We start from the raw sequence: 57,671 nt of genomic DNA on the forward strand, positions 1-57,671 counted from the left end.
TGGCGGCATTTAATGCCAGTAGGTTAGTTTGCTCAGAAATCGCATTAATGGTCGACACCACTTCATCAATTTTGCTGGCATTCTCATTAAGCACATTAACGGCATGGGAGGCATCACCAATCTCATTTGATAGTGCGCCAATCGCATCAACCGTGACAGCGATATCTTTAGATCCCGCCTCAACTTGTTGGTTGGCAGCTTGTGTTTCACTCGACGATAGCTCGGCGTTGCGTGCCACCTCTTTAACAGCAGCTGTCATCTGCTCCATCGCCGTGGCGAGTGAGTCTAAATGCTGACGTTGTCCTGCCGCCAAGTGTTGCCCTTCTTGTGCCGTTTGCCTAAAGTTCTGTACCACTGCGCGAATTTGACTACTGGCTTGTGATAGTTGGCGTACCAGGTTGTGTTGGCGCTCAACTAAGGTATCTATGCTGATCGCTAAGATGCTAAATTCATCTTTCACTTCGAAGAAGTTAAGTCGACCCGTGAGATCGCCATCGGCTGCGCGTTTTAGCGCCATCACGCTGGTGTAGAGCGCACCGCCGACAAAGGTTGAAATATAATAGAAAGCGATCAAGATGATTAGGGTCAACACTACTAAACTGGCCAATACATAGGGTTTAGCCGAATCAAGAGCATGACTTAAATTATTACCCTTAACGACGGCGACAAGCCCGCTATCGGTTACGCGGCTATAGGCGTTAACACTGTCGTCACTGATGGTACTGCCACCTCCTTGTGATGCAATGCGCGCTATATCAGCAGATAACGATTCTGTGTATGTTGCTATACCTTGTTGAGTTAAAGCACGTTTAAAGGCTGATTGTTGCTCTGTAGGAATATATTGATAACTGAGCTCAATCACATCGGCCAACTCTTGTACATGGTTAACACTTGTGGCTTGATGGCTTTGACGCAGTTGATGATTAAACTGACCATATAAAATGGTGGCTAAGCCAATTAAGGTGATAATTGGAATAATCGCTAAAATGATAAATTTTGTTTTTAAGGTCATGTGGATCAGGTATTGGTCTATCCACCTAAACTTGACTTCTTTCATCGAAACTCTCGTTTGCTATGCAAAATAATATCTATGTTATCGGATCGAGTTGTAATTACTTAACATTAAATGCTACTCGCTATGACTGTTTGTTGCTTATTTGTGTTTTTTGTTGTGGTTATAGGCATAATTATTATCCGATAATCCCTTTAGTTGGGCACCACAGATAGCATTTCTGCCATGCTTTTAATCTTAAAACCCGTAATCCTCTGTCTCAGCAGCTTAGATCCACGAAACTCTAAGGAAAAATAGCAAATAAGCCCTAGTCAAACGGCCTAGGGTCACGTAAAATTTGTCTCTTTTTCTATTTTCGCAAGATAAATAGTCAGCATATAGAAAGTCTTGGCTCTCGAACTCGGGAGCGGGCGTACTGGAAGAGATGATGTCACAGTTAACAGAAATCGTAGAACAGGCCTTGCAGGCTATCGAAGGGACAGATGATCTGAAAGCCCTCGATGAGCTTCGTGTCGATTACCTTGGTAAAAAAGGTAAGATCACCGACATGATGAAAATGATGGGTAAGCTTAGTGCAGAAGAGAAGCCTGCTTTCGGCCAAGCAGTTAACCAAGCTAAGCAAGCCGTACAACAGAAGTTATCTGAGCGTATAGACGGGCTGAAATCAGCCGAACTTGAAGCCAAATTAGCGGCAGAAAGTATCGACGTAACCCTGCCAGGACGTCGTATTGACAATGGTGGACTACACCCAGTTACGCGAACTATCGAACGTATTGAAACTTTCTTTGGTGAACTGGGTTTTAGCGTCAAGCAGGGGCCTGAAATTGAGGATGATTTCCATAATTTCGATGCGCTCAATATTTCAGAGCATCACCCGGCACGTGCCGATCATGACACCTTCTACTTTAATCCTAAGTTGATGTTGCGTACCCAAACCTCGGGTGTACAGATCCGTACTATGGAAAACGAAAAGCCGCCGCTGAGAATTATCTCTCCGGGCCGAGTTTACCGTAATGACTATGATCAAACCCACACGCCGATGTTTCATCAGGTCGAAGGTTTATTGGTTGATGAGCATGTTAACTTTGCGGAGTTAAAAGGGATCCTACACGATTTCTTACGTAACTTTTTTGAAGAAGATTTACAAGTACGCTTCCGTCCATCTTACTTTCCTTTCACTGAACCTTCAGCGGAAGTCGACGTGATGGGTAAAAACGGTAAGTGGTTAGAAGTATTGGGTTGCGGCATGGTACATCCGAATGTGCTGCGCAGCGTAGGGATTGATCCTGAAAAGTATCAAGGCTTTGCCTTTGGTATGGGAGTTGAGCGTTTATCGATGTTACGTTATGGCGTTAACGATTTACGTTCATTCTTCGAGAACGATCTGCGCTTTCTTAAGCAATTCAAATAACGGAGCGAGTAAAAATGAAATTTAGCGAATCTTGGCTTCGTGAGTGGGTTAACCCAAGTGTAACCCGAGAAGAATTATCTCACCAAATTACCATGGCAGGTCTTGAAGTCGATGGAATCGACGCCGTTGCAGGTGAGTTTTCTGGCGTGATTATCGGTGAAGTGGTCGAATGTGGCCAACATCCTGATGCCGATAAATTGCGTGTGACTAAAATTAATGTGGGTCAAGATGAGTTGATCGACATTGTCTGCGGTGCACCTAACTGTCGTTTAGGCCTTAAAGTGGCCGTGGCTATGGTCGGCGCAGTATTACCGGGCGACTTTAAAATTAAGAAGGCTAAACTTCGTGGTCAACCGTCATTTGGTATGCTGTGCTCCTATGGTGAGCTAGGTATCGATATCGAAAGTGATGGCATTATCGAGCTACCATTAGATGCACCAATTGGCACTGATGTACGTGAGTACCTTGATCTAGATGATGCCGTGATTGACGTCGATTTAACAGCTAACCGCGCCGATTGTTTAGGTATGGCGGGTCTGGCTCGCGAAGTCGGTGTATTAAATCGTCAAGCAGTGACCGAGCCAACATGGGAAGCGGTAACACCGACGATTACTGATGCGGTTGTTATCGATAACCAAGCGCCTGCGGCATGCCCTCGTTACTTAGGCCGCGTGGTTAAAAACGTTAACGTTAAAGCGCAAACACCAGTATGGATGCAAGAGAAGCTGCGCCGCAGTGGTATTCGCTCTATCGATCCGATAGTCGATATTACTAACTATGTGTTGATTGAGTTTGGTCAACCTATGCATGCGTTCGATTTAGCCACGCTAAACGGCGATATTGTGGTGCGTTTGGCTGATGGTGAAGAAAAACTGACCTTGCTTGATGGCAATGAAATTACGGTGCCGGCTGATACTTTAGTGATAGCCGATCAACAACAAGCATTGGCGTTGGCCGGTGTCTTTGGTGGTGAAGCATCGGGCGTAACTGCTGAGACACAAGACATTTTACTTGAATGTGCTTTCTTTGCGCCGCTGGCCATTATGGGCAAATCACGTCGTTTAGGGTTACATACTGATTCATCGCATCGTTTTGAACGTGGTGTCGATCCAGAGTTGCAAGCTAAAGTGATGGACAGAGCGACGCGGCTAGTGCTTGATATCTGCGACGGTGAAGCAGGCCCAGTGATTGAGTCTAATTCCGATGAGCATTTACCCAAGCCAGTTAGCATTACGTTACGTCGCAGCAAGCTTGATCGCGTATTGGGTCATCATATTGCTGATAATGATGTCACTGAAATTCTACAACGATTAGGTTTTATCGTTGAGCCCATCGATGGGGCTTGGAACGTGACCACGGCTACTTACCGTTTCGATATGGCGATTGAAGAAGACCTTATCGAAGAAGTGGCGCGTATTTATGGTTACAACAATATCCCCAATACGGCCCCAATAGCAGCGCTGCGCATGCCAGATCATAAAGAATCTGACATTGATTTAAAGCGTGTGCGGGCAATGTTGGTGGCGCGTGGTTTCCAAGAAGCGGTAACTTATAGTTTTGTCGATCCTAAGCAGCAAGCACTGATCCATCCTGATGCGCCGGCAATGATTTTGCCTAATCCTATTTCGGTAGAGATGTCAGCGATGCGTTTGTCGATGTTTACTGGCTTATTGACTGCAGTAGGTTATAACCAAAGTCGTCAGCAAAACCGTGTGCGTCTATTTGAAACCGGCCTGCGTTTTGTACCAGATGAGACGGCAGAGTCTCAAGTACGCCAGCAAGCGATGTTGGGGGCAGTGATTTCAGGCAACCAAAATGATGAACATTGGTCAATGGATTCTAAAACTGTCGACTTTTTCGACCTTAAAGGTGACTTAGAAGCCATAATCGGCTTGACAGTATCTGATGAAGAATTTACTTTTAGATCAGCATCTCATCCGGCGTTACATCCGGGGCAATGTGCTGAAATATTAAGAAATGATCGCGTCATAGGTGTCATTGGAGCCGTCCATCCAAGCTTAGAAAAGCCATTTGGATTAAACGGTAAAACCATTATTTTTGAACTTGAATTAGACGCTTTATTGCATGCAAGTTTACCGCTAGCCCAGGCTGTGTCTAAGTTTCCAGCAAACCGTAGAGACATTGCTATCGTTGTTGATGAGCAGGTATCAGCGGGCAATGTTATAAATTTGATAAGAAAAGTTGGCGAAAATCAGTTGGTTGGCTTAAACTTGTTCGATGTATACCAAGGTAAAGGTGTTGAACCGGGCAAAAAGAGCCTGGCGATAGCACTTACACTACAAGACAACGCTCGTACACTTGAAGAAAAAGAAATTGCTGAAGTCGTCGAAAAAGTAGTTTCCGAACTCAAGTCAGAGTTCAACGCATTGTTGAGGGATTAAAAGTATGGCACTTACCAAAGCCGAAATGGCAGAACATCTTTTTGAAACACTTGGTATTAATAAGCGGGTTGCAAAAGAGATGGTAGAGACGTTTTTCGAAGAGATTCGTCAAGCACTCGAAAACGGTGAGCAGGTCAAGTTATCTGGCTTTGGCAACTTTGACCTAAGGGACAAAAACCAAAGACCGGGAAGAAACCCAAAAACAGGCGAGGATATTCCAATTTCTGCTCGTCGTGTGGTGACTTTCCGTCCAGGACAGAAGCTCAAGAGCCGAGTCGAAGAGGCTAATAAAGCCGATAAATAACGTTAGTTATCGAGACAGTTAAGGCCACTCAACGAGTGGCTTTTTCTGTTTTTTATTTGTCTATTTATCTTACTTTTTTGCAAGTTAGAGGTTTAATTACTTGTCTAGAAAACCCAAATATTTTGATCGCCGCTTTAACCTTAGCTTGTTACACCCCAAACTTTGGCCAACGTGGCTGGCGATCGGTGTGTTGGTCATTTTTGGTTCGATGCCAGCACGAGTGCGCGATCCCATAGCGCGCATGATCGCTAAATTAGTTAAAAAAGTGGCTAAAAAACCGCTGCGCATTGCAAGGGCTAACCTAGAAACCTGCTTTCCAGAAAAATCAGAGAGCGAAATTAGTCAGTTACTCGATGATAATATCGCTAACTTTGTGATGATCTTGCTAGCACAATCAGAGTTACTTATTCGCTCAAGCGATAATTTACGTCGCCGCGTCATGCTTGATGGCTTTGAACATGTACAGCAGGCGCGTGATGCGGGCCAACCAGTCATCTTCATCATGCCCCATGTGTGGGGAATTGAGTATGCGGGGCTGCGTCTGAATCTTGAGTTGCCTATGGTCTCTATGGCTAAAGCGCACCGCAATAAACTCTTTGATTGGTTTAATAACCGTATGCGCAGCTCCCAAGGTGGCAATATCTATATGCGCGATGCCGGCATTCGGGCACTACTTTCTGAACTTAAAAATGATAACAGTTTCTTTTATCTGCCCGATGAAGATTTAGGCCCAGAAAAAAGTGTATTTGCGCCTTTTTTTGCCACGGTAAAAGCGACTCTGCCCGTGGTGGGAAGATTAGCGTCGGCTGGAAACGCGCAGGTGATGCCCGTTAAAATTGGCTACGATCAACAGCGCCGCAAATTCCAGTTAACTGTCATGCCCGCTATGTCTCCAGATGAGATGCAAGGTAAAGAAAATGAAGCCTTAGCGCTTAATCGCGTAGTAGAACAGGTGATCAGTGCATATCCTGAGCAGTATATGTGGTTTTTAAAAGTATTACGTACTCGTCCACCAGGTGAGGCGTCAATTTATTGAGTCGAATATTTACCTCGTATTGATACTTTAACTAGGCTAAATAAACAGGTGAGTCGGCAACTATTGCGATTTATCTGTTTATTGTCACATGTTGCCATTGTGCTAGACACTTCAAGTATCTGAATCCATTCTCAATAGTCTTATTATGCGCCATTAAATAACTCAATGGCTGCGTTATATCAAACATCTCATTGTGACATGATTTTTAGGGCACAGTAAGGCACTAGATTAAAGAGTAATATCGCTAATTTATAATGTGCTAAAAATGAGAAGTAAAACCCGTTTAATTGTTCCTTAGGGATCAGCATAATACGGCTATGTAGACGTTTAATGGGGGCGTTGAAAGCGATAAGCATCACTGCCATATAACTAAACAATACAATATTCAGTACAGTGCACCAGCCTAAAAAAGTACTGACGTAACCGATAGTGTCTATGTGGAGAGTATCCATAGTCGTCCCTTGTTATTAACGAGTCGTTATTCTTTCATTATAATTCGCATTAAGTCGCTTATGCGTTAATTTATGCCTTGTTCTTTTTAAAAGCGAGAGTCTTTGATTTTGCGATGGGATAACAACCAGCAAGGGGCCGATCATTGGGCCATTTAACAATGTCGAGTGACAAAGTTAAGCAGGGGTTGGCTAAAAAAACCGCAATGCTAGTAGCGATTACGGTTTCATAGAAGACAATGCGAAAGTGGATCAGCGATTAATCCACAATTAGTTGATACTCATTACGCAGCACATCAATCACTTCTTGGCGAGGATTGTCGCTAAGATTAAGTTTCTCACCAATAATGGTTTCTGCTATTCCAACATAGGTATTGGAGATATCCATCATCACGTCTGTCGGCAGCTTATTATCGCGAGCGAGGGCAAAGCGCTCGGGCATACGCTCTTTGTTGAGTAAAATATCAGGATAAGGGAAATGGTTAAGTAGCCACTGGCGGAACCCTTCTTTCGATTTCTCGACGATTTTACCATTACGATGTGCTTCACCATCCCAAATACGTGATGAATCAGGTGTGCCAACTTCATCCATATAGATAAGCTTTTCTTGGCCGCTGGCATCTTTTACATAGCCAAATTCAAACTTGGTATCAACAAAAATCTGATCTTGTTCTGCTAGCGCATCACTGATGACCGCAAAGCCTTCTTTGAGGAGTTTTTCATATAAGTCGATGTCGCTTATTGAACGAAAGTTGAAGGCGTTAAGGTGACGCTCAAGATCGGCGCGCGACACGTTTACATCATCGGCTTCAGGTACGCCTTCAAGACCCGTTAACACCCCTTTGGTCGATGGGGTGATTAGCACTTCATCCAGCTTTTGATCTTTTTGCAGCCCTTCAGGTAGGGTGATACCGCAAAAATCACGTTCGCCTTTGCTGTATGCACGCCACATGGAACCGGTGATGTATTGTCTTGCGATCGCTTCAACCATTACTGGCTGGGCTTTTTGTACTATCCATACGAATGGATGCGGCACATCAAGAATATGACTATCGGCTAGCCCTTTCTCTTTGAACAGTTTGAACCAATGGTTTGAGATGGCATTGAGTGCGGCGCCTTTTCCGGGTACGCCATTAAGGCCATTCTCGCCTTGCCAAATACAGTCAAAGGCTGATATACGGTCACTGATCACCATAATGGCTAGCGGGGTATCGGCAGGCACATCGTAGCCTTTTTGCTCGATAAGACGGGCGCTATCGGCTGCGGTTAACCAATATACGCTGCGCACTTTGCCTGAATGAACGGCCTTATCGGTACGAATTGGCAGATCATCATTAACGGCTAAAACTTTGTTTGATTGATTCATAGGGTATTATTTTTAGTTGTCATGTTAGAGGATGAGATAACGGCGCAATTGTAACAGAACTGACAGGTGGCAACAGTCTTTTCAGTGGCATAACTTACTTGAAAACAGAGTGTTTTGTTTAATGAATTATCGCTGATGATGTTAGTTGAGCATTACTGATTGTGGCTGACGTGGCGTATAAAAAAGAGCCCGAATGGACTCTTTGCATCATGGTTTGCTATGTACGGAGTGACTTACTATCGACTACTTATTATTTGCTACTGGCTCGATTGACTGTGGCGCTTGAGCAGATTAGCGGTAATGTCGGCAAGGCTGAGTTCTTGATCTTCTAGCAGCACTAACAAGTGATAGATAAGATCGGATGCTTCATCGATTAGCTCAGGTTTATCATTCGTCGCCGCGGCGAGCGCGGTTTCTAATCCCTCTTCGCCAACTTTCTGCGCAATACGTTTAGTGCCGCGCTCAAATAGATGAGCAGTGTAGCTCGACTCGGCATCTTGGCCCTTACGTGAAGCAATGAGCTTAGTAAGGTTATCGATAAACGGATGGGCATCGCCATCAGGCCAGCAGCTTTCACGTTCGAGGTGGCAGGTAGGCCCATTTGGGATCACTTGCACTAATAAACTGTCATTATCACAGTCACAATCGATGGCCACTAAATCTAGGGTGTTACCAGAGGTCTCACCTTTGGTCCACAGCCGTTGTTTACTACGACTAAAAAAGGTCACCATTTTGGTGTCTAGGGTTTTTGTTAATGCAGCTTTATCCATATAGCCGAGCATTAATACTTTACCGGTAAGGTGGTTTTGTACCACGGCAGGAATAAGTCCCTGCTGTTTATCCCAATCTAAATTGGAAAAATCTTGTCTGTTTTTCATTGTTAATCCTTGAGCCTTATCAGCTTGCGGTTACAAACGCATCTGGATGCCATTATCTTGTAGGTAACGTTTTAATGTTTGAATGTCGATGATCCCTTTATGAAATACACTGGCAGCTAATGCCGCATCCACTTTGGCCTCTTCAAAGACTGCTTTAAAATGCGCCATAGTACCGGCACCACCTGAGGCAATTAATGGGACATCGCATATCGCTCTGATCATTGATAGCTGTTTTATATCATAGCCTTGGCGCACGCCGTCTTGGTTCATCACATTGAGTACGATCTCGCCGCAGCCGCGTTTTTGCACCTCTTCGACCCAGTCTTGGGTATACCACTGGGTATCTTTGGTGGCGGCTTCATCCCCTGTAAACTGCTTGACCTTGTAGCTATTGCTGTCGGCCTCATAAAAGGAGTCGATACCGATGACGATGCATTGGCGGCCAAACTCATCTTGCAGGCGATCGATAAGGCTAGGATCGCTTAAAGCCGGTGAGTTAATCGAGATTTTATCGGCGCCAAAGGCAAGTTTTTCTCTCGCTTGCTCGATGGTTTTTATCCCACCCGCAACACAGAAGGGGATATCTATCTGCTCGGCGACGCGGCTGACCCAACTTTTATCGACAACCCGATCGTGCGCGCTGGCAGTGATATCATAAAACACCAGTTCATCGGCGCCCTCAACGGCATAACGTGCGGCAAGCGGCACTATGTCACCGACAATTTCATGGTTACGAAACTGCACGCCTTTAACGACTTTACCTTCGCGGACATCGAGGCAGGGAACTATACGTTTGGCCAACATGCGATAGCCTCCTCGACACTAAAGTTTTCAATTAACAGTGCTTTGCCAATAATAATGCCGCTAGCGCCGCTATCTCTTACTGCTGCAACGTCCTCGAGAGTAGCAATACCACCAGAGGCTTGCCATGCAATATCGGGATAAAGCTGAGCGATCTCTTGGTATAATTCGGTGTTACTGCCCTTAAGGGTGCCATCACGACTAATGTCGGTCACCAGTGCGTGTTTTAGGCCATAAGGTTTAAAAGCCTCAACCAATGATTCAAGGGTCTTACCCCCACCCGATTGCCAACCCGAAACGGCAACGATTTTTTCACCTTGCTCGTTGATATTAACATCGAGTGCTAAGCAGATGGCGTCGCTACCATATTTGGTAAACCAGCTTTGCACCAGCGCGGTCTCTTTCACCGCGAGCGAGCCGATCACCACCCGTTTGACCCCGATTTCGAGTAGCTCTGCCACTTGCGCCTCACTGCGAATGCCGCCGCCCACTTGAATATTGGCATCGAGTCCGTTTACTAACTCAGCTATTAATGCTGTTTGGCGTTTTTCAGGTGCTTTCGCACCAGTAAGGTCGACAATGTGTAGCCATTTTGCGCCTTGAGCTTGATAAGATTGCAGTTGGCTTAATGGGCTTAAGGCAAAAGTTGTTTGCTGGTTATAGTCGCCTTGATAGAGGCGAACCACTTGGCCGTCGATAAGATCAATTGCGGGGATGATCATTGGGCGACCTCCGCTTTTTGTGGGTTTAGACTGTCACGGGTCATTTTCATAAAGTTTTTCAGTATTTGAGCGCCAATGGTGGCACTTTTTTCAGGGTGAAACTGCACCCCCATAAAATTGTCTTTCGCGATTGCAGCGCTAAAGGCTTCACCATATTCACTCTGGGCTATGGTGTATTGACTGATTGGCGCGCGGTAGCTATGAACAAAATAGACATAACTGCCAGCGGCAATCCCTGCAAACAGTGGATGGGCCGTTGGCGTTATCTGATTCCAGCCCATGTGCGGCAGTGGCAATCCATGGCTATCGAGGTCGCTAATCTCGGTATCGATAAGCCCTAAGCAGCGACAACCGTCAGCGCTGTTTTTTACTGCAAAGTTACCGCGCTCAGTCGATGAGTTGGTCATCATCTGCATGCCTAGACACACGCCGAGCACGGGCTGAGTCAGTGACTTAATGGTATTAACGAGGGCTTTGTCATTAAGTGATGCCATTGCCGCTTGAGCGCTACCCACACCGGGCAGTACTACGCGGGTGGCGGCGTTGATCTTGGCTAAATCGTCACTGATTTGAGCATCGGCGCCGATACGCTCAAAAGCGTAGCGGACCGAGCTTAAATTGGCGCAGCCTGTGTCGATGATAATGGTGCTGTCTTTATCATTGCTCATAACACACCTTTACTTGATGGCAAGGCATCACCTTCGACTTTGACGGCTTGGCGAAGGGTGCGACCAAGCACTTTAAAGAGGCTTTCTACCTTGTGGTGATCGTTATCGCCATTGGTGGATAAGTGCAGGGTGCAGCGCAGCCCATCGGCGAAAGAACGGAAAAAATGCGGCACCATTTCGGTGGCCATTTCGCCCACCATTTCACGCTCAAATTGGCCGTCAAACTTGATGAACGGTCGCCCTGATAAGTCTAGCAAACAAGAGGCACTGGCTTCATCCATAGGAATGCTAAAGCCAAAACGGGCGATGCCGCGCTTGTCACCTAGGGCTTGCCTTAGTGCGTCACCAATGGCCAACGCGGTGTCTTCGACGCTGTGATGGTCATCTATTTCTAAGTCACCATCGACACTGACATCCATCTTAAAGCTGCCGTGGGTGGCAATTTGGTCGAGCATGTGGTCAAAAAAGCCAATGCCAGTATTGATGTCGCTTTTCTGTTGGCTATCTAAATCAATGGTGACGCGAATGTCGGTTTCTTTGGTGGTGCGCACGACCGTGGCTACGCGATCGCTGCAAAGGAGCTTATCGGCAATCGCATCCCAGTTTAGGGTCTCACGGTTGTACTGCAGTCCGGCTATTCCCATGGCATCGGCAAGACCTAAATCGGTTTCTCGGTCGCCAATCACCGCAGAGGCGGTAAAATCGACGCGGCCTTCGGTGAGGTAAGATTTGACTAAGCCCAGTTTGGGCTTACGACAGCTGCAGTTTTCATCATTAAAATGGGGGCAGATCAGCACGTCATCGAAGGTCACTCCTTGGCTGGTTAAGATCTGCATCATCATATTTTGCGGGGCATCAAAATCATCTTTAGGGAACGAAGGTGTGCCTAATCCATCTTGGTTACTGACCATCACGAGTCGATAACCCGCTTTTTGCAGCTTAAGCAGCGCAGGGATCACCTGTGGCTCAAAGACTAACTTGGCTAAGCTATCAACTTGCTTGTCAGTGATAGGCTCTTCGATGATGGTGCCATCTCTATCGATAAAAAGGATCTTTTGCTTCATCTTTTGTCTACCTTCAATTTCAATTCTTATTCTGTGCCACTAGTTAGTGGTTATATGCGGATGTCAGTGCTTCGCGGCCACTAATCAATAAGCAGTTTGATTAACGTATCAGTTTGTTCATCACAGGCAAAACTAAAGCGAATACTGTTGGCAAGGGCGGGATCTTTATAGGCGCGCGCCACGACACCCCCTTGCTTAAGTTTATGTTGGATATCGGTCACATCATTAAAGGTCGCCAACACAAAGTTGCCATTGGCGGGCAGCACATTAGCGCCGATGCGCAGCAGTGCCTCACTGAGTCGTAAACCATTTTGTTTCAGTTGGCTAACCTGTTGTTGCATAGTCTCGATGCCTTGTAGGCTTAGCGCCTCGCAAGCAAGATTCGATACAGGTAAAGGTACAGGGTAGGGCGCGATGACTCGCATCACCATCTCAGTAATCATCTTATTGGCGAGCATAAAGCCGCAGCGTGCGCCAGCCAATGCAAACGCTTTGGACAAGGTTCGCAGCACCACAAGGTTGTCAAACTGGTCGATAAGGTTGGCAACGCTATAGTCGGGGCAAAACTCAATATAGGCTTCATCGACAACAACGAGTGCATCAGGCAACTTAGCGATAACCTGCGCTATTATCTGTGGGCTAATGACGGTGCCAGTAGGATTGTTGGGGTTACAAATAAACACTAGTTTGGCATCGCTAACTTGCTCTGCGATATCATTTGGCAGCTGATACTCATCATTGAGGCGCAGGGCGTTAACGCCGACATTAAAGGTTTGTGCGCTAATGGCATACATGCCATAGGTCGGGCCAAAACAGGCGATGCTATCTTTGCCTGGCATGCAAAATGTGCGGATTAACAGCTCGATAGCTTCATCGGCGCCGCGACTGGTGATGACTTGCTCTCTGCGCACTTGGGCGTATTGCGCATAGGCGTTAATGAGCGCTGGTGGCTGACATTCAGGGTAACGGTTGAGATTATCGACATCACTGTTGTTAAAAGGCGACTCATTGGCATTGATCCAAATTTGACCCTCGCCCCCAATGCGGCGCGCAGACTCATAGGGCTGCAGCGTCAGCAGCTCTGGGCGTGCAAGTCGCTCGGCAGTAGTTAACTTCTGCTGACTCATATTACGCTCCCTTATCCATACTCGTTTCGGTTTCAATGCTAAGCAGGCGCACTGCAATGGCATTTTTGTGAGCATCGAGTTGCTCGGCGCTGGCAAGCGTCATCACGCTTTGTCCTAGCCCCATTAAGCCTTCGGCACTGAGCTCTTGCACGGTAAAGCGGCGGCTAAAATCGGCAAGCGATAGGCTAGATACGGCTCTGCTATAACCGTAGGTGGGTAACACATGATTGGTGCCACTGGCATAATCGCCAACCGACTCAGGTGTGTAAGCCCCTAAAAAGACTGAACCCGCTGCGCGAATTTGCTTAAGCAGCTCACGGGGCGCATTGGTTTGAATAATTAAGTGTTCAGGGCCATAACGGTTGGACACCTTGGCCGCTTCATCCATATCCATAACCAATATGGTACGGCTGCAACTTAGCGCCGTTGTGGCGATATCGGCTCTAGGTAATAGAGCAAGTTGTTGTTGCAGGGCTTGATTGACCTCATTGGCCAGATTTTGGCTGTCGGTGACCAGCATCACTTGAGAATCGGGGCCGTGCTCCGCTTGAGACAGCAGATCGGCGGCAATAAAGCTGGGGTTCGCGTCTTTATCTGCGATGACTAATACCTCTGATGGGCCCGCTGGCATATCGATACTCACCACGCAGCGACTGTCTTGCGATACCAGACGTTTAGCTTCGGTGACATAGCGATTACCTGGGCCAAAAATCTTATCTACCGCAGCAATAGTCTCTGTGCCTAATGCAAGGGCGGCGATGGCTTGGGCGCCGCCCACTTGGAATATCTGCTTTATACCGCAAGCGTTTGCAGCATAGACAATGGCATCATCAATTGGCGGGGGGCTGACGAGTACTCGTTGCTCACATCCTGCAATTTGGGCTGGCAGGGCGAGCATCAATACGGTGGATATGAGCGGCGCACTGCCTCCAGGAATATAAAGCCCCACTTTCTCGATGGGCTCACTGCGAAGTTCGCAGCGCACGCCGGCTTGAGTTTCAACATCAATGCCTTGAAAGGCTTGCGCTTTATGGAAGGTTTCAATATTGCCCATAGCTTGGGCTATGGCGGTTTTTATTTCATCGCTAACTCTTGTGCAGGCAGCCTTTATCTCAATGTCAGACAGTGCAAGCTCATCCAACTCGACGCCATCAAACTGCTTTGAAAATTGCTTGAGCGCGACATCGCCGTCGTTAGCCACCTTATCAATAATGGTTTTGACACTTTGCTCTAGCGCCAAATCGCCAACGAGGGGAGAGCGTTGCAGTGCTTGTTGTTGCTCGCCAAGGCTTAACTCTGCCCACTTAAGTTGTTGCATCTTGACCTTAATCGCATCGGTACTCGTCGTTAATGTCATAGTGTTAACCCATCATTTTTTCGATTGGCATGACCAGTATTGAACTGGCTCCGAGCTGAGTGAGCTCCTCCATGGTATCCCAGAACAGATCTTCAGTGCTTACCGCGTGGATAGCGACGCGATTGGTATCATCGTTAAGGGGCAGTACGGTTGGGTTTTCAGCGCCAGGTAATAGGGCCACAATTTGATCAAGGGTTTCGGTAGGCGCGTGCAGCAGAATATATTTACTCTCTTTAGCGCGTACAACGCCATTGATACGAGAAAGAATCTTGTTGATCAGCGCTTGTTTGTCAGGGGTTTGCTCTTGAGTCGATTGAATGATGCAGGCCATAGAGCGGTAGATCACTTCAGTTTCGTACAGGCCATTTGCTTCTAAGGTGGCGCCAGTTGATACCAAGTCGCAGATCCCATCAGAAAGGCCTGCGCGAGGGGCAACTTCGACCGAGCCCTTAAGCATACAGTCGCGATAACTTATGCCCTTTTGCTGCATATAACGGCGAAGTAGGTTCGGGTAAGAGGTGGCGATGCGCAGTCCTTCGAGTGAGGTCGCATCTTGATAATTAAATTCATTAGGTACAGCCAGCGATAATCGACAGGCGCCAAAATCGAGTTCTCTGAGCTTGAGGCATTCAGCTGGTTTGCCTAAGGTTTGACGTTCAATCTGTTCCTCTTCAAGCACGTTTTCACCTATGATGCCCAGATCAACCACGCCATCCATCACAAGGCCAGGGATATCATCATCACGCACCCGCAGCAGATCGATAGGCATATTGTCAGAGTGGGCAATAAGACGTTGTTCGTTAACGTTAAACTTAACCCCGCAGCTTTTTAATAACTTTTGTGATTCTTTTGATAGTCGGCCCGACTTCTGGATGGCGATACGTAATCTGCTTGACTCTGACATAACTGACTTCCTCTATGGTTGATTCTATAATTTTTTAAAAACTGTTTTAAAACAAAATATTAAGCTAGAAACTAAAAACCCCCGGAATTCCTTCCAGGGGTTTTTGATCTGTCTTGAATCAACCGCCAGAAGGAAATAGTCCTCCGGCAGTAAGCGTCCGAAGGCTACCGCATATGATGGTGATGATGGATAGTGTTCAAACGCTGGGTCATGTTCTTTTCTCGTATCAATAATTTGCTAAAGCGGCGATGCTGTCGCCTAAGTTGTATTTAAACTAATCAAGATTGGATATTTATGCAACCCCTAATTTGCATAATGAGTAATCTTCATCTTCAAGCTGCGTGGGAAAAGGCGTTGTGCATAGTCAAAATTGCTTAGGCCGTAGTGAAGTCGCTTCATACGTCGAATAATCGGTTGGGTGGTGAGCAGTAAAGGTAACAAGTTTTGTCAGTGAGATAATGCCGACCACTTGTGCTCAGAGATGAAACACGGATAATGCCCACACAATAGCACTGACAACCCTATGATGGATTGAGATTGACGAGCAGCAGATTAACCCAAGAAGTGGCGCGTATTTTCGCTGATGACGGTGTTATAGCCCAAGGCGTTAGCGGCTACAGTTGCCGCCCGCAGCAGCAACAGATGGCAGCTTTAGTCAGCCAAGCGATGTCGTGTGCAGACAACTTGGTGGTTGAAGCGGGCACTGGTGTGGGTAAAACCTACGCGTATTTGGTGCCAGCACTGCTCAGTGGTCAGCAAGTTATCATCAGCACCGGCAGTAAAAACCTACAAGAGCAATTGTTCTTTAAAGATATTCCTGCATTGCTGGCGATGTTCGATATCAAACTAAACGTCGCGTTACTCAAAGGCCGCAGCAATTATCTTTGTCAGCTCAATATGGAGCGGCAACTCAACGGCGCCGATGTGATGGACAGCCAAGTCCTTGATGATTTGCTGCGCATCAATCAATGGGCAGGACAGACTCAAGATGGTGATATCGGCGGTATCCATAGTGTGTCAGAAAACTCAGCAGCCTTGCCTTTGGTGGTCAGTTCAAAAGAGAGTTGTATTGGTAAAGCTTGCGAGCATTATGAGCCCTGTTTTACCCGTAAAGCGCGGCAAAAGGCGATGGATGCCAAGGTGATTGTGGTTAATCATCACCTGTTTTTTGCCGACAGTGTGTTGAAAGAGACTGGCTTTGCCGAGTTGTTGCCCGATACCGACGCCGTTATTTTTGACGAGGCACATCTGCTGCCCGATATTGCGGTCACTTACTTTGGTCAGCAGCTGAATATTAAAAGCGTGATTAACCTGATCGAACGCTTTGCAAAGCTTTACCGTGAATCGATGACTGACTCAGCGCAGATAGCATCGATGACGGCCCGTTGTTACACCTTAATAGAGCAGTGGCAAGCTCAAGTCTTTGCTACCGAACAAGTTAATTGGCGTTATCTGCTGGCCGACAAAGCAATAATGACAGCCTCATGGGCGCTGTTACAAGAGCTGACCGCCTATCAAACACTGTTAATGGGGTACCTTGGCCGTAATGAAGAGTTTGATGATAGCGTCGAGAAACTTAATCAGCAATTAAGTAAATTAGCGGTGTTTTTTCAATGCGATAATCACAACTGTGCCTACAGTATCGAATACGGTTATCGGCATATGACGCTGCGAATATCGCCAATTAATGTGACTAAAGAGTGCCAGGCATTATTTAGGGCTGATACCAGTTGGATTTTTACCTCGGCGACGTTACAAATTAATCGTGATTTAGGCTTATTTACTCAGGCGTTAGGATTAAAAAACGCGCAAACGGCGATCTTAGACAGTCCATTTGATTATGCGCGCCAAGCGCTATTTTGTGTGCCGCGTCATCTCAGCAGTGTCAGCCAACATGATAACGCCACTAAGCAGCTGGTTGATGTGGCGATAAAAGCCATCAATGCCGCTAAAGGTCGCACTTTTATGCTGTTCACTAGCCATCGAATGCTTAATCAGGTGGCCCAAGCGCTGCACGGGCGAGTGCAATATCCCTTATTAGTACAAGGGCAGGCGGGCAAACAAACCTTGCTGAAAAAGTACCGCCAATTGGGTAATGCGGTCTTGTTGGGTACGGGGGCATTTTGGGAGGGCGTTGATGTGCGCGGTAAACTATTAAGCTGCGTCATTATCGATAAACTGCCGTTTATGTCACCCGATGACACCTTGTATAAGGCAAGGGCCGAGGGGGTAATGCGTGATGGGCTCGATCCCTTTATGAGTTTGTCATTGCCCCAAGCGGTGATCACCTTAAATCAGGGCGTCGGTCGATTGATCCGTGATGAAAAGGATCGTGGCGTGTTGATTTTATGCGATAACCGTATCGTTAATCGCCCCTACGGACAGGCATTTATCAACTCATTGCCACCTATGCACCGCACCCGGGATCTTGACCAAGCGATTACCTTTTTGCAGCAGATAGATTGAGCGCTAACAGATGGCAACGCTCACTTTTAAGGCTGGCATTGATAACTGATTTTTAAGCACTTTAACTAACTTAAGTGAAATCGATTACATGGCATCTTGTCTTACTGCTATTTGTGCTAATAGCGACTTAGCGGCTCAAATAAACAGAGCATACGGACTGTTTATTTGAGGATGCGACTGATTGAGTTTAATGCAGTTTCATTCTGGGGCGCACCACGCGCATCATTTTTTCTGCCATCCATAATGCCAAGGTTTTCGGTATGCCATGGATCGCCTTTTGATGCATGCGGTATAGCGAAATATACATAAAGCGAGCGATCTTCCCCTCAACAAACATGCTGTTTTTGGTTAAGTTACCCATCAAGCTACCGACGGTACTGTAACGCGATAGATTGACTAAAGAGCCGTGATCGACATAAACATAGTCTTGCAATGGCAGTTGTTTTATCTCGGCAAGCATATTGTGTTCAACACATTGGGCCATCTGATGTGCCGATTGTGCGCGCGGTGGGACAAAACTGCCATCGGCTTGCTGGCATGCACAGCAGTCACCAATCACATAGACGTTATCATCTTGGGTACTTTGCAATGTGCCTTTTACCAGAATTTGGTTGGCGCGGTTAAGCTCAAGCCCCTCAATCTGTTTAATAAACTCAGGGGCCTTAACCCCCGCGGCCCACAGCATCAGGTGCGCATCGATGAGTTCATCATCGGCGGTGATAAAACCTTGCGCCGTGGCTTGATTAATACGGGTGTTTTCTCTGATATTAACGCCCAGTGCCGTTAACTCCCGAGCCGCACTGGCGGCAATCCGCTCAGGTAACGCAGGTAAAATACGCGGGCCCGCTTCAATCAAGCTGATGCTCAGTTTATCGGCGGTCATCTTACTTAAACCGTACATTTTGAGTTGCTCGGTGACATGGTATAGCTCTGCCGACAGCTCAACGCCTGTGGCGCCGCCGCCAACAATGGCAATTTTTAGTGCGCCGAGTTCATCCGATTGATGCACCCGAGTAAAGCTGTCTAACAATGCATTATGGAATCGATTGGCTTGCTGGTGGGAGTCTAAAAAGTAGCAGTGCTCTTGTACCCCAGGGGTGCCAAAATCATTACTGATACTGCCAACAGCGATGACTAATTTATCATAACTGAGCTGCCTGCTGGGGAGTAGGGCTTCCCCATTAGCGTTCATGATCGGGGCAAGCGTAATGCACTGAGCCTTAAGATCGACATGATTGAGCTCGCCTAATTGAAATTGATAACCGTGGCGCACCGCATGGGCCGAATAGACCACACCATCGAGATCGGCATCGAGTGAGCCGGTGGCGACTTCATGGAGTAGCGGCTTCCAAATATGGGTGCGGTTTTTATCGATTAAGGTGATCTCCGCTTGGCTTTTTTTCCCCAGTTTATGCCCAAGTTGGGTTGCCAGGCCTAGGCCTCCAGCGCCGCCACCCACAATAATGATCTTAAGTGGTGGGCTCATACTTGTATCCTGTGTCATGGTGGTGCCGATCCTTGTGGTCAGAATGTCTTATGGGCTGAGTATGTTGGCTATTTGGCCTTTATGGTATCGTTTTTAATCAATTTGACCATGAAATAATTTTCAACAAAGTGACTCTTGCCAATTGGCCCAAAATACGAAAGCCTTTTTACGTACCGCGGTTGCGTGATGGTAATGATAGCGATTTATGAGGTGCAGCTTGATGTTATTGACTTATGTTGCGCTTATATAGCGAGGTTATGATGCAACAAGGTGAACACAAGTGCGCAAAGCGGCGCAATATCTTGAGTTAGCTTTAGTCTATGCTCGCTTTTGGGCTATACCTGATTTGAATTTACGTTATAATCGGCGTCATTAAATATGTTGTCGTCCCTCGATTGCTGTGATTCTCGATTACTGTGATTATTGTACCGAGTCATTTCGCGCTGCGATACTGGTTACCTTAATGAACATCGATTGACGATAAACATCTGCTTTTATTCCTATTTTGGTTAGATTAATGCCTGATAATACAGACAATACTTCATCTTTGACCCTGCTTGCGCTAGACACCTGCACCGAATCTTGCTCGGTGGCCTTAAGTTATCAGGGGCAAGTGTATGCCCAGCAGGCCGATGCGCCGCGTGAACACAGCCAAAGGCTATTATCTATGGTCGATAAGGTGCTCAATGATGCCAATATTGGGTTAAGTGATGTTGACTTGATAGCCTATGGCCGCGGCCCTGGCAGTTTTACCGGTATACGCATCTGCACGTCAATGACTCAAGGATTGGCGTTAGGCCAAGACTTACCTGTAGTGGGTATTTCAACTTTACAGGCGATGGCGCAGGCGACAATGGATATCCATGGCGCGGCGCAAGTCGTGGCTGCTATCGATGCCCGTATGGGCGAAGTCTATTGGGGCGAATTTATCAATCAGTCTGGTATAGCGACACTGATTGGCCGGGAAAGCGTGTGCGCTCCAGCTGAAGTCTGCCGTGCTTTAGATTATCAGCAAGCGGTGATGGCATGTGGCACCGGCTTTGATGCTTATCCTGAGCTGCTTATTGATGGTATGTTGTTGGCACCAGAGGCCAAGTTTCCAGAAGCTAAATATATGTTGAAACTCGCTGAAATCGCCCATGGTGCGGGACAATCTACAGATGTAGAAGGACTTGAACCGGTTTATTTACGTGATACCGTTACGTGGAAAAAGCTGCCCGGTCGTGAGTGATCTGTTTTAAACTTATAGCAGTAGTTGGCTTTGAGGTTAACCCTAACAAGTTTACAATGCTAAAAGCTAGGCTGTTGTAACGAGTAATACATGAGTCAATATCGATAATCTAATCGTTGTCGTGGCGAACGGCATGAATCAAGCGCCGCGCTATGAGGTAAGTTAATGCAGATCCAATCAGGTCATGCGCTGCGCAGCAATACATTGCCAAGCGCAACAAACATCAGTGACAGCATTGCGCCGCTTAAGGCGACGCAAGTCTTGCCTGCGATTATTGATGTCAAAGCGATTGAGTCTAGCGATCTATTGCGCCAACAAGGCCAGTCAGTCGCCGTAGAGGTGGAACTTGACAATGCCGATAACGCTGACAACTTAAGTACCACGCAACTCGATGCCCGTCTCGATGCCAAGCTCGAGTATGAACAGAACACTCAAGCCAAGCTAGGCGCGATTACAACTTACCTTCACCACGAACATGCCGCCCAGCGAGAAGCGATTTCGCAAATGGTGGGTATCGACACGTATGCTTAAGCGGCTCACCGTGGGCAGGCTTTGGTTTGATTTAACTTCTTTTGTCTCTATTTGGAGATTAGCCGTTTCTGCTGGGCTGAAATCGCTTTTGTCACCTGATGTCTCAGGTTATGTGTTTGCTTATGTACGCGATTTAAGTTTCTACCATTTAATAAGTCAGTACCATTTAAGTTACTATTACTTAAATAACAACAGCTTAATTAACCATCGCTTAAATCACAGTCACTTGTCTAGGTTGAGTTACTAATGGCGCCGCTCGGTCAATCAACGGCACGTAGTGCAATCTCAATCCCAAGTCGTGGTCAGTTTATTGTCGAACTGCTGCTGGCACTGGTGCTAACGCGTATCCCCTATATCAGGGTGCCGTTTAAATGGTTAGAGAGTTATTTTCATGAGCTCTCTCATGGCTTGGCGACTTTACTAACGGGCGGCGTCGTTAGCCATATCCAGCTGTTTCCTAATGGTGCAGGGCTCTGTTTTAGCCAAGGCGGTTGGCCTGTGATCATAGGTTTTGCTGGGTATTTTGGTGCAGCCTTATGGGGATTATTGATTTTTAATTTAGCCACATGGCGTAAGGGAATACGGCTTAGTTTTGCATTTTTAGGCTTAGCAGTGTTGTTGACCATGTTACTGTGGGGGCGCGATCTGCTGACGCTAGGTATTTTGTCGCTATTAGCATTGCTGTTTTTATTACCGTTAAAGTTAAGTCACAGTCCAATATTGACGCTATCACTTAGGGTGATGGCATTGATGGTGATGCTCAATGCCTTGGCCAGCCCAACGGTGTTATTTGGCTTAACAGGTCAGGGGGATGCCGTGATGCTGGCGCAGCAGACATGGGTGCCGGCCGTGTTTTGGGTGACAATCTGGTTATTGACCAGCCTGCTGATGTTATGGTTGTGCTGGCGACGTATCGATAGCGCTGCTAAATCGCGAATGACTAGTAACTAATAACTAATAACTAAATAACCAAAATGTAACTCGGAGCGGTTGTCTTTTTACGGGTGTTTTTACCGCAGTTTATTGGCTATTTTGGTAAGGCGGCGGTAAGGCGGCGGTTATGATCTTTAGCCTTATCCATAAGTAGTTGGCTCCCTAAGTAGCCTACCACACGGGCAAAATAGCTAATAAACGCGATCCTTTGAGTTTGTTTCAATGCCGCTATTGCGCCGTTATGCGCTTGTCGTTTAACCCGTTGGGCATCATTGCCCATGCCTGACACTAACATCATTGCATTAGAACAAAAAATCAAGTTCGAAAGATCAACTGACCCTAACTGTTTATTTAAGTATTATTTATTGGTTTAGGCTGATAGGTTTAAGGTTTTATCAGGGAGAATTATAATGAAAAAAATGACATTAATTGCCGCGTTATTAGTGCCATCGCTGTTGGGGTCTGTAGCAAATGCACAAACCGAAGTGGATCCACAACTGACCGCAGCCCTAAGCAATGACCTACGCCAAGAGGCAAATCTTCAGCGAGACGTATATCGTCATCCCGGTGAAACCCTCACTTTTTTTGGTATTAAACCCACAGATACCGTGATTGAATTGTGGTCTGGTGGACGCTGGTATGCAGAGATTTTGGCGCCATATTTAGCCGCTGAAGGACATTATATTGCTGCAAACTTCGATGCAAACCCGCCAGAAGGAGTTAAGTTACCTGACTATCAAATTCGTTTAGGTAAGGCATTAGAGCAGTGGCTTGATGACAATCGTTCAATGCTTGGTCAAGCTTCTGCCTTGGCATTTGCTCCACCACGCCTGACCGAGTTAGGTGAAGATAACAGCGTCGATGCGGTGCTGACTTTTCGTAATCTTCATAACTGGGCCAGCTCAGATCAGTTAGAAAATGTATTTGACAGTGCGTATCAGGTGCTAAAACCTGGTGGAGTACTGGGTATTGTTGAACATAGGGCTAAGCCCGGAATGGCGTTAAGCTCTGGTTATATGGTGCAAGATGAGATCATCGATTTGGCGCAGCAATCAGGCTTTACTTTAGTGTCTAGCAGCGAAATTAACGCCAATGCCAAAGACAGTAAAGATCATCCTAAAGGGGTGTGGACCTTACCGCCCAGCCTGAGATTAGGTGAGCAAGACAAGCAAAAATACCTAGCAATAGGCGAAAGCGACCGCATGACGCTCAAATTTATCAAAAAGTAGTAATAAATGCCTGACAAAAAGAGCCTGCTATGGCAATCTTGCGGCGCAGAAAATGAGGTAACGATTCAGTTGCCTCATATTCGTTTGGCCGCAAGGGTATGGGGAAGCGACGATAAGCCATTATTACTGGCATTGCATGGTTGGTTAGATAATGCCAACAGCTTTGCGCCTTTAACCCAGTATCTTGATAACTTCCAAGTGTTAGCCATTGATTGGCCAGGGCACGGTCGCTCAGAACATCGACCCGGCGCCTATCCGCTTCATTGGATTGATTATCTTTATGATGTCGATATCTTGCTTGATGCTGTGATGGCGATTAAACCGGTTTATGCGGTCATAGGCCATTCACTCGGCGCTATTGTGACCTCAGCTTATAGCGCCGCATTTGCCGATAAAGTGCCCCACTGGATATTGATTGAAGCAATGGCGCCACTATTTGAAGCACCTGCTAATAGCCGGCAGCGATTGGCGCGTAGTTTCCAAGGTTATCGCCGTTTGCTGACCAAAAAGAGGGCGCCCTCACGAAGTTTTACACTTGAGAGTGCCGTAACGGCTCGGCATCGTTTAACCGGACTGGCCACGCCTTGGTGTCGGCTTATCATCGAACGTAATGTTAATAATGATGAGGCAGAGATGAGCTGGCGTACCGATCCTAGGCTGACCTTGGACTCGCCGATGCGGCTTAACCTCGAACACGTGACAGGATTAATGCAAGGCCATACTGGGCGTGTGTTGTTGATTACAGCTTGTGATGGTTATCAACGCGATCCAGAAATCGCCCAGCAAGTGCTTGATTGGTATGATGCAATAACCCATGTAGAACTCGATGGTGACCATCATCTGCATATGGGGAATGCACAGCAGGTGGCAAAGCACATTTGTGAATTTTTAGGCTGACATGAGTCAGTCGATGGAATAATCATCGGTACGCAAAATTAGTCTAGGATTTTTACTCTAATTATGTGATGATGTTCAAAATTAAAACGCCTGTATGATTTTTTGGGTGTTACTTACAATATAAATAAGTCAGTGTTTAGTTTCTGTTTTTTGAAACGATTAGTGATTGATTTCATTCACAATAACTCTGCCTCGGGATTTAGGAGAGATCTAGTGGAACAGCTTTGGACGAACAATTTACCCGATGATGTACCCGCCATTATTAACGAGAAACAGTACAGTTCGCTAATCGATCTGTTCGAAAGTTCGGTGGCAAAATATGCCGATCAGCCTGCATTTGTGAATATGGGCGCGACACTGACTTACCGCAAACTCGAAGAGCGTAGCCGTGCGTTTGCCGCCTATTTACAAAATGAACTTAAACTGCAAAAAGGCGATCGCGTTGCCATCATGATGCCAAACCTGTTGCAATATCCTATTGCGCTGTTTGGTATTTTGCGTGCTGGTATGGTGGTGGTTAACGTCAATCCACTGTATACCCCTAGAGAATTAAAGCATCAGCTTAATGATTCGGGTGCCAAAGCGATTGTCGTCGTCTCTAACTTTGCCAGTACGTTGGAAGAAGTGGTTGAAGATACCGCTGTTGAAAGCGTGATTTTAACTGGGCTCGGTGACTTACTGAGCGCGCCTAAACGCACCCTAGTGAATTTCGTGGTGAAATACATTAAGAAGATGGTACCTAAGTATCATCTCCCACATGCCATTTCAATGCGCCGCTCTTTATCTAAAGGCCGCCGCATGCAGTATGTTAAGCCGTCTCTTGATGCCGATGACGTGGCCTTTTTGCAATATACCGGTGGCACCACTGGCGTCTCTAAAGGTGCGATGCTCACTCATGGCAACATTGTCAGTAATCTACTGCAAGCCGATGCCGCTTACTCTCCTTTACTGGAAAACGGCAAAGAGTTTGTGGTCACGGCGCTACCCCTATATCACATCTTTGCACTAACGGTTAACTGCTTATTGTTCCTACATAAAGGAGCCAATAATCTATTGATCACCAACCCGAGAGATATCCCAGCGTTTGTGGCTGAGTTAAAGAAGCACCCATTTACGGCACTGACCGGGGTGAATACCCTGTTTAATGCCTTGGTGAACTCTAAAGAGTTTCAGGCGTTAGAGTTTTCTGCGCTTAAGCTGTCTATTGGCGGTGGTATGGCGGTGCAACGTGCGGTAGCCGATAAGTGGCAGGGGCTCACCAAGACTAAATTACTAGAAGGTTATGGCCTAACTGAAGCTTCACCTCTGGTGGCCTGCTGCCCTTATAATCTTGAAGGCTATAATGGTTCGATTGGCTTTCCTGTTGCCAATACCGATATGCAAGTGCGTGATGATGACGGTAATGTATTAGCGCAAGGGGAAACGGGAGAGTTGTTTGCTAAAGGCCCACAGATAATGAAAGGCTATTGGCAGCGTCCTGAAGAAACGGCCAAGGTCATCGATGCCCAAGGCTATCTCGCGACCGGCGATATAGGTTACATGGACGAGCAAGGGTTTTTCTTTATTGTCGATCGTAAAAAAGACATGATCTTGGTGTCAGGTTTTAATGTGTTTCCTAATGAAGTCGAAGAGGTAGTTGCACTGCATCCAAAGGTGATAGAAGTCGCTGCCGTTGGTGTACCGCACGAGGTCAGTGGCGAATTGGTGAAGATTTTTGTGGTCGCGAACGATAAATCTTTGACCGAAGAGCAGCTAATTAAGCATTGTCGTCATCATTTGACGGGATATAAAGTGCCTAAGCTGGTAGAATTTAGGGATGAGTTACCTAAGAGTAATGTCGGCAAAATTTTACGCCGCGAACTCCGCGATGAGGCCAAATCTGCGTAGTTAAGCTTAGTTAGTAGAGATTAGCCATTAGGTATTAACCGTATTAATGTTAACTCAAAGCCGGCGCTTATTGCCGGCTTTTGTGTTAATCGCGGTGACATTAAACAAGCGCACGTTGAATTAATGTCACTGCGATAAGTAAAGCCGTGTTTGGGGAGATGAGATTGTTAGCGTTTCAATATGTAGAGGATGATGCAAGCCTAACTGAGCTTGTGGCGCAGTATAGTCAAGCGAGTGTGCTGGTGCTGGATACTGAGTTTGTTCGCACACGCACCTATTATGCGCGTTTAGGCTTAATTCAGGTGTATGACGGGAAATCGTTGGCCTTAATCGATCCATTGGCGGTGAATGATCTCAGCGGCTTTTGGGCACTGTTCCAACGTGACGATATTATTACAGTGTTGCACTCTTGTAGTGAAGATCTCGAAGTGTTAGCAAAATATGGCCTATGCCAGCCTAAAGTCTTGTTCGACAGCCAAATTGCTGCGGCTTTATGTGGCCTAGGACATGGCTTAGGTTACGCTAAGTTGGTAGAGCACTGTTTAAATATTACCTTAGATAAAGGTGAGTCACGTACCGACTGGCTTAAGCGCCCTTTGAGCGAGGCGCAGTTACATTATGCGGCCAATGATGTCGAATACCTCTATCAGCTGTATCCGCAACTGGTGATTAAGCTTGAGGCGACGGGCCGATTAGCTTGGCTTTATGAAGAAGGTGAGCGCATGACGCAAGGGCGCCTTGATGCTCCCGATGGTGAAGCGGCTTACCTTAAAGTGAAAAATGCTTTTCAGCTTAACCCTAAACAGCTGGCATATTTAAAAGTGCTGGCTAAATGGCGTCTTGAAAAAGCCCTTGCCAAAGATTTAGCCCTTGGTTTTGTGATTAAAGATCATGCATTAATCGCGCTAGCTAAAAAACAGCCTAAAACAACAGCCGATATCTTTAAGATGTCTGAACTTACTGAGCAAGAAAAGCGGGTTCATGCTAAGGCGATAGTGGCTGTGATGGCCACCGTGGATCTGGCTAATTTGCCCAACGCGATTGATGTGATTGCATTAAAGCCGGGCTATAAGTCGGCCTTTAAAAATATCAAAAACTGTTTAACAGAGATTGCCGAGCAGCAGGATGTGCCGATGGAGCTGATTGGCTCAAAACGTCATATTCATGAATATTTACAGTGGCGCTGGGAAGGGCAAACGGGGGATTTACCGCTATTATTGTGCGGTTGGCGAGCTTCACTGGTGCAAGATAAACTGCAGCAGTTGGTCATTTAACTTAAGTGCGCAGTTAGGCTTACATCATGATGTTGTTTGACTCATGAATAAGTCGTCATGATAATGTGCTATAAATAAGCCCTCAATGATGAGGGCTTATTTGTCTTTGTACCGGTCTACTATTTGCCATTTTTATCAAGCTAAACAGTATCCATGGTGAGGTTACGACTATTTTTCAGGCAAGGTCACGTTGAGTTCAAGCACGGATAGATGGTCATCGTTTTGATCTAACTGCACAGTGACTTGGTCTGAGTCAATCTGCACATATTTACGGATCACTTCGATGATCTCTTGCTTCATCGCAGGAAAATAGTCAGGCACATCGCGCTCACCACGTTGGTGGGCCACAATGATTTGCAGTCGCTCTTTGGCAGTAACTGCAGTGCTCGGTGTTTTCTTGGTTTTAAAATAATCGAGTAAAGACATAATTAGCTACCAAATATCCTTTTTAAGAATCCTTTTTTCTCTTCGGTGATAAAACGCATTTCAACGTCTTCACCGACTAAACGGGCCACACTGTCGCTATAGGCCTGACCTGCATCACTCTCTTGATCTATGATAACGGGAATACCAGAGTTCGAAGCTTTTAATACCGCTTGTGATTCAGGAATAACCCCTAAAAGTGGGATGGCTAAAATTTCTTCAACATCAGCCACGCTCAGCATTTCACCGGTTGCCACACGAGTAGGCGAGTAACGGGTTAACAATAAGAACTCTTTGACAGGCTCTAAACCGTCTTCAGCGCGCTTAGATTTACTCTGCAACATGCCTAAGATACGGTCTGAATCGCGCACTGAGCTAACTTCTGGGTTGGTCGTGACGATAGCGATATCGGCAAAGTAGAGTGCCATCATTGCGCCTGTTTCAATCCCGGCGGGAGAATCGCAAATAATGTACTCGAACTCTTTACGCAGTTCGTCAAGCACTCGGCCAACGCCTTCTTTGGTCAGCGCGTCTTTATCTCGAGTTTGCGAAGCCGGCAAAATATACAAATTGCTGGTACGCTTATCTTTGATTAAAGTCTGGTTTAAATTGGCTTCGCCGTTAATCACGTTGACGAAATCATAAACCACCCGACGCTCACAACCCATTATTAGGTCGAGGTTGCGTAAGCCGATATCGAAATCGACTACGACTGTTTTATGTCCTTTTAAGGCCAACCCAGTGGCTATCGCTGCGCTAGAAGTGGTTTTGCCCACTCCGCCTTTACCTGAAGTGACAACAATGATTTGTGCCATGTGCATTTCTATCCTTAATGTGTTGCTATAGCGATAACGCGTCGAGGGTAAGGCTGTCACCTTCGAGCCGAATACAACCGCTTTTTATCGTGGCATGTGCCTGAAGATTTTCGGTTAGCCAATATTGTCCAGCGATGGACACAAGTTCTGCGTCCAGCGTTTGTGCAATAATGACGGCATTTTTGTCACCATTGGCACCCGCCATGGCTTTACCTCTAAGACTACCGTATATATGTATGCTGCCATCTGCAATCACTTCAGCACCATTCCCCACAGCGCCGACAATAATGAGATCGCCATTTTGAGCGTAGATCTGCTGTCCTGAGCGAATATTTTGTTTCACTATTTTGGTGGTTCTGGGTAACTGCGGTTGGTTAGCACTCTGTTTACCGGATTTAATGATGGCCAGTCCAAGTGATTTGGCCTGATTGGCTATAGCGCTTGGTGCCCCGGTGATCCCTACAATGACTAAGTTACGGGAAAGCAACAGATCTTTAAGCCCTGCTAAAGGGTAATTAGCATCTTGAATACTGTTTAAGTTGACCACTAGCGGTGCACCGATAAAAAATTGCGGCGCAATAGCTAATTTACTGTCTAATTCAACGGCAACTTTATTGAGATCAGCATGATTAATGTGCAGTACTGAAAGCGTAAATGAAGAGCCTTTTAATTCGAGGCTAGGTTTCTGCATTCCTAATTTTGCTCTTTATAAAATAAACCAGCTTAGCCAGTTAGAAATTACTATAATCCTAGGCCACATGGTATAGTGTGCCTCATTTGCTGGCAAGTTGAATAAACAGGAATTTCACTCAATATGATCTGTGCAGTATACAAAAGTCGACTTAAAGCGGACTCTTATCTGTTTGTTGAAAAACGTAATGAATTTGAACGGGTACCTGAGCCATTGATGCTGATGTTTGGTACGCCAGAATTAGTCATGATACTCCCATTGGATAAGCGTCAACATTTAGGTATTGCCGATATCAATAAGGTCAAGGTTGAACTCAAAGACAAGGGCTATTATCTTCAGTTACCACCACCACCGATAAACCTACTTGAAGAATATAAAAAAGAGATCGGCTATAGTCGCGACTGATCCATTACGTGACTTATGATTAAAGGAATGTGCATGTTTGCAAATACATTGTGGGGAAGCCTACTGTTAACCGTCGTGTTATCTATTTCTGCGGCAGAAGCTGCCCCATCAGATCTAACGTTTGAGCAATACCTGGATATGTTGCAACAACAGGCCCTTGCTGAAGGGGTATCTGATGCTACCGTTAGTGCTATTTTTCCGCAAATTAAGCTATTTAAGAAAGCGTCGTTTAATCTAGAGCCCCCCAGTATCCCTTTGACTTTAGAGCAGCATTTAGATCAGGTGACGACCACATTAATCGAGCAGTCGAGAAGCTTGTATCAGGCCAATAAAGCCCAATTTGATCGCTTAGGTGCTCGCTATGGCGTGCAGCCTCGATTTGTCATCGCCTTATGGGGGTTGACGTCAAAATCGGGGGATGATGTGGGTCATTATCCGATATTGGCTGTCACGGCTTCTAATGCTTATCATGGTGATAACGCCGCTGAAAACCGACAAGCATTTATTGATGCTCTTAAAGTGATTGAGCGCAAGCAGATTGATTTTAATGCACTGAAGAGTAATGCCTTAGGCAAAATGGGTTATGCGCATTTTTCTCCTAGCGATTATGACCGCTTTGGCCAAGATGCTGATGATGATGGCATTATCGATATTTGGCATAATCTCAATGATGCGTTTGCATCGACAGCCTATTATTTAAAGCAATTAGGTTGGAATGACCAGCAGACGTGGGGGCGGCAAGTGCAAGTGCCTAAGGCTATTCCACTCGATCTGATTGGCATAGAGACACGCAAGAGCTTTGCGCAGTGGCAGGCATTAGGGGTTAAGCGTTTCGATGGCACTAACTTGCCAAACAAACAAGATATGCAAGTATCGCTCATTATGCCTGACGGAATTAAGGGGCGGAAATACTTGGTGTATGACAATTATCGTGCGTTAACCCAGTGGAACGCATCTGATTATTACCTGTTGTCTTTGACCTATCTGTCAGAGCGGATCAAGTATCCAGCCATACAATAATAGGGCGTTAAAATAACAGGGCGATGGTATCAGCCATACCAGGCTAAAATAATGTCAACCCGCCTGCGTGTGCAGGCATTGTATAGAATGAAAAACATGGCGTTTTGGAAAGAGAAAACCTTGGCACAGATGAACAGTGAACAGTGGGAACTGTTGTGTGATGGCTGTGGCAAGTGTTGTTTAAATAAGATTATTGATGATGAGACAGAGGAGTTGTATTACACCAACGTCAGTTGTCAATTGTTGGATGCGCAGCAGTGTCAATGTCGTCACTATGAACAGCGTTTTGACTTTGTTCCCAGCTGCACTAAAGTGACACTGGATAATATCGCTGAGCTGACTTGGTTACCCGATAGCTGTGCATATCGGCGGTTATATTTAGGCCGCAGTTTACCTAGTTGGCATCCGTTAGTGGCGGGTGACAAACAGCAGATGCATGCGCTGGGGATGTCTACCCAAGGTAAAGTGGTTAATGAAACGAAAGTGAAATATTTAGAGGATCATATTGTGTTATGGCCGCTCAAGGATTGCGAGTAACCGCGCCTGCAAATGTTGAACTTATCATACCGAAATTGACACTATCTAATAAACCTGAACTCGGGATAAGAAATTGAACTAATAGCCCTCTTTGTGATCAGATCTCTCGACCAAGATTAATCAATCACGCAGAGGGCATATGAATAATTTAGTGGATGTATTTTGTGATGTCGATGATTTTTGTAATGCTTTTATTCCTCAATGGGAACAACAGTGCCTAACCGATGGAACTCGCAAGCGTAAGCGCGCAGGCAGAATGACGATGAGTGAAATTATGACAATTATCATCGCCTTCCATATGTCTAATCATCGTGACTTCAAGAATTTTTACACAGGATATCTGGCTCGTTTCTACAAATCTGATTTTCCAAACTTACTCAGCTACACTCGATTTCTTGAAGTCATGCCGAGTGCAGTCATTCCAATGTGCAGTTATTTTTCCTCTTTAAAAAGCGAACCGACAGGCATCGAGTTCGTTGACTCAACGAGCATTAAGGTTTGTCATAATTTACGAATTCCAAGGCATAAAACGCTAGCAGGTCTCGCCAGCCGAGGAAAAGGCACGATGGGCTGGTTCTATGGTTTTAAACTTCATCTTATTGTGAACCATCGAGGTGGCATCGTTGCAGCCAAAATAACACCTGCGAATGTTCATGACACGAAACCCGTAAAAGATATGGTCGTTGAATCAATGGATAAACTCTATGCTGATAAGGGGTATATCGGCAAAGCGTTAGCAGGCGACCTATTAGAACGTGGGGTAACTATCGTTAATAACGTGCGTAAAAATATGAAAGCAAAGGCTTTATCATTATGGGATAGAGCCATGCTTTCTAGACGATTTATTATCGAAACAATCAATGACCAGCTAAAAAACATCTCACAAATAGAGCATACACGGCACCGCAGCGTACATGGTTTCATGCTTAATGTGATAGGTGGTTTAGTGGCTTATCAACTCAAAGAGAATAAGCCACAACTCAATATTACATCAGCAGAATTCAACGTGATTTCAGTGTTACGTTAAACCGATCTGAGGTTAATAAATATATAGTGGTTAGATCTTAGTTAAAAGCCACACCATAAAAATGCCCGAGTAGTGATACTCGGGCATTTTTATAGTCGATTAACTAAGAGGCGCAGGCTTAATTACGCGAGTCTTTGGTTTGACTCAAAGCGGGGATGGCGAAAATAACCAAGGCCAGTAAATAGACACTAAATGCCACAATCATCCATTGTCCCATAGTGACACCAAACAGTTGCCATGGGATATCGGTACACATGCCTGTTGGCATAAATACCGAAGGTAACCATTCATGCAGGGGCATCCAGCTTGGAAATTCCGGTAGGAAAGAGCAGGTCGAAAAAGGCGATGGATTAGTCTGCATATCCACCAACTCAATGGCCAGCTTCATGCCCCATATGGCGCTAACGCCCCATAATAAAATGCTCAACAGACGCACTACACGATGGCGATAGCCTATGCAGCCAAATGCAGCAGCAAACAACACGCCAAACAAGGCTAGGCGCTGATAGATGCACATCACACAGGGTTCAAGTTGCATCACATATTGAAAATATAAGGCACAGCCTTCGAGTGCCGCCGCACTGGCAAATAATATTAACCATGCGGTACGAGACTGAGCAAAGCGAGTGAGTGGACTCAAACAATCTTCTCCTATAAAAAACGCCTCTCACATTGAGAGGCGTTTTTACGACTTTACGAAACAACGTCGCTGAGGTCAATCAACAAATTAATGACCGCTAACAGCACCTTGGCTCACTTCGGCTACTGAATGATGGATCAGCATCTGTGAATCATAGAGGTACTGGGTCATATCAGTTAAATACCCGGTTTCAATCGCCAGCACGCCGACCACCGATAACACGATAGTGTAAGGTAGTGCCATCCAGACCATACGGCCATAGGAGAGGCGAATGAGCGGTGCGATGGCAGAGGTCAACAGGAATAAGAACGCAGCTTGACCGTTAGGGGTCGCAACTGACGGTAAATTAGTACCGGTATTAATCGCCACCGCGAGTAGATCAAACTGATCGCGGGTAATTTGACCATCCAATAACGCTGCTTTTACTTCGTTAATGTAGACGGTACCCACAAACACGTTATCACTGACCATCGACAGTAAACCGTTAGCAATGTAGAAGATCACTAATTGGGTGTTACCTTGATAACTTAATGCCCATTGGATCACTGGAGCAAACAGTTGTTGATCGATAATGACACCCACAATAGCGAAGAACACCGCCAGTAACGCCGTGAAAGGTAGGGCTTCTTCAAACGCTTTACCTAAAGCATGTTCGTTAGTGACACCATTAAATGCCGTGGTAATAATGATGACTGATAAGCCAATTAAGCCTACTGATGCCAAATGGAATGCCAAACCAACAATCAACCAAATACCCACTAACGCTTGGATAGCTAGCTTCATTTTGTCGTGTTTAGTCCGACGTGCATCCTCGTATGAAGAGTAATCAGCCAAGATCTTGTGTACCGCTTCTGGTAATTGTTGACCATAGCCGAACACTTTAAACTTCTCAACTAAGAAACAGGTGAGGATACCGGCAACAAACACGGGTACTGTCACTGGTGCCATACGCAGAGCAAACTCACCAAATTGCCAATTGGCTTGGGCTGCGATGATCAGGTTTTGCGGCTCACCCACCATGGTACAAACACCACCTAATGCCGTACCTATACCTGCGTGCATTAATAGGTTGCGTAAAAATCCGCGGAAAGCTTCCAGTTCATCTTCACATAAAGAGTGCCCATCACCATGCTGATCACTGGTGTGATCATGATCATCGGAGAAATTTTTGCCCGACGCGACCTTGTGATAGATCGAGTAGAACCCGACAGCGACGGCAATGATCACTGCAATAACGGTCAATGCATCGAGAAACGCCGATAAAAATGCCGAGGCAATACAAAACATCAAAGAGACGATAATTTTCGAGCGTACCTTAGTGATCATCTTAGTGAAGACAAATAGCAGTAGCTGCTTCATGAAGTAGATACCGGCGACCATAAAGATCAACAGTAATAACACTTCAAGGTTGGCTTCAATTTCATGCAGCACTTGGCTAGGGGAGGTCATACCGATGATCACGGCCTCGATGGCTAACAGCCCCCCAGGTTGTAACGGATAACACTTTAAGGCCATAGCCAAGGTAAATATGAACTCAACCACCAATAACCAACCGGCAATAAATGGGTTGATATAGAATATAATGGGGTTAATCACTAGAAACGATAAAATTGCGATTTTGAACCACTTAGGAGAGTTTCCTAAGAAATTGTCAATAAACGCCCGACTCATAGTCACAGGCATGGCACCCTCTCAAATGTATAATTGTTTTGATAAAAATAGACAAGGAACGGTCCGAAGTTCGGACAGTGTAGCCTAATGATATCTATAAATTAATACTTTTATAAAGCTAAAGTTTAAAAACACAGGGCTACAACAAAATTTGAATTGGTTATTTTTTGATATGCAGCACGTTTAAGTGAAAATTGAGAGCTTCGTCCTTCTAGGTGTGAGTAGTTAATATCGCGGATTAGGTTTCCATTTTTCGTCGCTCTGGTATGATCAGTATTAAGATAATCTCATTTATTTGGAATAGTGGCCTGATGACAACTGTCCCCCAAGCACCAGTACCGCCGAAAAACAAAGATATAATTGAAGCGAAAGGGCCCGCAAGCTTTGCTGAAAAATATATTGTTCGCTCTATTTGGGAAGGGAAATTTCCTCCCGGTTCAATTTTGCCTGCTGAGCGTGAACTATCGGAACTTATCGGGGTTACCCGTACTACACTTCGAGAAGTGTTACAGCGCTTAGCACGAGATGGTTGGTTAACCATTCAACATGGTAAACCAACTCGGGTTAATGATATTTGGGAAACCTCTGGCTTAAATGTATTAGAAACCATTGCCGAACTTAACCCTGCTGGCGAGCCTGTATTACTAGAACAACTCTTGTCGGCTCGCACCAATATCAGCGCTATCTATTTTAAAGGTGCAGTGCGTTATAATCCGGATAAAGTATTAGAAGCTTTGGCACCATTAGCGACATTAAAAGATGAAGCAAAGGCCTATATCGATTTCGACTACCAATTGCATCATGCGCTTGCCTATCATTCGGGTAATCCGCTTTATGTATTGATCTTAAATGGGTTTAAAGGTTTATATAGCCGAGTTGGTAAAGAGTATTTTGCCATTGATCAGGCTCGTGAACTGGCGCTTGATTTTTATCAGGCACTAGAGGCGTTAGCCAAAGAGCATAATCATAATGACATTCCTGTGTTGATGCGCAGTTACGGCATCAATAGTGGTAAAGTTTGGCAACGACATAAAAATGATCTCTTGCTTCAGGCTGAAAAATCATTGTGATGACAAGCTAAGCTGCAACCGCCAATCCAAGCAGCATACATAGTGAGGCTTGTTGCTATCTGCTAACTTTTAGTGTTGCTAATGTCATCAACACAAAAACCGCATTCACATTCGTTTGTGAACTGCGGTTTTTTTATGGATGTCGGTTGACCTTTCGCTATAGCTATTCTCGGCGTGGCATTATCTCGTCAACCGAATGCGAAAAGTAATGATGCACTTATTAAAGTTTAAATTGGCTAATCGATATTAAAGTTGTAATAGATATCGAGTGATTTCTCTACCGTGCCTGAGACACTTTCTAAATAGAGCTGAGACAGTAAATAGTAGCGCACCGTCATCTCATAACCTGGGTTAAAGACACCAATACCATATTTGACCATTAAGTTATCACCAATAAAGCCACTAATAGCCACCTTACCATCATCATTAGCATCGAGCTGTACATTAGAAAGACCAAATTTCTCAACGATGCCTGTCGCTGAACTGCCAATGTTATTGACTGCACCGCCACCCAATTGGTTACCAAGGGTTAATGCCGCTCCCATCATTAAGGCGTTATTTTGTGAGTCACTATTATTGTTAAAGCCAGTTCCCTTGACAATGTATGACAAGATCTCCGCTTGCTCTTTGGCAGGGGATGAGAATAGAGTAACTATGGGTTTTAAAGGCGTACCAGTGACGCGGACTCCGGCGATGACATCTTCGCTTTTAATTTCTCGTACCGCTTCAATATTGAGGTTAGGTACATCGATAGGCCCTATAAATTGCACTTCACCGGTGTTGATTGCGAGTTTCTGCCCCATAAATTTATAAAATCCATCAACCACTTTTACATCGCCATACAACAAAGGGGGTTTAAAGGCTTCTTGACGAAGCGTTAAGGTGCCTTGTAGTCGACCCGTTAATCCCATACCGTCAATGGTTAACTGATCGCCTACTTGGATGTCAATTTTAGAGGTGATGGCGATAGGATTGACCTTCTGCTGTTCACTGGCTTTACTATCGTTAAAGACCACATCGCTGGATTCGGCAACGCCACCTTCTGGCAATTGGACAATGTTGATATGGCCCGATGGCACATCAATTTTACCGCTAATGTCGAGTTGCTTAGGTCCAAATTGAATATTGATCGCAGGCGATACATCTAAAATGACCATGGGAGGCTGGATCACGGCTAGCTTGTCGCCATTGACCGCTAAGTTTCCTTGAAACGCTTCACCACTCCAATCAATGTCACCACTGACGCTCGCTTTACCATCACCCATTTGCCAGCCGCCTTGAATATTGGCCGTTTGTCCCTGCAGCTGGATAGCAATATTGATGGCATCGAGTAAGGTTGGGTTGGCTGCTGCCAATAGCTGTCCCTGTCTCAAGTGGATGTTGCCGGCAATCTGCGGTTGGCTCAGTGATCCCGATAACGTTAGCTTACTGTCGATTTGACCTTTTAATGTTTCTAATTGTGGAGTGAAGTTGGCCAGTGCTTGTAGGTCAATCTTATCGATATTTATGCTACCCGATAAGCGCTTATCAGGGCCCACACCTATCTCAATATCACTGGTGAGTTGTGCTAGCTCCTGTGCATCAAGCTGTGTGGTTAACATGAGTTTATCGGCGTCTAATGAAGCGTTGAACTGCAGTTGCCGATAATGGGTTTCCAGTTTGCGCTTACTGGTTTGTAATAACACATGCCCAGCACTAAAAGTTAAATCGACCCGCGCTTGAGGTTTTTGCTGAGGTGCCCAGCTAAAGTGTGAGTCCAATGTTGCCGGACCTTGCCAAGCGAGGTTTTGTGGCAATATCGGTTTAAGGAGTGCACCCACATCACCGTTAAACTGCACATTGGCATCGCCGGCGCTGCCGAGTTCGGCTGTGTCACTGAGGCAGAGTTTTCCATGTTGATGCTGCCAGCAAAATGGCGCAATCTGCCCTTGCTGTGTTTGATTATCCCAATCGAAGAGAATGGGCTGATCCAGCTGTACTAATCCCATCTGCGAATTAAGGTTAAGCTTATCCACAGACAGTGCTAATCGCTGTTTTACGCTATCAAACGTCGATGCCATAACGGTATCTAGCGTAACGTCGCCATCACTTTGTAGGCTCAGTTGCTGCGTTGCCTGATCGCCTTTGATCCCAAGGTTGATGGTATTGAGTTTGATTGCTGGAGTCGATATATCCGATGCTTTTAGCGATAACGCCAATTGGTGATCATCTAACGGGCGATAGAAGGCTTTTATATTGGTTTTGTGGACCAAATAGTCGCTGAAACTGAGCTCGTTACTGTCGACATTGACTGTCACTTCAGGATGGTCGCTGTTACCAGAGACATTAATGTGGGCCTTAATATTGCCTGCGGCCTCAGAGTGCCATAAATTGAGTGCAGGTACAGACAATTGACCATTGAGGGCCCATTGTTGGTCAACGTGGCCCGATAAAGCTAACTGAGCATCTAATGCATGGATGATTAAGCTGTCGGCATTAAGCTGCCATTGATTGTTAACTTTGATATCCCCCTCGAGTCGGAGCGGATAGTCATCAACATGGCCTTGAAGCGAGGCCTCTCGAATGCCAATTTGCCACGCTTGCCCCGTCACTTTTCCCTGGCTGGTCAGTGAGCCGGTAATGTCTGTGCTGGGTAGCACTGTGTCGCTATTAAGCTTAAGGTCGGCCAGTTGTAAAGCCTCGCTTGTTAGTGCTAAATCCCATGAGATTTCATCGCCGTAACTGACCGACCCGGTTGCCTGTAGCTGACCCATATCGCTGACAATATCTAGCTGGCTTAGCGCGATAGTCTGTTCGCTGTGGCTTAACTTGGCATCCAGTTGTAACCTAGGATGATAAGGTGTTAATACCTGCGCGTTTATCTTAGCTTGCTGCTGGCTGAGTGAGCCTTGAGTGTCGAGTGTGACAGCTTTTGCTTGATACAGTGGCGCATCGAGTGGCCACATTAATTGCTCGCTAGTCAACTTGAGCTGGTAGGGAAGCTCGGGGTCGACTAAATCAATTTCACCTTGTAAGTCTAAGTTAATATGTCCTTGACCCGTTGCGGTTAACTGCAACTGCTGCATATCGCCGCTAAGGTCAAGGCTGAGCGCTTGCTGGGTCAAGCTTGGCAGTTCGGCTATCTTATCGATTGTCGTCTGAAGGTGAAGCGTCATTGGATAATGGGCGTTAAGGGCAATATCACCATCGAGACTGACTTGGCCGTAATCATGGTTGACTTGCAGTAGCTCTAGGGCAAGACGATAGTCAATGTAGTTGCCTTGTAAGCGGATTTTAGCGAACTTGTCAGTGCGATCGCCCAGTTGCAATTGGCTGTCGTTGAGCTGCAAGTTATCGATAAAAATCGGCATGGGCATGGCCACTTGGGGCAAGGAGGCTAGGGGCCATGGGCTATCATAGGTAGCTGCTACCTCTGTTTGTGGCTCACTCTTCGGTGCTACCGCGGGCTTCTGCTGACGGGGGGCGACGTTATTGCCCTCACTTGGTGGGAGAGAGACGAATAAGTCAAGGCTGTCCAGAGAGTGAATGCGTAAGCCATTGCTTAACCAGCTGGCTTGGCCACTGATCTGCTCGGCGTTAAACTGCATCTCATTAACCGCCACCTTAATCTGTTGCAATTGAGTGTGGGTCAGTAAGATAGTGACAGGCAGCTGCAGTGGCTGCTGTTGGCTATCATCATCTGCAGTGGGCGCAGGTGAGTCAGCGCCAAGTTGGTGGGTATTAATATCTACACTCACCGCCGTGGCGGTTAATGCCTCAACACAGACCTGACGTTGTAGCAAACAAAGCGGCCGCCAATCAAGGACTAAGTCGTCAATGGCAACATTTAGGCCATCCATTTGCCAACGGGCATGGGTCAAATTAAGTTGCTTATTGAGGGTGCCAGATTGATAGCTAAGTTCCAATCCATCGATAAGGGTATCGGCGATATTCACAGCAATTCGACTGCCAAACGGGGTACCAAACAACACTGCTACTAAAACTAACAGCAAAAGCGGTACGTAGAGAACCAAGCGGATGGTATTTTTTAGCCAGCGCAGTAATCTGGCGCTTAAGGTTTTAGTCTGATCTGTTGTTTTGGCTGGTAAGTCTGAGCTTGATGGCTCTTGTGTCATTTGGGTCATAACTCGGCTCCCATCGACAAATGGATGCGCCAGGAGCGTTCCACAGTTTCAGACTCGTTAAGCCCTACCCCTAAATCGAGCTTAATTGGCCCAATAGGGGAGATCCAATGTATCCCCGCGCCGACGGCCACAATAGGTTCAATTTGGTCGACATCAAAGGCATTACCGCCATCGACAAAGGTCGCCACTCGCCAAGTCGGGGTAACATAATATTGGTACTCAATACTGCCCACCATTAAATAGCGTCCACCGACGACCATGCGAGCTAATTGATTATCTTGTGTTTGGTAGTCGATATAGGGGCCTAGTTCATTAAAACTGTAACCACGAATACTCTGATCGCCACCGGCAAAATATCGTAATGAGGGAGGGATGTTCGCTAAGTCATCTTCGGCGGCAAGGTTGGCACCTAGATCCATACGAGCGACCAAGCGGTGTTTGTCGAAAAAGGTATCAATCCACTTAAACTTGGCTTGTAGCCGTGTTAAACGCACTTCTGAGCCCAAGCTAGGATCGGCATATTCTAGACTGTAATATTGAAAGAAACCTGATTTAGGATCCAGCGAGTTATCGCCGCGATGCGTGTGGCTTAGGCTCGTGCCCATGAGCAAAAAATTAGGATCGTAATAGATATCTGATTGAGTGTAAGACTCTTTAAGGGCATCGAGTGAATAGGTGAGCAACCAATTATTATCGAGGCGCTTTTGCCTTAACACCCCGGCGCTACGTTTAGTGGACTCTAGCTCCCCGGTATTAACGTAACTGCGATCGTTAGCGTCATACACTTGCGTCACACCGTACTTGTCGCGCAGCAAACCGACGCGAATTTTAAGCTGGTCGTCTAGCGGATGGCTAAGCGGAATCGTATAAGTGGTCAGAAATTTGGGGCGATCGGGTGACCATTCGACACTGGTTTCTTGTGAGTGGCCATAACGATTGATCTGCGGAGTACGCCACGTGACGCGCACTCTAGGTTCGACGCTATTGTTGGCCGAACTACCGATATCGACACCCAGCCCCAATTTAATCGAGTGGCTGGGTCTTGGCGTCAGCTCGACTTTAATAGGGACTTTTTGTTGTTCAATTTTATCCAGTTGCGGCAATACTTTGATGTTAGTGAAGTAACCCGTGTCGACCAATTCCCGGTTTAAATCCCCCAGGGCTCCGGTACTGTAATTGGTGTTGGGTTCGAAGGGAATTAATTGATCGAGTAATCCTGGGATCAGAGTGTGGCCGGTAAAGTTAACACTGCCCATTTTATATCGTGGTCCAGAGTCATAATGCAGATTGATTTGGGCACGATTGAGATCACGGTTAATCACTATGGTATTGGTGACGTAGCGGCCATCAAAATAACCTCTGGCTAATGCCAAGGTAAGCAGTTGCGACTTTATGGTTTCATACTGACCATGGTTAAGAATATCGCCAGGTTTCATTTCGAGTTTAGCTAGCCATCTGTTGACGGCTTTATCTTGGCGAATTTCACCGCTTAACTGAATATCAATCCATTGGACTCGAGTCGGCTCACCCGGAGTCACAGTTAAAGTTAGTTGCCAGGGGCCTTGCTCGGGGCTGGCTAATTGCTGTTCTACCACGCCGTGGTAGTAACCGAGGGAATGCAGCGCTGCGTCCAGGTTATCTGCCGTATTAAACAAAAAAGCGCGGCGTTGTACCTCTGATGTCGGTAAAGGGCTTAAGTGGGCATTGATATTTTGAGTTAGCGCCTCATCAGCGCCCACCACATTAATGTTAAGCCATTGATTTGCTGATGCTAGTGATGTATGAATGCCTAGCCAAATGACCACAAGGATGAGAAGCGATTTAACGAAAAAAATTCGCAACAAAAAAGCCTTTATCTAATTGGAAAGTGATTAAGCTTTATTGTCGCAGATTATTACGGTCAAGCAAGATGATGATTGTAATTAATAATTAAAATCGGTACAAACAATGCAAACCATAACAAGGAGCCTTAGGTGAACAGCACTATCAAATTATTTAGCTTAACTGCACTCTTGAGTATCGTCGCTACCACGGCCAGCGCGGCGGCACCCTCCCAGCCGTTTTCAATAGCCATTCATGGCGGTGCAGGCACGATTTCAAAAGCTGAGTTGAGTGATACACAACAACAAGCTTATCGCGCCAAGTTAAAGCAGGCGGTTGATGCGGGTTACCAAGTATTGGAAAAAGGTGGGGATAGCTTGAGTGCCGTGACCGCCGCCATCAGTATCTTAGAAAATAGTCCCTTGTTTAATGCTGGTGTTGGCGCGGTATATACCTTTGATGGCCAACATGAGATGGACGCCGCCATTATGGATGGTCGCACCTTAAATGCCGGTGCTGTGGCTGGGGTTAAACACATTAAGAACCCCATCACGCTCGCCCGCAGTGTGATGGAGCATTCGCCCCATGTGATGTTGGCAGGAAGTGGCGCAGAGGAGTTTGCGTTGACCCAAGGCTTTGATTTAGTGCCAGTGACGTATTTTGATGATGACCATCGCTATCAACAGTTACTCGATGCCAAAGCCAAGCTCAAGGTCGCTGATGAGCGCGGCGGATCACAAGGTGCCGGATTGTTTGACGACCCCGCTCAGCTTGATTATAAGTTCGGCACCGTAGGCGCCGTCGCACTGGATAAGCAGGGTAATTTAGCCGCAGGCACCTCCACCGGAGGCATGACAGCCAAACGGTTTGGCCGTATTGGTGACTCGCCCGTTATCGGCGCAGGCACTTATGCAGAAAACAAGGTGTGCGCCGTGTCGGCAACGGGGCATGGAGAGTATTTTATCCGTTATCATGTAGCGGGTGATATCTGCGCGAAAGTGAAATACCAACAAAAATCGATTATACAGGCCGCCGATGAGGTGATTAATCAGCGCTTGATCACCGCTGGTGGTACTGGTGGGGTGATTGCTATCGATCAACGCGGCAACATTGCCACGCCGTTTAATACCCAAGGCATGTACCGCGCGACTCGAAAAAGCGGCGAGCTTGCGCAGGTATTGATCTGGAACAATAATTAACAAGCATCAGTATTTGTATTAGGCTAAGCGATCGCTTAGCCTATGCCCGCCATTGGATAGGCCTCAGATAATTTTACCCGCTTTGATAACAGAGGCCGCGCATATGTTAGCCCCAAGTAAGCCCCAAGATGAGCCCTGTCGGCTATCGACGTTAACCGCGTTGCATCTTCTGGACACCGCTCCAGAGGAGCGTTTTGATCGTGTCACTCGACTTGCTAAGCGTTTGTTTAATGTGAAAATAGCCTGCGTCAGCCTTGTTGATGAACATAGACAATGGTTTAAATCAGCCATCGGCACTGATGTGCGTCAGACCTCAAGAGATATCTCCTTTTGTGGCCATGCTATTTTAAATGATGAGCTGTTTTATATCAGTGATACCACCCAAGACAGCCGTTTTGCCAACAATCCGCTAGTCACAGAACCACCGCATGTGCGGTTTTATGCAGGGCAACCGCTACATGCACCCAATGGCCAATTGATGGGGACCTTGTGCATTATCGATGATCAGCCTAGACAGTTAACGGATGAGGATAAACTGGCACTTAAAGATCTGGCGATGATGGTTGAGGGTGAGCTCGCAGCTATCGAGCTGGCGACCACTGATGAGCTGACCGGGATCTCTAATCGACGTGGTTTTATGGCGCTAGCACATAAGAGTCTGCAAATGAGTCAACGTCACCATTTGCCGGCTTGTTTGGTGTATCTTGACTTAGATGATTTTAAGCCGATTAACGATCAATATGGGCATGGTGAAGGCGATAAAGTCTTGTGCTTGTTTGCACAGCAAATGTTAGCAGCATTTCGTGACTCAGACATTATCGGTCGTATTGGTGGTGATGAATTTGCTGCTTTTTTTGGGGATTGCACTTCAAGTGCAGCACATGAGGCGGTCGTGCGATTTAGTGATCAGTTACGTCAGGTTATGCAACACAAGCAATGGCCTTATCCACTGCAATTTTCTTATGGCATAGTGGCTGTGGCGGCCAATGAACCCACAGATATTACCCGATTGCTGCAGCAAGCCGATGAGCACATGTATCGCCATAAACACCAAAAGAAGAGCTTAAGGCCTGTCAGTATAACCTCTGGTGAGTGATCCCACGCACAGCACTTGATGACCCTGCCATGGCCATAAGATCAACTCAGCATAATCGATTTAATTTAGTGATTATGGCCCTTAGTTGTGAATAGGGCTTAATGTATAGGTTGATGCGGCTATTCATCCCTTAATCAAATATCGATTTATTATCAGGCGATAACCTCTAGCATTGCAGCTATGACAGCCATGACAGCCATGACAGCATAGAGGTTAAATCGATGGCTGGCTCAGCCAAAGCCTTACCCTAAGAGTAGCTCGCCAAAAACAAAGCCAAGTAGCACAGAGGTGCTAATGGTCACCACACCGGGAATAAAAAAGGGATGGTTAAAAACCCAGCGACCTATGCGGGTCGAGCCAGTATCATCCATCTCGACAGCAGCCAATAAGGTTGGGTAGGTTGGCAAAACAAATAATGCACTGACCGCGGCAAAAGAGGCTATCGCCGTCATCGGCGCAACACCAATGGCTAGCGCAGCAGGCATCAATGCGGTGGTGGTCGCACCTTGTGAGTAAAGCAGCATAGATGCCAAAAACAGCGTTAATGCCAATAACCAAGGATACTGCTGCAATAACTCGGCTGCGACGTCTTTAATTTCATCAATATGACCCGCGACTAAGGTGTCGCCAAGCCAAGCAACGCCCAATACGCAAACACAGGCGCTCATTCCTGACTTAAAGGTTGAAGCTTCAGAGATCTTACTGGCATCGATGTGAGTAAAGGTTACAATCGCCGCGGCCGCCGTTAACATAAAGACCATGATTGCATCGTTACGGCTCAAATTGGGGTCGGTGATAAGTGCTACTGAGTCGGAGATAAGGGTGGCGTATATGATGACACAAACAATGGCACTGATAAAAATGGCCGTCGCGAGTTTAGCACTGGGGGCAATCTCCTGCGTTTTACCTTGTTGCTGGCTAACCAGCCCTTGGGCTAAACGCTGCTGGTAAATCGGATCGTCTTGTAATTCACAGCCCATCACATTGGCTACCATAGCACCCACCATACAAGCACAAAAGGTCGCCGGAATACAGATGGCCAACAACGTTAGATAATCAACCCCGAACGGTTCGAGGATGCCTGAAAAAAATACCACAGCGGCAGAGATAGGCGATGCGGTTATGGCGATTTGTGAGGCGACAACGGAAATTGATAATGGTCGAGACGGACGGATCCCTTGCTCTTTAGCGACTTGCGCAATGACGGGAAGGGTCGAAAATGCGGTGTGGCCAGTGCCTGCGAGTAACGTCATTAAGTAGGTTACGACCGGGGCGTAAAAAGTGATCCGTTTGGGGTTTTTTCGTAAAAAAGCTTCGGACAGTTGCACCAGCCAGTCTAATCCTCCTGCGACCTGCATGGCTGCAATGGCGGCGATCACCGACATGATGATCAAAATCACATCCACCGGAATATGGCCGCTATCTAGCCCTAAGATGAGGGTGAGCACCAGTACGCCCGCGCCGCCAGCCAGACCAATACCTATTCCACCCATTCTCGCGCCCAGATAGATAAAGGCGAGTACTACAAATAGCTCAGTTGCGATCATAAAAACTCCACGGTGTTAAAAAACCAAAAGGACGGTATGAGAGCAGGGAAGCTTATTAATAGTATGACTTGCTTATGCGATAAGCCGATTTTACGCGCTTTATCGCTATAGTAGCGCCACCTAATTCACTTTTTCTGCACCATGTGAGCTGGTTCACGCCAATGTATTAAGCCTAAGGACTGAAGTCACAAATGAGTTATTAGTCCTCTTGGTCATTGTGATTTACATAGTCGCGTTGCAAGGTGGCTTAAGTTGCAACATCTTTGTCATCAGGCTGTATTAATTACTCACGTATATTAAGTTGCCAAATCAAACATTTGGTTAAATGCCCTGGCACAGTATTACTGGTAAGAGGCATTTAAATAAGATGATTCGGTAATCCCCCCGAAAAATAACAGCTGTTAAAAGTAGAGTTTTCTCGTAAGTTAAACGCAGGAGGTTCTATATGAAAAAGTCGCGGTACACGGATAGTCAAATTATGACGATTTTGAAGCAAGCTGAAGCTGGTACGCCCGCACCTGAGCTTTGCCGAGAGCACGGTATGAGCAGTGCAACGTTTTATAAATGGCGTGCTAAATATGGGGGAATGGATGCATCACTCATGGCTCGGATGAAAGAGCTAGAAGATGAAAATAGGCGACTCAAAAAAATGTACGCAGAAGAGCGTCTTAAAGCTGAAATCATTCAGGAAGCTATGGCAAAAAAGTGGTAAAGCCCTGTGAGCGAAGAGAACTCGCTCAGTTTGCGGTGGCTAACCACAACATCAGTATTAGTAAGGCCTGCTCGGCTTTCTTTATCAGTGAGACATGCTTTCGTTATCAAGCAAAATTATCGGCGGAAAATACACAGATTTCAAATTGGCTAATTAAGCTGACCGAAGATGAAAGTGATTGGGGCTTCGGTCTGTGCTTCGATTATTTACGTAATGTAAAAGGCAAGCCATGGAATCATAAGCGAGTGTACCGAATTTACTGTGAGCTAGCGCTGAACCTGCGTATTCGTCCAAGACGTCGACTCAAACGAAATGCACCGGAACCACTAAAAGAGCCGATAAAACCTAACCAAGTATGGTCTGTCGACTTTATGCATGACCAGTTATCAGATGGTCGAAATTACCGATTATTTAATGTCATAGATGATTATCGGCGTGAAGCTTTAGTGATTGAACCAGGATTTTCACTTCCTGCTGTAAGGGTTATTAGAGCGCTAGAGCAGGTATTTGAGTATCGAGCTAAGCCAACAGTTATTCGCTGTGACAACGGCCCTGAGTTTATCAGTACTGAGTTTACAACGTGGGCTAAATGCCAGAATATTCGAATTGAATATATTCAACCAGGTAATCCACAACAAAACGCTTATATCGAACGACATAACAAAACAATTCGGTACAGTTGGCTCAGCAAGTACCTGTTCGAATCAATTAAAGAGGTGCAGGACTATGCAACTAAGTGGTTATGGTTTTACAATCATGAAAGACCACATAAAGCTAATAACGGCAGGCCACCACTGATGGCTGCCTAACTTCTATTTTTAATTGCAGTTAAAAATGGGAGGATTACCATTCAACCATACGTTAAGCGAGTAGCAGCCTTGTAAATGCCACTACTTAGCGACAATAGATGTTAAAGCTGCTGTATAAAATACATCACTATTTAATGGACTAATTTAGGGGTTAATATGTTGACCAAAGCAAGCTCGCTTGCCATAGCGCTGTGTGGTGTTGCCACCTTCGCTCAGGCAGCCGATAATCTGATTATTTCAGAATATGTTGAAGGAAGCGGTAATAACAAGGCCGTAGAACTCTACAATCCAACTCAGCACCCGCTCGATTTAAGCTTATATCAACTGCAATTTTATTTTAACGGCAGTAGCAGTGCCGGCTCGACGATTGCGCTGTCAGGCATGTTAGCCGCAGGAGAGACTCATGTAGTGGCTGACGATGAGGCCGATACTGACATATTAGTCGTAAGCGATACGCTCAGTGATGTCAGTTTTTTTAATGGTGATGATGCGATTGTGTTATCTCAACAAGGGCAGGTAATTGACAGTCTTGGACAAGTGGGTAGCGATCCCGGTTCTCAGTGGGGCTCGGGGTTACTTTCAACCCAGGACAATACCTTGCGCCGCGACATCAATAATCTCCTGGCGGATGTGATCATCGATGATGATGTCACCTTATCTCATTGGATTGGCTATGCTAAGGATGATATTTCCGATCTCGGAGTATTTGGAGCGACAACACCGCCAGATCCAACCGATCCAGATGAGCCACTAGCCTGCTATACACCAGCAACGCCGATCCATCAGATCCAAGGTAGTGGCGATAGTAGCCCGCTAAATGGTCAGCAAGTGATTGTTGAGGCGATAGTGACTAGCAATCAAGCATCTGGCCTAAAAGGGCTGTTTTTGCAGATGGCAGATAATGAAGCTGATAATGATGTGAACACTTCTGAAGGGGTATTTGCTTATACCGCAGGTGCGTTGGCATATGCTAGCGGCGATCGTATTCGACTTAAGGCAACGGTTAAAGAATACAATGGATTAACTGAACTTATAGATATTAGCTCTCATCTCTTATGTGCCATAGCCCAACCTATTCCCAGTGCAGCAAGGGTAACATTACCTGTCGTATCGACCTCTCAATTGGAAGCCTTCGAGGGCATGTTGGTTACTTTTAGCCACAATTTAGTGGTCAATGAAGTGTATGATCTTGGACGTTATGGCGAAGTATTACTTGGCAGTCAGCGCCATTATATCGGTACTCAAGTGGCGGCACCGGGGGCTGATGCCCTTGCTGTGACGGCGGCAAATGCTTTAGACCGAATTATTTTGGATGATGGCTTAACTGGGCAAAATCCTGATCCGATACGTTATCCTGCTCCTGGCTTGTCAGCGAGTAACACGCTACGTGTCGGCGATACGTTAACTGGGTTAATCGCCGTGATGCATTATGGGTTTGGTGAGTATCGCTTAATGCCAGTCGAAACCGTTAATTTTGTCACGAGTAATCCGCGCAGCGATGCTCCTCAGTTAGCGTTAGGGGGCGATCTCACTGTTGCCAGTTTTAATGTTCTGAACTATTTCAATGGTGATGGTAACGGCGGCGGTTTTCCAACGGCGCGCGGTGCCAATACGTTAGAAGAGTTTGAGCGGCAAAGCATTAAGATAGTTAATGCCATGGTAGCAATGGATACCGATATCATTGGCTTGATGGAAATTGAAAATGATGGCTTTGCACCGGACTCTGCGATTGCCGATCTGGTTAATGGCTTAAATCAGGCCTAGGCGAGTCGCGTTACCAATATATCCAGACTCAAAGCGGCAATATTGGTAGTGATGCGATCACCGTTGGCTTACTGTATCGCAGCGACAAGGTTAGTCCTGTGGGTAGCGCACAAGTGTTGTCGAGTAGCAACTCGCCACTCGATGACAATGGCGCACCTTTGTTTAATGAGATGAAAAATCGTCCCATGTTGACTCAGCAGTTTGTGGCTACCAACAGTGAGCAAAATCTAGTGGTGGCGGTTAATCATTTAAAATCCAAAGGCAGCGATTGCCTGAGCTTAGGCGACCCAGATCTTAACGATGGTCAAGGTAACTGTAATCTCACTCGTACACGTGCCGCTAAAGCGATAGGTGAGTGGCTTAAACAGCAATATCCTCAATTACCGACTTTAGTGATTGGCGATCTGAACGCTTACGCGAAAGAAGATCCACTGACAACCTTGGCTGACGCAGGCTTTAATGAACTCTTTGCTCATTTAGGTAAAACTGGGGCTTACAGTTATATTTTTGCTGGCGAAACAGGGCAACTGGATCACGCCTTAGCCAATGAAGCATTACTCGATAAGGTTATCGATATCACCGGGTGGCATATCAATACCGATGAACCCAAGGTACTTGATTATAATCAAGAGTTTAAGTCAGCGTCTCAGCTAGGCTCGCTATTTAGTGAGGACGCTTACCGCTCATCAGATCATGATCCTGTGGTGGTATCACTGTTATTAGCCGCTGAAAATAGTGCGCCTGAAGCCCGTTTTACTTACAGTGTTAAAGGTAAAACCGTTACTCTTGTGAGCACTGCAACGGATGCCGATGGGGAGATTGTTGCGAGCGAGTGGGATCTGGGCAATGGCGACACTGCAACTGGTGAACAAGTGACTTACCGTTATGTTCGCCACGGGGATTATACCGTAACACTGACAGTCACCGATAACGCTGGTTTACAACACAGTACGACAAAGGTGGTGAGCACCAAGGGCGGCGGTAAAAACCAACCGCCAGTTGCGGTGATTGAGCATATAGATCTGTGGTTGGTCGATCTGTTTTTATCAAAAAGCTACGATAGCGATGGTTTTATCACTCGACATCAATGGCAGTTTGATAACGGTCGTCGCCAAAGCGGGCCTGTTGCCTTCAGTTTTGCTGGCGCGGCGTCAAAGGTAAAGCTGCAGGTTACCGATAATGATGGCCTTAAAGGCAAAGCGAAAGTGGCGTTTTAAGCCCAAGACTCGGCGTTGTCAGCTCGGGGCGCTGTCCCGGTGTTGATAATGGGATATATCATGCCGCCTAGGTGACAAGGCGGCATTTTTTGTTTCTGCTGCTGAACGCAATCGATGGTGTTAATGGCGTTTTTAGATAAATAACAGTAATAAGCACTTAATGCCAATGTTAGGGCATCAAAGCAGTATTAGCGTGCTTTTGGGCCTAGATACTTGGATCGGGATTGACGTTTATTCTCTTTTTAAGTCAAAAATATTATAAACAGTAATCATTTTCATTATCAGATATTTGCCGCTAGCCCAGTGTTTATGGGGGAAACGGCGCAAAAGAACACATGCAGCTAAGCTACAATTAGGTTTCACCCATGGCAAAGATGGATCAGTTATGGACAGCTACAAACGATTGTTAGTGGTTATTGATGAACACGATTTTAGTTTTAGAGGTATTTCAAGAGCGGCCTACATGGCCAATAAAAGTCGAGCTCATATTCTAATCATGCTGCTTGAACACAGCCATTTCGTCACCCGCTTAGTCGAGACATTTCACCACAGTCAAGCATCAGGTTCCAGCAATGTAGGTAACCTCGCGCAAACGATTAGCGCTAAGCGTCACTCTCTAGCCGATTTTATTCAGTCAGTGGCTCAGACAGGCGTTGCCATATCACCTGCATCAACATCGTGTCACTGCATTGATGATGTGCTGCAGTGTTGCCGAGATTTTCAAGTTGATGCCGTGTTGATTAGTGCCTCTACGCGCAAGTTATGGCATTGGTTGGCGATTAAATCATTAGATGTGAGATTACTTAAAGAGTCACCGCGGCCTGTGGTGATAGTGAAAGATCATCCGTGGCATCCTGGTGGGCGTATTTTATCTCTGGTTGAGCCTTGTGCCGAGGGGCAACACAAGTCGCTCAATGAAGCGGTATTACAAACGACCGAACATTTTACCCAACTGCTGAAGGGGGATTGTCATCTGCTCGATTGTTATTATGGTGAAAATCCCAGCATCTCTTTTCAACAACCAATAACGCCTGAAACCGATGAGCTGTATCATTTACGCCAACTGTCGCTCTATTCGAGTCGTTATCATCTGCAACCGAACCTGAGCCGTCATCATGAGTCAGCCAGTCATTTTCATGTGGCTAAAGCCCTCCCCGAAGATGCCATTGCTAAGGTGGCTAAGCAGGTGGATTCGGAATTAGTGATTATGGGCGATAGCGGGCAATCCAATTTGCTTTCAAACATGTGTGGTAACACTGCTGAGCAGGTGATCGATCGTATCGATTGCGATCTGTTGGTGGTTAAACCCCGATCATCGGCGGTATATCATTAGGCAAAAATAAAAGGCGCCAATCGAGATTGACGCCTGAGTTTAGTACATATGCTGATCACTTAATACCGAGCACTCGCAAGGATTATTTTTTAATCCAAACACCCTGTGGCGTTTGGATATACTCGCCCTTATCTGCGGCGCCAATGGCTTTTTCTGCAGCCAGTTTAGCCACATCTTCGACGCTGATGCCATTTTGAGTCGCAATTTTTTGATAATGGGCACGGCGTTTGGCGTTGACCGAGTCGGCCAGTTGTTTGGCTTCGCTGTTGTTGACTATCAGCCCTAAATAACCATTAGTCTGCTCACCGACAAGGCCTTGACTCTTGGCCTCTTGTAAGGAGATTGCGAATGCATTTAGGCTCAACAGTAATCCGGTTATGAGTATAAGTATTTGACGTTTCATGATGATCCCCTGATCTCAAAATGGGTTAAAATAGCTCGTTGTTATTCAGCAATTCATCAAGCTCTTTATCGACCTTGATTTTGATCTCATGTTCAATTTTAACATTGAGATTAATCACAATAGGCTTATCGGGCGGCTCGATTTTAACCGTGGGGGTACACCCTATGGTACTTAATAGCGCGGCCGCTATCGTGGTGCGTATTAACGTCGGCAATATTTTCACTGGTGATTCCTTTTTCTGTAGCGATGACCGTTTAAGGATCATCCAAGATGAGCTCAGCTTAATCCTTTATAGATGACCATAACCTGAACATGATAAGGCACGCTTATTGTGCCATCGACTGTTCAATATCCTGTTGTAGCCGATCACCTATCTGTAAACTCTTGAGCAACTGCAACATATTCTCTTCTTGAGCGTAGTTCAAGTGAATAGGGCGTTCAATATCTTTAGCTTTACCTTTTACATTGACATGCAGCACGGCATCGCCATTGGCGGCCATATCAAAACGACTCGACAGCTCGCTATAGTGCAGCTCTTCGAGGACAGAAAAGGCAAAATCCAAATAGGGCTGAGAGGCGCGCATCTGTATCACTGCAGGATTATTGCTGACTTTAATTAAGCCACCCGGAGCGCGCGCGGCCAATTTACCGCCTCTGACCGACACTTTGCCATCGACAATTTGCATCGGTAAAACACCGTCGAAAATACCGTCGGCGTAAATACCTTCTTGTGGCTGAATGGTCAGTAGCTGGGCTAAATCTAACGCCTGTAACACTAGATACGCCTCTGAGGGGTGATGTAAGTCGAGCGAGAACTTGGGCAGTAGCAGATGGCCTCCTAGGGTATCAGCACTGGCGTTGATATTGATCTCTGCCGTATGCAGTTGGGGCGCGCCAGCCTCTAGATTAGATGATCTGCTTTGAGTGGCTGATGCGCTGTGATAAGTCCAATTAAATTGAGAGTTAGCATTGATATTATTGAGCACCACACCTGGATTAAATGCCTGTACCTTAAGGTTTACGCCATCACAGGCAATGCTACGTTTACTGGGACGCTGCTTAGCCGCACTGGCATTAAGATGACACTCGCCAGCAAGATTGACCTGTTCAAACGGCAGTAGGTTAATGCTGCCTTCGCTTATTTGCATCTGTGGTGTTAGCTGCATTGAAAAATCGAGCTCATCGGGCTGCCATGTAAGTTGATGGCGGCTTGTTATTTGGATATCACCTATGGTCGTGATCGGCAGGTTGAGGGCAAAACTGCTACTGAGTTGGTTAATAAATTGCTGCAGATCGCTATTAAGCGTGAATTCTCCTTGCAGCGCTGCACTGTCGTTGTGTTTTTGCAGTGTCAGCTGCTGATGACTGCGCATCGATAATTGTCCCGCCGTCCATTGCTCAGCCGTACGTAGTCGATGTTGGCTGGCACTTGCTTGCCAATCAAGTTGTTGAGTCAGCCCCAACTGGTTGATAGCGAATAGGTTGCGTTGGCGGCGTTTTTTAAATTGATAATACTGCTGATTGATACTGACATTTTCAAGCTTAAGCTCAAGTTGATTGTGCCATGGTGCGTTCAGAAGCTGCGCGGCAAGCGAGTGTGATGATTGATTCTGCTTCGACTGCGTGCCCGCATTGACTACAGCACTTTTGTGTTGAGTAGGCCCTTTGTTGTCAGCAGGGCTTATGTCCGCAGCAGAGGATGCTTCGGGCTGTAAGTCGATGGCGCCCATATTTAGGCGGGCGGCGTCTATGTTGGTTGTGGTGGCAACAGTGTGTTGCTCCTCATTCATACGCCGCTGCGTCAGTTGCGTCGCCTTAAGTTGCAGGGTGAGAGGTGGTAGATAAAGTTGAGTCGCGCTTGAGTCCGCTTGTGGCGGTGCAGGCGAAGTGACAGATGCAGCTAACTGCTGATTAAATGTCACCGTGCTAGCTGGCAGAGTTGCGACTCTGGTCGCACCGCCAGTTACTAATGGGGCCGCGCGCTTATGATTGCGCTTAGCGCCGAGATGCAGGCGCAGCGCCTCTGTGCTGCTTAGAGTGAGCTCTGCACTGGTCAGTGTTTGTGCCGGCTGCGCCGCGATGGCACCACTCAACTGGGTCAGTTGTGGGTTAACAGTGGAGATACTCAAGGGTTGCAATAGCCACTGGCTTGCGCCGTTGGCCTGCTTGCTAAATTGACCACCGCTTAGCTGCAGCTCAGTGCGATGACTCGCAAGCTGGTATTGCTCGCCAGTTTGGCTGAAGGTGAATTGATTGTCACTGCTGCCTATGTCGATATGACCAAATTGCAGTTTAACCGCATCGGCAGTGTTAAAGCGCAACGGCTCAGTGAGTGCAAGAGTGAACCGTGTTGAGGCGACATCAAGAGATTGATGACGATAATATGGCCCGTTGATTATCAGCTGTGCCTCAGGCTGCACAGTCAAGGCAAAGCTCGATGCTACAGCCCCTGCCGACACCGCTGTGGGGTAGGTTGCATTGGCGCTGCCTGTTGCAGACAACGCTATCTCATCGGCGCGTAGCTGCGGATCTTTCCTCGTATCACAGGGGGCAATAGGGGCTGCGTTTTCTTGCTGCGTTGAAAAATTTACACATAAGGTTGATGGCAGCAACAGTGTCAGCTGCCAATCGGTGGTGACACTGGTTTCATCAATTTTATTAACGCACTTGAGATGTTTTAGCTCAGTGTTAAGGTGTGATTTGCCCAGTAATAGCTCTGCTTGTAGGTGCTCAATGCTTAATTGTTGTGAATTAATTTGATAGTTAAGCGGGCTGGCAAGTCGCAACGTAAGATAAAGTGGCTGGCCAGTTAGCACGTCGCCAGTTTGCTCACCATGTTGAGTGCGCAGAGATTGCTGAGAGTGCAGAGCGTCCTGATCTGGGAGCGAGGGGAGGCGGTGATTATCAGCCGAATTGTTATCAGCCACGTTGCTTTCAGACAAGGCGGTTGTACTCAATAGCCTATCGAGTGTATTGAGCAAAGGCGCGAGGGTCGTTGCCCCGCTATAGAATGCCTGACGTTGCAATGGCGATATTGCCAGCTCAAGTTTGGTTGGCGCAAGGCTTACGCTTAGGTCGCTAACTGGACCTGTGATCTCAAAGGCAATGCTATTTGATGGCAACAAGTTGCTTGGTGCCGAAACGGGGGCTGATGCTGAGTCAGGGTTGTCCTCAATCGGGATCGCGGTTGGCGTTAATTGCAAAGGTGAGTTAAATACTGCACCAGCCAAGCCGTTAAGTGTTAGCGAAAACGGCTCCAGTTGATGGCTGGAATCGATGCGGGCCTTGGCAATATCGAGCCGAGTCGATGAAATAAGCTGGCCGCTCACATCTATATTCTGGGTATCTAACTGGTGTTTCAGCGCGATAAATTGGCGTAGCGGTGGCGTCTCTTGCTGCTGCGCTGGCGCCGATGCTACCCACTGGGCCATGAATGCTTGGAGGGTATCTAAGGATAAGCGAGTGTCGAACTGCCAGCTCTCGTCAGATAGTTGCGCATCGAGGCCAAACAGTAATTTATCATGATGACTTAACTGGCTGGTCACTCTTCCTTGATTATCGATATTAAGATAATCCAGACTTAGGCTCAGTTGTTCACTCGGGATCTGCTGCACACTCAGTTGCGTCTGTCCTATGGCTATTTTAGGTAATGCTGCCATATCGAGCGACAGTGCTGGGCTAGTCGTAGGGGCAGTATCTGTACTCGGGCTGGGAGAAAATAGCGTGGGTGATAACAGCACCTTAATGCGCCTAATGGCCAGCGTGTCGATATTGTCGAGGGAAAAGTGTGTCCATGTAACGGCATCATCGAAGGTCACTTGCAGATCGCTGATGGCGATATGGCTGTCGTTGACCTGTAAATTTAACTGTGCGATATGGCCGTTGAGCACACCTTCAAGATCGACATTGAGGGCACTGATTTGGGTATTGGCCGGTAATAGGTAACGATTCGCTAGGCTTTGGGTGATACCACTGAGATTGGCAGCCACTAAACCGAGGGCCACAACCACTAGCAGCGCCGTGATCAGTAGCGCTGCCATTAGGCGTGATTGACTCAGTCGCTGCCACATCCATCCCTGTCTCTTTGTCATATCGTTCGGTTGTTGCCCTTAATGTCGTTGGCTAAACATGCTGCGCCACAAATAGAGTCGTTACGATCAGTCTAGCAGTTATGTCGGGCGGGCCGTCCATTGGCGCAACATAAGCTGCTCAGTTGGCCCAGCTGATCTCAGTAGTTAAGGTATGACTGCCATAGGGGGCAAGGGTGACTTTATCTTCAAGCACATTGGCCGCTTCGAGGCATACCATGGTGAGATAATCATCATGATTAAAGCGTGCTAGGCGCTTGGATTTATCAATCCATGGGTTCCACAGAACTGCCGACTGGCTATTGCGGCGACAGACATTAATTATCCCTTGGGGCGTATGTAGCTGCTGTCGTGGGCCAAGGGCGTTATAAACCCTATCGGTTTCTTGGTTGAATATCACTTCATCTGTGGCCTGCGGATAGGGCCCTTTACCAAATTCAATGTAATGGGCGCCACTAAAGCCAGTGGCTTTAAGTTGGTGAATATCGTCAATAGGGAAATAAGTATGTAAGGCTTGGGTTAGGCTCACGGTTTCATCGCTGAGATTGGTATTAATTAAGCTGACGCTTAAGGTATCGCTTAGGGTAAACAGCAGCTCGACTTTGGTGTCATGGGGCCAGCTGATCCTGTCTTCATCATTGATGGATAAACTAAATTTAAGTTCGGCTATGTCATTGCGCAGCTGCACCGAATCGAGTGTCCAAATACGAGTGCGCGCAAAACCATGTTGCGGCCATTCTGGATGGTTGCTCATACCGAACCAAGGCCAACATACGGGAATACCACCACGAATACCATGCCCGGGCTGATAATCATCCGCGCTCGACACCCAGAGTAACGGGGGCTTGCCTTTAGGGGTGAAACGGTCGATCTGCGCGCCTTGCATAAAGATCCACGCCTCGCACAAGGGGGTGTCGATTTCGACATAGTCGAGTCCGTTAGGGTGTTTTTTGGTGGTAACAGAAGCCATCGTCTTATCCTATTGCCTAATATTGGCCTGAGGCCGCAGAGGTGTTAGCTTAACGTTTTTTTTATTTAAGGATAAGTATCGCCTTGATTTTTTTTGCTGTTTTATTATCCCCGCTCAATATTATTAACCTCAGATCGGTTTAACGTAACACTGAAATCACGTTGAATTCTGCTGATGTAATATTGAGTTGTGGCTTATTCTCTTTGAGTTGATAAGCCACTAAACCACCTATCACATTAAGCATGAAACCATGTACGCTGCGGTGCCGTGTATGCTCTATTTGTGAGATGTTTTTTAGCTGGTCATTGATTGTTTCGATAATAAATCGTCTAGAAAGCATGGCTCTATCCCATAATGATAAAGCCTTTGCTTTCATATTTTTACGCACGTTATTAACGATAGTTACCCCACGTTCTAATAGGTCGCCTGCTAACGCTTTGCCGATATACCCCTTATCAGCATAGAGTTTATCCATTGATTCAACGACCATATCTTTTACGGGTTTCGTGTCATGAACATTCGCAGGTGTTATTTTGGCTGCAACGATGCCACCTCGATGGTTCACAATAAGATGAAGTTTAAAACCATAGAACCAGCCCATCGTGCCTTTTCCTCGGCTGGCGAGACCTGCTAGCGTTTTATGCCTTGGAATTCGTAAATTATGACAAACCTTAATGCTCGTTGAGTCAACGAACTCGATGCCTGTCGGTTCGCTTTTTAAAGAGGAAAAATAACTGCACATTGGAATGACTGCACTCGGCATGACTTCAAGAAATCGAGTGTAGCTGAGTAAGTTTGGAAAATCAGATTTGTAGAAACGAGCCAGATATCCTGTGTAAAAATTCTTGAAGTCA

At 46.3% G+C, this 57,671-nt stretch carries 46 protein-coding genes, 2 pseudogenes and 1 other annotated feature (2 of these 49 running past the window's edge); of the genes and pseudogenes, 22 read left to right on the top strand and 26 right to left on the bottom strand.

From position 1 onward, the window contains the following. A pseudogene (locus AC0VXX_RS08185) lies at nt 1-1,057 on the bottom strand (methyl-accepting chemotaxis protein) (it extends 446 nt beyond the left edge of the window). A 382-nt stretch (nt 1,058-1,439) separates the two neighbouring features. Here AC0VXX_RS08185 and pheS point away from each other — a divergent pair. From pheS to lpxM, 4 genes are all read left to right on the top strand, one after another. Then, nucleotides 1,440-2,423 (top strand): phenylalanine--tRNA ligase subunit alpha, encoded by a 984-nt coding sequence (gene pheS, locus AC0VXX_RS08190; RefSeq protein ID WP_475516970.1) that lies wholly within the window; start codon nt 1,440-1,442, stop codon nt 2,421-2,423. A 14-nt stretch (nt 2,424-2,437) separates the two neighbouring features. After that, nucleotides 2,438-4,825, top strand: a complete 2,388-nt coding sequence (gene pheT, locus AC0VXX_RS08195) for a phenylalanine--tRNA ligase subunit beta (protein WP_475516705.1) — start codon at nt 2,438-2,440, stop codon at nt 4,823-4,825. A gap of 4 nt (nt 4,826-4,829) precedes the next feature. Continuing rightward, a complete protein-coding gene (ihfA, locus tag AC0VXX_RS08200) occupies nt 4,830-5,129 on the top strand; it encodes an integration host factor subunit alpha (RefSeq protein ID WP_110458038.1) in 300 nt (99 codons plus the stop codon). Between the two features lie 100 nt (nt 5,130-5,229). Then, nucleotides 5,230-6,165, top strand: coding sequence for a lauroyl-Kdo(2)-lipid IV(A) myristoyltransferase (gene lpxM / locus AC0VXX_RS08205; protein WP_475516706.1), 936 nt, complete (start codon nt 5,230-5,232; stop codon nt 6,163-6,165). 188 nt (nt 6,166-6,353) lie between these two features. On the opposite strand, the gene AC0VXX_RS08210 is transcribed toward lpxM, so the two are convergent. From AC0VXX_RS08210 to hisG, 10 genes are all read right to left on the bottom strand, one after another. After that, nucleotides 6,354-6,617 carry a DUF6868 family protein gene (locus tag AC0VXX_RS08210; protein ID WP_475516707.1) on the bottom strand — a complete coding sequence of 88 codons (264 nt, stop codon included), beginning with the start codon at nt 6,615-6,617 and terminating at the stop codon, nt 6,354-6,356. 256 nt (nt 6,618-6,873) lie between these two features. Next, nucleotides 6,874-7,980, bottom strand: coding sequence for a phosphoribosylaminoimidazolesuccinocarboxamide synthase (locus AC0VXX_RS08215; RefSeq protein ID WP_475516708.1), 1,107 nt, complete (start codon nt 7,978-7,980; stop codon nt 6,874-6,876). A gap of 257 nt (nt 7,981-8,237) precedes the next feature. Further along, nucleotides 8,238-8,858, bottom strand: a complete 621-nt coding sequence (hisIE, locus tag AC0VXX_RS08220; RefSeq protein WP_475516709.1) for a bifunctional phosphoribosyl-AMP cyclohydrolase/phosphoribosyl-ATP diphosphatase HisIE — start codon at nt 8,856-8,858, stop codon at nt 8,238-8,240. Between the two features lie 30 nt (nt 8,859-8,888). Beyond that, complete coding sequence (hisF, locus tag AC0VXX_RS08225) at nt 8,889-9,662, bottom strand: imidazole glycerol phosphate synthase subunit HisF (protein ID WP_475516710.1); 774 nt, start codon at nt 9,660-9,662, stop codon at nt 8,889-8,891. Beyond that, complete coding sequence (gene hisA / locus AC0VXX_RS08230) at nt 9,644-10,381, bottom strand: 1-(5-phosphoribosyl)-5-[(5-phosphoribosylamino)methylideneamino]imidazole-4-carboxamide isomerase (protein ID WP_475516711.1); 738 nt, start codon at nt 10,379-10,381, stop codon at nt 9,644-9,646. The genes hisF and hisA overlap by 19 nt, the downstream gene beginning before the upstream one ends. Beyond that, on the bottom strand, nt 10,378-11,049 hold the full coding sequence (hisH, locus tag AC0VXX_RS08235; protein ID WP_475516712.1) for an imidazole glycerol phosphate synthase subunit HisH: 672 nt from the start codon (nt 11,047-11,049) through the stop codon (nt 10,378-10,380). Before hisH ends, hisA begins: the two co-directional genes overlap by 4 nt. Beyond that, a complete protein-coding gene (gene hisB, locus AC0VXX_RS08240; protein WP_475516713.1) occupies nt 11,046-12,113 on the bottom strand; it encodes a bifunctional histidinol-phosphatase/imidazoleglycerol-phosphate dehydratase HisB in 1,068 nt (355 codons plus the stop codon). Before hisB ends, hisH begins: the two co-directional genes overlap by 4 nt. Before the next feature lie 80 nt (nt 12,114-12,193). Further along, complete coding sequence (gene hisC / locus AC0VXX_RS08245) at nt 12,194-13,240, bottom strand: histidinol-phosphate transaminase (protein ID WP_475516714.1); 1,047 nt, start codon at nt 13,238-13,240, stop codon at nt 12,194-12,196. A 1-nt stretch (nt 13,241) separates the two neighbouring features. After that, on the bottom strand, nt 13,242-14,558 hold the full coding sequence (gene hisD, locus AC0VXX_RS08250; RefSeq protein ID WP_475516971.1) for a histidinol dehydrogenase: 1,317 nt from the start codon (nt 14,556-14,558) through the stop codon (nt 13,242-13,244). A 43-nt stretch (nt 14,559-14,601) separates the two neighbouring features. Then, nucleotides 14,602-15,501, bottom strand: coding sequence for an ATP phosphoribosyltransferase (hisG, locus tag AC0VXX_RS08255; RefSeq protein WP_119976915.1), 900 nt, complete (start codon nt 15,499-15,501; stop codon nt 14,602-14,604). 68 nt (nt 15,502-15,569) lie between these two features. Continuing rightward, nucleotides 15,570-15,690 (bottom strand) — a sequence feature (His leader region). Between the two features lie 342 nt (nt 15,691-16,032). On the opposite strand from hisG, the gene AC0VXX_RS08260 reads away from it, so the two are divergent. After that, complete coding sequence (locus AC0VXX_RS08260) at nt 16,033-17,967, top strand: ATP-dependent DNA helicase (RefSeq protein ID WP_475516715.1); 1,935 nt, start codon at nt 16,033-16,035, stop codon at nt 17,965-17,967. A 187-nt stretch (nt 17,968-18,154) separates the two neighbouring features. On the opposite strand, the gene AC0VXX_RS08265 is transcribed toward AC0VXX_RS08260, so the two are convergent. Further along, nucleotides 18,155-19,453, bottom strand: coding sequence for an NAD(P)/FAD-dependent oxidoreductase (locus AC0VXX_RS08265; protein WP_475516716.1), 1,299 nt, complete (start codon nt 19,451-19,453; stop codon nt 18,155-18,157). A 517-nt stretch (nt 19,454-19,970) separates the two neighbouring features. Between AC0VXX_RS08265 and tsaB the strand changes: the two genes are divergently transcribed. The 3 genes from tsaB (at nt 19,971) to AC0VXX_RS08280 (ending at nt 22,166) form a co-directional block, all read left to right on the top strand. Then, the gene (tsaB, locus tag AC0VXX_RS08270; RefSeq protein WP_475516717.1) at nt 19,971-20,684 is read left to right on the top strand and encodes a tRNA (adenosine(37)-N6)-threonylcarbamoyltransferase complex dimerization subunit type 1 TsaB; all 714 of its coding nucleotides are present in this window, start codon (nt 19,971-19,973) and stop codon (nt 20,682-20,684) included. A gap of 165 nt (nt 20,685-20,849) precedes the next feature. Next, nucleotides 20,850-21,215: a hypothetical protein gene (locus AC0VXX_RS08275; protein WP_475516718.1), complete on the top strand. Its 366-nt coding sequence runs from the start codon at nt 20,850-20,852 to the stop codon at nt 21,213-21,215. A 246-nt stretch (nt 21,216-21,461) separates the two neighbouring features. After that, nucleotides 21,462-22,166 carry a M50 family metallopeptidase gene (locus AC0VXX_RS08280; RefSeq protein ID WP_475516719.1) on the top strand — a complete coding sequence of 235 codons (705 nt, stop codon included), beginning with the start codon at nt 21,462-21,464 and terminating at the stop codon, nt 22,164-22,166. Nucleotides 22,167-22,242: 76 nt separating this feature from the next. On the opposite strand, the gene AC0VXX_RS08285 is transcribed toward AC0VXX_RS08280, so the two are convergent. Further along, nucleotides 22,243-22,446, bottom strand: coding sequence for a hypothetical protein (locus AC0VXX_RS08285; RefSeq protein WP_475516720.1), 204 nt, complete (start codon nt 22,444-22,446; stop codon nt 22,243-22,245). 112 nt (nt 22,447-22,558) lie between these two features. Here AC0VXX_RS08285 and AC0VXX_RS08290 point away from each other — a divergent pair, with 112 nt between their 5' ends. From AC0VXX_RS08290 to rnd, 4 genes are all read left to right on the top strand, one after another. Then, nucleotides 22,559-23,377 carry a class I SAM-dependent methyltransferase gene (locus AC0VXX_RS08290; RefSeq protein WP_475516721.1) on the top strand — a complete coding sequence of 273 codons (819 nt, stop codon included), beginning with the start codon at nt 22,559-22,561 and terminating at the stop codon, nt 23,375-23,377. 6 nt (nt 23,378-23,383) lie between these two features. Further along, a complete protein-coding gene (locus AC0VXX_RS08295; protein ID WP_475516722.1) occupies nt 23,384-24,274 on the top strand; it encodes an alpha/beta fold hydrolase in 891 nt (296 codons plus the stop codon). Between the two features lie 213 nt (nt 24,275-24,487). Continuing rightward, nucleotides 24,488-26,161, top strand: a complete 1,674-nt coding sequence (fadD, locus tag AC0VXX_RS08300) for a long-chain-fatty-acid--CoA ligase FadD (protein ID WP_475516723.1) — start codon at nt 24,488-24,490, stop codon at nt 26,159-26,161. 164 nt (nt 26,162-26,325) lie between these two features. Continuing rightward, nucleotides 26,326-27,435: a ribonuclease D gene (rnd, locus tag AC0VXX_RS08305; protein WP_475516724.1), complete on the top strand. Its 1,110-nt coding sequence runs from the start codon at nt 26,326-26,328 to the stop codon at nt 27,433-27,435. 168 nt (nt 27,436-27,603) lie between these two features. Here rnd and minE read toward each other — a convergent pair whose 3' ends face one another. From minE to minC, 3 genes are read right to left on the bottom strand one after another with little or no spacing between them, the layout of a single operon-like run. Further along, entirely contained in the window at nt 27,604-27,861 is a 258-nt protein-coding gene (gene minE, locus AC0VXX_RS08310) for a cell division topological specificity factor MinE (protein WP_110458020.1), read from the bottom strand. A gap of 2 nt (nt 27,862-27,863) precedes the next feature. Then, nucleotides 27,864-28,673: a septum site-determining protein MinD gene (gene minD, locus AC0VXX_RS08315; protein ID WP_475516725.1), complete on the bottom strand. Its 810-nt coding sequence runs from the start codon at nt 28,671-28,673 to the stop codon at nt 27,864-27,866. Nucleotides 28,674-28,698: 25 nt separating this feature from the next. Continuing rightward, the gene (gene minC / locus AC0VXX_RS08320) at nt 28,699-29,364 is read right to left on the bottom strand and encodes a septum site-determining protein MinC (protein ID WP_475516726.1); all 666 of its coding nucleotides are present in this window, start codon (nt 29,362-29,364) and stop codon (nt 28,699-28,701) included. Between the two features lie 123 nt (nt 29,365-29,487). Here minC and AC0VXX_RS08325 point away from each other — a divergent pair, with 123 nt between their 5' ends. From AC0VXX_RS08325 to AC0VXX_RS08340, 4 genes are all read left to right on the top strand, one after another. Beyond that, a complete protein-coding gene (locus AC0VXX_RS08325; protein ID WP_475516727.1) occupies nt 29,488-29,769 on the top strand; it encodes a YcgL domain-containing protein in 282 nt (93 codons plus the stop codon). Nucleotides 29,770-29,802: 33 nt separating this feature from the next. Further along, nucleotides 29,803-30,789 carry a lytic murein transglycosylase gene (locus AC0VXX_RS08330; protein WP_475516728.1) on the top strand — a complete coding sequence of 329 codons (987 nt, stop codon included), beginning with the start codon at nt 29,803-29,805 and terminating at the stop codon, nt 30,787-30,789. A gap of 96 nt (nt 30,790-30,885) precedes the next feature. Beyond that, nucleotides 30,886-31,326, top strand: coding sequence for a YcgN family cysteine cluster protein (locus AC0VXX_RS08335; protein WP_475516972.1), 441 nt, complete (start codon nt 30,886-30,888; stop codon nt 31,324-31,326). Nucleotides 31,327-31,465: 139 nt separating this feature from the next. Continuing rightward, nucleotides 31,466-32,353: an IS982 family transposase gene (locus tag AC0VXX_RS08340; RefSeq protein ID WP_475514308.1), complete on the top strand. Its 888-nt coding sequence runs from the start codon at nt 31,466-31,468 to the stop codon at nt 32,351-32,353. 118 nt (nt 32,354-32,471) lie between these two features. Here the strand turns inward: AC0VXX_RS08340 and dsbB are convergent, their stop codons facing one another. Together dsbB and nhaB are read right to left on the bottom strand one after the other, a co-directional pair. Then, complete coding sequence (gene dsbB, locus AC0VXX_RS08345; RefSeq protein WP_475516729.1) at nt 32,472-32,993, bottom strand: disulfide bond formation protein DsbB; 522 nt, start codon at nt 32,991-32,993, stop codon at nt 32,472-32,474. Between the two features lie 87 nt (nt 32,994-33,080). Beyond that, entirely contained in the window at nt 33,081-34,676 is a 1,596-nt protein-coding gene (nhaB, locus tag AC0VXX_RS08350; RefSeq protein WP_475516730.1) for a sodium/proton antiporter NhaB, read from the bottom strand. A gap of 299 nt (nt 34,677-34,975) precedes the next feature. Between nhaB and fadR the strand changes: the two genes are divergently transcribed. Next, entirely contained in the window at nt 34,976-35,734 is a 759-nt protein-coding gene (gene fadR, locus AC0VXX_RS08355; protein WP_475516731.1) for a fatty acid metabolism transcriptional regulator FadR, read from the top strand. Between the two features lie 236 nt (nt 35,735-35,970). On the opposite strand, the gene tamB is transcribed toward fadR, so the two are convergent. Together tamB and AC0VXX_RS08365 are read right to left on the bottom strand one after the other, a co-directional pair. Next, the gene (gene tamB / locus AC0VXX_RS08360) at nt 35,971-39,858 is read right to left on the bottom strand and encodes an autotransporter assembly complex protein TamB (protein ID WP_475516732.1); all 3,888 of its coding nucleotides are present in this window, start codon (nt 39,856-39,858) and stop codon (nt 35,971-35,973) included. Continuing rightward, on the bottom strand, nt 39,855-41,702 hold the full coding sequence (locus AC0VXX_RS08365; protein WP_475516733.1) for an autotransporter assembly complex protein TamA: 1,848 nt from the start codon (nt 41,700-41,702) through the stop codon (nt 39,855-39,857). Before AC0VXX_RS08365 ends, tamB begins: the two co-directional genes overlap by 4 nt. Nucleotides 41,703-41,870: 168 nt before the next feature. On the opposite strand from AC0VXX_RS08365, the gene AC0VXX_RS08370 reads away from it, so the two are divergent. Both AC0VXX_RS08370 and AC0VXX_RS08375 read left to right on the top strand, forming a co-directional pair. Beyond that, nucleotides 41,871-42,878 carry an isoaspartyl peptidase/L-asparaginase family protein gene (locus tag AC0VXX_RS08370; RefSeq protein ID WP_475516973.1) on the top strand — a complete coding sequence of 336 codons (1,008 nt, stop codon included), beginning with the start codon at nt 41,871-41,873 and terminating at the stop codon, nt 42,876-42,878. A gap of 103 nt (nt 42,879-42,981) precedes the next feature. Continuing rightward, nucleotides 42,982-43,974 carry a sensor domain-containing diguanylate cyclase gene (locus AC0VXX_RS08375; RefSeq protein WP_475516734.1) on the top strand — a complete coding sequence of 331 codons (993 nt, stop codon included), beginning with the start codon at nt 42,982-42,984 and terminating at the stop codon, nt 43,972-43,974. Between the two features lie 242 nt (nt 43,975-44,216). On the opposite strand, the gene AC0VXX_RS08380 is transcribed toward AC0VXX_RS08375, so the two are convergent. Next, the gene (locus tag AC0VXX_RS08380) at nt 44,217-45,521 is read right to left on the bottom strand and encodes an anaerobic C4-dicarboxylate transporter (RefSeq protein WP_475516735.1); all 1,305 of its coding nucleotides are present in this window, start codon (nt 45,519-45,521) and stop codon (nt 44,217-44,219) included. A 445-nt stretch (nt 45,522-45,966) separates the two neighbouring features. Between AC0VXX_RS08380 and AC0VXX_RS08385 the strand changes: the two genes are divergently transcribed. The 3 genes and pseudogenes from AC0VXX_RS08385 (at nt 45,967) to AC0VXX_RS08395 (ending at nt 51,356) form a co-directional block, all read left to right on the top strand. After that, a protein-coding gene (locus tag AC0VXX_RS08385) for an IS3 family transposase (protein ID WP_475514310.1) occupies nt 45,967-47,042 on the top strand; the annotation gives its coding sequence in 2 pieces (ribosomal slippage) (nt 45,967-46,219 and nt 46,219-47,042; 1,077 coding nt in all). 156 nt (nt 47,043-47,198) lie between these two features. After that, a pseudogene (locus tag AC0VXX_RS08390) lies at nt 47,199-50,023 on the top strand (ExeM/NucH family extracellular endonuclease). Between the two features lie 385 nt (nt 50,024-50,408). Next, nucleotides 50,409-51,356 carry a universal stress protein gene (locus AC0VXX_RS08395; RefSeq protein WP_475516736.1) on the top strand — a complete coding sequence of 316 codons (948 nt, stop codon included), beginning with the start codon at nt 50,409-50,411 and terminating at the stop codon, nt 51,354-51,356. An 82-nt stretch (nt 51,357-51,438) separates the two neighbouring features. On the opposite strand, the gene AC0VXX_RS08400 is transcribed toward AC0VXX_RS08395, so the two are convergent. The 5 genes from AC0VXX_RS08400 to AC0VXX_RS08420 form a co-directional block, all read right to left on the bottom strand. Further along, the gene (locus AC0VXX_RS08400) at nt 51,439-51,759 is read right to left on the bottom strand and encodes a YdbL family probable chaperone protein (protein WP_475516738.1); all 321 of its coding nucleotides are present in this window, start codon (nt 51,757-51,759) and stop codon (nt 51,439-51,441) included. 25 nt (nt 51,760-51,784) lie between these two features. Beyond that, nucleotides 51,785-51,973 (bottom strand): YnbE family lipoprotein, encoded by a 189-nt coding sequence (locus AC0VXX_RS08405; RefSeq protein ID WP_475516974.1) that lies wholly within the window; start codon nt 51,971-51,973, stop codon nt 51,785-51,787. Between the two features lie 112 nt (nt 51,974-52,085). Continuing rightward, nucleotides 52,086-55,829, bottom strand: a complete 3,744-nt coding sequence (locus AC0VXX_RS08410; RefSeq protein WP_475516739.1) for an intermembrane phospholipid transport YdbH family protein — start codon at nt 55,827-55,829, stop codon at nt 52,086-52,088. Nucleotides 55,830-55,968: 139 nt separating this feature from the next. Then, nucleotides 55,969-56,817 (bottom strand): D-hexose-6-phosphate mutarotase, encoded by an 849-nt coding sequence (locus AC0VXX_RS08415; protein WP_475516740.1) that lies wholly within the window; start codon nt 56,815-56,817, stop codon nt 55,969-55,971. Between the two features lie 139 nt (nt 56,818-56,956). Further along, nucleotides 56,957-57,671 carry the 3' portion of an IS982 family transposase gene (locus AC0VXX_RS08420; protein WP_475514308.1) on the bottom strand. It continues 173 nt past the right edge of the window, so 715 of the gene's 888 nt are visible here — the last part of the coding sequence; its start codon lies off the right edge, out of view — the gene reads right to left on this strand; it ends in the stop codon at nt 56,957-56,959.

It is taken from the genome of Shewanella sp. QJM3NY_23, assembly GCF_056173105.1.

What these genes read in the sequence shown, in the direction of transcription:
- pheS (WP_475516970.1), top strand. Translation starts at nt 1,440, where the DNA reads ATGTCACAGTTAACAGAAATCGTAGAACAGGCCTTGCAGGCTATCGAA.
- pheT (WP_475516705.1), top strand. Translation starts at nt 2,438, where the DNA reads ATGAAATTTAGCGAATCTTGGCTTCGTGAGTGGGTTAACCCAAGTGTA.
- ihfA (WP_110458038.1), top strand. Translation starts at nt 4,830, where the DNA reads ATGGCACTTACCAAAGCCGAAATGGCAGAACATCTTTTTGAAACACTT.
- AC0VXX_RS08210 (WP_475516707.1), bottom strand. Translation starts at nt 6,617, where the DNA reads ATGGATACTCTCCACATAGACACTATCGGTTACGTCAGTACTTTTTTA.
- AC0VXX_RS08215 (WP_475516708.1), bottom strand. Translation starts at nt 7,980, where the DNA reads ATGAATCAATCAAACAAAGTTTTAGCCGTTAATGATGATCTGCCAATT.
- hisIE (WP_475516709.1), bottom strand. Translation starts at nt 8,858, where the DNA reads ATGAAAAACAGACAAGATTTTTCCAATTTAGATTGGGATAAACAGCAG.
- hisF (WP_475516710.1), bottom strand. Translation starts at nt 9,662, where the DNA reads ATGTTGGCCAAACGTATAGTTCCCTGCCTCGATGTCCGCGAAGGTAAA.
- hisA (WP_475516711.1), bottom strand. Translation starts at nt 10,381, where the DNA reads ATGATCATCCCCGCAATTGATCTTATCGACGGCCAAGTGGTTCGCCTC.
- hisH (WP_475516712.1), bottom strand. Translation starts at nt 11,049, where the DNA reads ATGAGCAATGATAAAGACAGCACCATTATCATCGACACAGGCTGCGCC.
- hisB (WP_475516713.1), bottom strand. Translation starts at nt 12,113, where the DNA reads ATGAAGCAAAAGATCCTTTTTATCGATAGAGATGGCACCATCATCGAA.
- hisC (WP_475516714.1), bottom strand. Translation starts at nt 13,240, where the DNA reads ATGAGTCAGCAGAAGTTAACTACTGCCGAGCGACTTGCACGCCCAGAG.
- hisD (WP_475516971.1), bottom strand. Translation starts at nt 14,558, where the DNA reads ATGCAACAACTTAAGTGGGCAGAGTTAAGCCTTGGCGAGCAACAACAA.
- hisG (WP_119976915.1), bottom strand. Translation starts at nt 15,501, where the DNA reads ATGTCAGAGTCAAGCAGATTACGTATCGCCATCCAGAAGTCGGGCCGA.
- AC0VXX_RS08265 (WP_475516716.1), bottom strand. Translation starts at nt 19,453, where the DNA reads ATGAGCCCACCACTTAAGATCATTATTGTGGGTGGCGGCGCTGGAGGC.
- tsaB (WP_475516717.1), top strand. Translation starts at nt 19,971, where the DNA reads ATGCCTGATAATACAGACAATACTTCATCTTTGACCCTGCTTGCGCTA.
- AC0VXX_RS08275 (WP_475516718.1), top strand. Translation starts at nt 20,850, where the DNA reads ATGCAGATCCAATCAGGTCATGCGCTGCGCAGCAATACATTGCCAAGC.
- AC0VXX_RS08280 (WP_475516719.1), top strand. Translation starts at nt 21,462, where the DNA reads ATGGCGCCGCTCGGTCAATCAACGGCACGTAGTGCAATCTCAATCCCA.
- AC0VXX_RS08285 (WP_475516720.1), bottom strand. Translation starts at nt 22,446, where the DNA reads ATGATGTTAGTGTCAGGCATGGGCAATGATGCCCAACGGGTTAAACGA.
- AC0VXX_RS08290 (WP_475516721.1), top strand. Translation starts at nt 22,559, where the DNA reads ATGAAAAAAATGACATTAATTGCCGCGTTATTAGTGCCATCGCTGTTG.
- AC0VXX_RS08295 (WP_475516722.1), top strand. Translation starts at nt 23,384, where the DNA reads ATGCCTGACAAAAAGAGCCTGCTATGGCAATCTTGCGGCGCAGAAAAT.
- minE (WP_110458020.1), bottom strand. Translation starts at nt 27,861, where the DNA reads ATGTCTTTACTCGATTATTTTAAAACCAAGAAAACACCGAGCACTGCA.
- minD (WP_475516725.1), bottom strand. Translation starts at nt 28,673, where the DNA reads ATGGCACAAATCATTGTTGTCACTTCAGGTAAAGGCGGAGTGGGCAAA.
- minC (WP_475516726.1), bottom strand. Translation starts at nt 29,364, where the DNA reads ATGCAGAAACCTAGCCTCGAATTAAAAGGCTCTTCATTTACGCTTTCA.
- AC0VXX_RS08325 (WP_475516727.1), top strand. Translation starts at nt 29,488, where the DNA reads ATGATCTGTGCAGTATACAAAAGTCGACTTAAAGCGGACTCTTATCTG.
- AC0VXX_RS08330 (WP_475516728.1), top strand. Translation starts at nt 29,803, where the DNA reads ATGTTTGCAAATACATTGTGGGGAAGCCTACTGTTAACCGTCGTGTTA.
- AC0VXX_RS08335 (WP_475516972.1), top strand. Translation starts at nt 30,886, where the DNA reads ATGGCGTTTTGGAAAGAGAAAACCTTGGCACAGATGAACAGTGAACAG.
- AC0VXX_RS08340 (WP_475514308.1), top strand. Translation starts at nt 31,466, where the DNA reads ATGAATAATTTAGTGGATGTATTTTGTGATGTCGATGATTTTTGTAAT.
- nhaB (WP_475516730.1), bottom strand. Translation starts at nt 34,676, where the DNA reads ATGCCTGTGACTATGAGTCGGGCGTTTATTGACAATTTCTTAGGAAAC.
- fadR (WP_475516731.1), top strand. Translation starts at nt 34,976, where the DNA reads ATGACAACTGTCCCCCAAGCACCAGTACCGCCGAAAAACAAAGATATA.
- tamB (WP_475516732.1), bottom strand. Translation starts at nt 39,858, where the DNA reads ATGACCCAAATGACACAAGAGCCATCAAGCTCAGACTTACCAGCCAAA.
- AC0VXX_RS08375 (WP_475516734.1), top strand. Translation starts at nt 42,982, where the DNA reads ATGTTAGCCCCAAGTAAGCCCCAAGATGAGCCCTGTCGGCTATCGACG.
- AC0VXX_RS08380 (WP_475516735.1), bottom strand. Translation starts at nt 45,521, where the DNA reads ATGATCGCAACTGAGCTATTTGTAGTACTCGCCTTTATCTATCTGGGC.
- AC0VXX_RS08395 (WP_475516736.1), top strand. Translation starts at nt 50,409, where the DNA reads ATGGACAGCTACAAACGATTGTTAGTGGTTATTGATGAACACGATTTT.
- AC0VXX_RS08400 (WP_475516738.1), bottom strand. Translation starts at nt 51,759, where the DNA reads ATGAAACGTCAAATACTTATACTCATAACCGGATTACTGTTGAGCCTA.
- AC0VXX_RS08410 (WP_475516739.1), bottom strand. Translation starts at nt 55,829, where the DNA reads ATGTGGCAGCGACTGAGTCAATCACGCCTAATGGCAGCGCTACTGATC.
- AC0VXX_RS08415 (WP_475516740.1), bottom strand. Translation starts at nt 56,817, where the DNA reads ATGGCTTCTGTTACCACCAAAAAACACCCTAACGGACTCGACTATGTC.